A 57671-nucleotide genomic window follows, 5' to 3' on the forward strand; every position below is an offset into this window, starting at 1 on the left:
ACGCGCAGCTGGCGGAGAAGGCGGGGCTGCCCAGGACGGCCGCGCGGGCCGCGGGGTCGGCCTGCGCGCAGAACCTGATCGCGCCGTTCGTGCCGTGCCACCGCGTGCTGCCCTCGGCCGGCGGCTACGGCGGCTACTACTACGGCACGCCCGTCAAGGAATGGCTGCTCGCCCACGAGTCCCGCGCCTGAGTCCGCACCGGACCGCCAGGGCCGTTCCGGGGTTCCGGGGGGCGGGTCCTCCGAACGAGGGACGGGCCATCCGTCACTCGAGGGACCGCGCGGCCCGCCAGGTCACGTCGCCGGGGGACGCCCGCCCGCGAGCTGCCTGGTTACGCTGCCGCCGGTGTCATCGACGACGGGAGCCTCCGTGACCATCAGGCTGGTGATCGCCGACGACCAGGCGATGATCAGGGCCGGGCTGCGGCTCGTCGCGGAGTCCGAGCCGGGGATCGAGGTCGCCGGGGAGGCGGCCGACGGCTTCGAAGCGGTGGAGGTGACCCGGCGGCTGCGGCCCGACGTGCTGCTGCTGGACATCGCGATGCCCCGGCTGGACGGAATCGGCGCGGCCAAGATGCTTCTCGCCGACCCCCGGCCACCGAAGATCATCATGCTGACCACCTTCAACACGGGCGACAATCTGAAGGCCTCGCTGCGGGCCCGGGTGAACGGCTTCCTGCTCAAGACCTCGCCCCCGGAGCACCTGGTGGAGGCGGTGCGGGCCGCGGCGGCGGGCGCCGCGCTGATCGACCCCACGGTGGCCCCCCGGGTGATCGACGAGATCGCGAGCCTGCCCGACCTCGCCGCGCCGGCCGAGCTCGGCTCGCTCAGCGAGCGCGAACTCCAGGTCCTGCGGATGGTCGCGCAGGGCCTGTCCAATCCCGAGATCGCCCGTGACCTGGGCATCGGCGAGGCGACCGTCAAGACGCACGTCGCCCGTGTCCTGCACAAACTCCGCCTGCGCGACCGCATCCAGGCGGTGGTTTTCGCCTACGAGGCCGGGGTCGTACGGCCGGGAGAGCGGCCCGGACCGTGCTGAGGCGACTCGCGGGCGACTGGCGGCCCTCCCGCCTCGACGTCCTGCTCTCCCTCGCCGTGGCGGTCGCCGGGCTGGTGGAGTCGTTCGGCCGGCAGGGCCCGGAGCCGTGGCAGATCGCCGCCCCGTTCCCCTTCGCGGCGGGCGCGGTCGCCGCCGGGCTGGTGGTGCTGCTGCGGTCGATGTTCCCCGCGACCGCGCTCCTCGTGCTGACGGCCATCGGGTGGGCCGTGCAGGCGGTCGCCGGTCCCGGGTACTACGCGGCCTGGCATTTCTACTCGACGCTGATCCTCGTCCACACCGTGGCCGGCGCGGCCGAACCCGGCAGCCGGCGCGGGCTCGCGGGGCTCGGGTGCGTGCTGCTCGCCTACGCGCACCTGCAGACACTGCAGAGCAACGACGCCGCCGAGGTCCTCATCGGCGCGATCTTCGTCGGCGTCGCGTACGTCAGCGGCATCCTGTTGCGGCGGCAGATCGACCAGACCAGACGGCTGGCCGAGCAGGCGGCCCGGCTCGAAGCCGAGCGGGAGGAGCGGGCGCGGTGGGCGGTCGCACAGGAGCGATCCCGCATCGCCCGGGAGCTCCACGACGTCGTCTCCCACAACGTGAGCCTCATGACGTTGCACGCGGGCGGGGTGCGCAGGCTGCTCGGGGACGACCGCGCCCGCGAGCGCGACCTGCTGCTCGCGGTGGAGCAGGCCGGCCGCGAGGCGGTCGAGGAGCTCGGGCTGATGCTCGGCATGCTGCGCGACGACGAGGGCGCGCCGCCCTCCCCGGAGGCCGGGCTCGACCGGCTCGACGAGCTGATCTCCCAGGTGGCGGAGGCCGGCCCGGAGGTGCGCCTGCGTGTCGCGGGCGAACCCCGGCCGCTGCCGGCCGGGCTCGGCCTGTCCGTCTACCGGGTGGTCCAGGAGGCCCTGACGAACGTGCTGAAGCACGCGCACGCCACGAGGGTCGACGTCGTCCTCCGGTACGCGCCCGGCGAGTTGCGCGTGACCGTCGTCAACGACGGGGTGCGCGTTCACTCGGCGGGCACGGGCGGGCACGGGCTCATCGGCATGCGGGAGCGGACCGCGCTGCACGGGGGCGAGCTGTCCGCCGGGCCCACACCGTCAGGGGGCTACCGCGTGCTGGCCGTCTTCCCGCTCCCCGGCTGAGCGCCTCGCGCCTCCACGGGGCCCTCGCCGACGCTCGCCGGCTGGGCACCTCACGCCTCCGCGGCGGCCCTCGCCGGGGCGTCGCCCGCCCACTCGTCGTCGGTCATGCGCAGCATCCTGAGCCCGATCACCCCGGCGCCGGCCAGGTAGAGCAGCCCGCCGACGATCGTGCCCACCGGGTAGATCGGCGCCCCCAGGATGCCGGCGAGCATCGCGAACGGCGCCCACCACGGCGTACGCCGGGAGTAGGCCAGCGCGAGCCCCAGCAGGAACAGGCCGAGCAGCCCGGCGAAGCCGGGCACCTGGAAACCGAACGTCGCCCCGGGATCGGCGAACGCCTCGTCCCCGATCCGGGCTCCCTGCTCGGGCGGCAGGACCCGCTCCAACCGGGCGTAGAAGAAGTCGCCGAGCATCAGCGCGGAGAAGTTGACGACGCCGAGCAGCGCCAGGCCACCCGCGACGTGCCCGAAGAGCACGCCCTTGTGCCGGATCAGGTGGATCATGCCGATGATCCCCGGGACCAGCAGGACCCAGCTCCAGTGCAGGAGCGAGGCGCTGACCGACACCTGCTCGGGATGACGGCCGTAGACGCCGACGACGTCCCCGCCCTGCCGCAGCGCCGGGTCCGCGACCACCCCCGCGACGTAGACGAGCGGGGCGGCGACCAGGCAGAGCCCGGCCGCCGTACGGCGGAAGGCGCGTGCGTCCGAAAGCACCGACATGGCTACTCCTCGTGTCCGGCCCGCCGCCTGTCGGGCGGGACCGGCAGGGAGAGTAGGCAGCGGCGCCCCGGCCGGTCGTCCCCCGCCCGGACGACCGGCGTTCCGCCGATCTCCCTACACGCGCCCGCGGGCCGTCAGCCCGCCATGCCTGACCGGCGGCCTGCCCTCCTGTGGGCCGGGCGGGGAGTCAGTTCTTGACGATGCTCTGGACCTCGCCGACGGGCACGTCCCTGGTGGCCGAGACCTGGATCGGATCGTAGGCGAAGGGGACGGCCTGGCCGCCCTGGTTGCCGTTGCCGACGACGTTCCAGACGCTCGTCACGGTCAGCGTGTAGACCTTGCCCGGCTGGTCGACGGAGGAGTGCAGGTAGACGACGCCGCACTCGGGTTTGCCCTCGCCGTCCTTGTCGGCGCCCTTCACGTACGGCTTGCCGGTGGCGCCGCATCCCTTGTCGTACACCTCGGCACGGTCGGCGCCGGTGCCGGACTTGATCACGAGGTGGTCCGGCGTCGCCGTGACGGTGGCGGACATGACCCCCGGCAGCGTGGCGGTGACGGACCGGGGCGCCGCCTCCGCCCCGTCCAGCCACACCCAGGTCCCGAGGTTGACGTAGCTCTTGACGTCCGGGCTCAGCTTGATCTTCGGCTCCGGCACGGTCAGCGCGGCCCTGGCGATCTGCATGAGCTGTTCGAGCGTGATCCCCCCGGCGGGGGTGGTGCCCTCGGGCACCCAGACGAGCGGCTCGAGCCCGGCGGCGCACGACGGTCCCGCCGGGTTGCCGGCGTCGTAGGCGACGCCCCACCACTGGCCCTTCTCGCCGATCTTGTCGCCGAACTTGTCCAGGTCCACGTCGTAGTCCAGCCCCGCCTCCACCGCCTGCTTCTTCTGCTGCGCCTGGAGGTTGCGCATGTCGTCGGCCGACGAGTTCGGCTCGTACCAGCAGGGGCGGGGCATCCGGTAGCCGTCGCTCTTGCCGCCGAGCCCGTTGCCGGACAGGCCGATTTTGGAATTGGTCAGCTTGACCCCGGCGGTGTTGCCCTGCTGGAACGCCTCGCCGTGCGGCGTCCCGTCCGGGTCGGCGGCGGCCGGCGGCACGCACACCGCGAGCATGCCGCAGGCCAGCAGGGACGTCACCGCGATCGCCGTTCTGCTGCTCATCGCTGGCACTCCTTCGCGAGCTCGTCCGGGTAGTCCGCGTGGCGGTAGAGCCGGATCCGCCAGACGCCGTCGTCGCCGCGCCCCAGGCCGGCGGTCTGCAGGTAGACCGCGCGCGGGTGTTTCAGCCAGGCGGGCTGCCGGGCCAGCGCGGTGCCCTCCTGGTCGGTCAGCCGCACGCCGGTCACGTCGACGCAGCCGTAGACCTCCGCACCGCGTCCCACCATCGCGGGCACCCGCAGGGCGTAGAGCTTGGCGACGCCCCGGGCCGACCGCCGGGCGTCGAGGAATTCGCGCACCCAGGTGGCGGCGTCCTGGTACGCGGACGACTCGGGGTCGATGCCCTTCACGTACGAGCGGTCGCCGCCGGAGGTGCCGACGGCCCGCCACTGGGCCGTGAAGTCACGGGCGAACGCCTTGATCGCGGCCGACCGCACCGGGTCGGGCTCGTCCGGCCACTCGATCTCGACGGTCAGCCCGGGTGCCGCCGTGATCGCCTCTGTCCCCGGCGGGCGGGCCGGCGTCCCGGCCGCCGTCGCCGCGGCCGGCTCGGCGCCGCCCCCGGGGGTGAAGCCGCGGTCCGCGTCCGGCGGGGCGCACGCCGGCAGAAGCAGCACGCAGGCCGAGAGAAGCAGGGCACGGGCCGGGCGTAGCAGCGCACGGGACGAGAGAAGCAGGGTACGGGCCGGGCGTAGCAGGGCACGGGCCGGGGCGGGCGGCGCGGCCGCCGCCGTGGCGAGTCCTGGACGCATCAACGCGGTCCTCCGCAGTACGCGATCCCCCGCCCCTGCCATCCCTGTCACAGCCACCCTTGTCTCGGCCACCCTAGGAAGGGCCGCCGGGGACGAGCCAGCGCTATGCGCCGATCGGCATGATTCGGAGGGTGACGTCCCGGGCATTGGGGCTCCGATCAGGCGAGACGTGAGGTTCTGAGGTCCGGGGAGACGGTGCGGCGCCAGTCGGGCAGCAACTCGTCGATGAGCGCCTCCGTCTCCGGCGCCATCCCGCCGCCGTACGGGTGTGAGGCGGCGCGGCGCAGCAGACCGTCGACGACCGCCCGCAGCCGGACGGGCTCCCCCGTGGCGCGCGCCGCCCGGAGCAGGTCGCGCCACAGCCCCTCGTCGTCGGCCGCGAGCAGCAGCCCGGCCCGGGCCGCCGCCACCGCGCCGTGCGGGTCGTGACGGGCCAGCCGGATCTCGCACAGCGCGTGGGCGGCGTCCGCCACCCAGGCCGTCACGTCGTACTCCAAGGGGTCGGCCGCCAGCCAGGCGTACCGGTCGGGCGGCCTGCCGTTCAGCAGCGGGCCGCGCACCAGCTTCAGCGCACGCTCCAGCAGGCCGGCCTCCACGTCACCGGCGCCGAGCGTGGCCGCGCCTGATCCGGTGGCCCCGGGTCCGGCGGTCTCGGCCCATTCGCCGGCCTGCCGTACGAGGTCTTGGAAGAGCCGCCAGTCCGTACGGATCTCCGGCCCGAGCCGCAACCGCCCGGACCGGTCGATGAACAGGTGAGGGCGTCCCTCGGAGTCGCGCCCGAGCCACTCGGCGACCCGTGCGATCGTGGCGTCGCGCACCGCGAGCTGCACGCCACGCGGCCACAGGACGCCGGCCAGCACGGCCGGGTGGACCCCCTCCGGGTGGGTGGCCAGGTAGACGACGAGTTCGTGGGCGAGGGCCGCCCGGCCCTCTTCGAGCGGGTTCACCGGACTGATCTCGATCGGGCCGAGGACGCGGACCTCGATGGAGGGCGGCTCCTCGCTCAGTCGCTCGGTGAGCGGGGTGAGCGGCTCGCCCTCCTGCTGCCGGGTGGTGTCGAACAGGCCGACCACGGCGTCGTAGTGCCGGCGCGGCAGCAGGTGGGCCTCGATGTCCAGGCCCAGGGCGTCCACGCGGGCCCGGCCGTCGTCGGTGATGTCCCACGTCCAGGTGGCGTGCGGCACCTGGCCCGCGATCACGAAGCCGCAGGCCGTACGCCGGCCCTTGCCGAGCAGCGCCAGGCGGCGTGCCTCGTCCTCGTCGGGGCGGATGGCCGACAGGAGATAGTGCGGCGTGTGGGCGGGGTCGGCGACCCGGCTGTGGACGCGGCCGGTCAGCACGTCGCCGTCGTACCGGGCACGCTCCTCGAACTCCGGCAGCACCTCGGTCAGGCTGCCCGCCGTCCTGATCCGCTCGGGCGCGAGCCGGGTCAGCTCCTCGCCGAAGCCGACGAGCGTGATGCGCATCTGGTCGGACCACCGGTTGGTCGCCACTTCGACCGCCAGCGCCGACAGCGCGGCGACGGTGTGCGCCCCGGTGATCGCGATCACCCCGTGGGCGGCCTCCAGGTCGACCAGGACGCGGCCGCCCTGCCCGGTGCCGAGCGAGACCAGCCCGGGATAGGGCGCGGGAACCCCGGCCAGCGTGTGCTCGTCGATGCGGCGTCCCTCGTGGGCCGGAAGACGCCAGACCTGCCCGTCGTCGCAGGACTCCCACGGCTCGGGCGCGTCCTGTTCCGCCGGGTGGATCCACAGGTCGAGGCTGCGGTTGGACAGGTGGACGGCGTAGATCGTCGGAGGGCGCCGGCCCGCGTCGGCCAGCAGGCGGCCGAGCAGGCGCAGGCCGATGTCGAGCATCCGGCTGCCGGGGGCGTCGGCGCCCAGCCGGATCGCGACCTCGGCCTCGGCGGCGTCCCCGCGCGGCCGGGCGATGCGCCGTCCGAAGGCCCGGCGCCACAGTTGCTCCCGCCGCCTGCGGCCGAGCAGGGCCAGCAGCCCGGCCGCCGCCAGCGACGACGCCGCCAGGTAGTCGGCGAGGACCGGCCCGCCCTGCCGGTCGCCGGCCTCCTCGCCGGCGGTCAGGTGACCGCCCGTGTCCGAGGACGGCACGGACGGCGCCGCGGAGGGCCGCGTGGACGGCTGCCCGGCGGCGTGACCACCCGACGTCGTGGCCTCCGCTGTGGACCCCGCCGTGGACCCCGCCGTGGAGCCCACTGTGGACCCCGCCGTGGGCCGCCCGTGCGCCGTCGGCTGCGCCGTGGGAGGTGCCTTCCGCGCCGTCTCGTCCACCCCGGCGGGCTGGGCGGTGGTCGTGCCGACGGGGCGCGGTGCCGGCGTCGACCGGGCGGTGGCGGGTGTGTCCGCCGCATCGCCGACGCGGCCGGTGCGCTCCGACGGGGTGTCCTGCGGCATCGCGGGCGGCGGCAGCACGATCCCCGGTCTGCTCGGCTCGGGCGTCGCCCTGCCCCGCTCGTGGCCCGCGTCCCCCGGCCGTCCGGCCTCGCCCTGCCGTCCGGCCTCGCCCTGCCGGGCGGTGGGGTCGCCCTGCCCCTGGTCGGGCCGCGTGGTGTCCGCCTCACCGCCCGCCTGGCCGTCCCCCGCCGCGCCACCTGTCGTGCCCCCGGTGTGCGAACCGGCGGTGGCACGCGGGTCCGGCGTCGTGCGCCGGTCTTCCTTCGCGTCTTCCTTGGCGCCCTGGTCGGCGTGGGCGTCGCCGCCGGTCGCCCCTCCCCCGGCGTACCGGGTGTCGCCGTCGAGCTCGGCGGGCGCGTGGCGGTGCTCCTTGAGGATCTCCGGCCGGTCGTCGTCGACCGGCACGATGTGGACGTTCCTGGCGTCGTCCGGCATGTCGAGCACCCAGCCGGGACGGATGAGGTCGGCCATGTGCAGCCGGCTGCCGTCGGGCTGCTCCTTGTGCTGGTTGAGCTGATAGATCTCCGGATAGCGGCGCCCGTCGCCCAGGCACTTCTCCGCGATCTCCCACAGGCTCTCGTGGTGGCGGCCGTGCGGAGGCTGGACCACGTAGACCTTCTTGACCTCCCTCGCGTGCAGGGCCGGGCGCTCCGCCTCGGTGTGCGGCACCGGCGCCGACAACGCCGCGACCTGCGGCCGGATCGGGGCCGGGGCGCCCGCGCGGGCGATGGGCACCGCCACGGCGGCCGCGGTGAACAGCAGCAGCACGGCGGAGACCAGACGGTTCGCGAGCGCCTGGGTGCCGCCCGACAGCGGCACCCGGGCCGGCATACCGACCCGCCGCAGCCCCGCGTAGACCTCGACGACCACGCACAGGAACAGCTGCAGCCAGGCCAGCCACACCAGGAGGATCAGGATCGCGATGATCGTGTCGGGGCCGACCTGGCTGGTGAACAGGTCCGCGTTCAGCAGGTCGCCGCTGACGGGCGGACCGGCCAGCCGGAGCAGCGCGTACGGCACGCCGCCCACCAGGGCCACCAGCGCGACCAGCGCCCCGAGACCGGCGAGGACGTCCCCGGCCGTACGCCGGGTCCGCAGCCGTACGGGCCGGTCGTCGTGCCAGTGCTCGGGCGCCCGCTGCGGCCCCAGCACGGACGGCAGGCCCTCCGGACGCGGGCGGGGGCCCCGCCCGGGCGTGCCACCCGTGGGGGCCTCGGCGCCGGAACCCCGCTGCGCTTCGCGCTCGAACCCCCGCCGCGCTTCGCGGCCGGAAGACCGTTGCGGTTCGCGTTCGAACCCTCGCCGCACTTCGCGCCCCTGACTCCGCTGGACCTCGCGCCCGGACCCCCGCTGGGTCTCGCGGAGGAACTCCTCCCGCCGCCCGCCCGGCGGCCGCGTGCCTGTCATGCCTCTCCCGGGTCAGGAGCGGCCGTAGCCTCCGCCTCCATGTCCGAGCCGGCGAAACCCAGCGCGGCGAGGAAGAAGGCGTTCCAGTGGACCGACACCGCCACGGTGACGTCTGCCTGGCCGCCGCCCACGGTGCACTCGGTCATGCGTACGCCGTCGGCCTGCTGGTTGGCCGTGATCTCCTCGGCCGGGCCGCACACCGCGCTCTCGTCGGCGAGCAGTCGCACCTGACCGGTGGCCCGCAGGGTCTCGACGTCGATCTGGTCGGCGGCGGCGCGGGCGGCCTGCTCGGCGATGTCCGCGGCCTTCAGCCGGGCGTTCATGGCGGCCCCGCCGTCGACCAGCAGCCCGGCCAGCAGGAACACCACTCCCGAGAAGAGGACCACGAACACCGACATGGAGCCGCGCTCCGCCGGGCCGCCGCGTGCGGTGGCGCGCGGCGCGTGCCAGACCACCACAGGTCTCACGCGGGTGCGCGGCGAGGGCATCGCGCCTCGGGCCGGACGCTGCGCGGTCCCGTGGTCACGCGGACGCCGGCCACGCGGACGCCGACCACGCCACGGGACGACGCAAGCCGGAGAGCCGGGACACGGGCGCGGCGGGGTCACTGCACCCTCCGATACCGTTCGAGCGGCACGACCGAGGCGCCCGACATCTGCTTGGTGGCGCCGAAGCCGAGGACGTCGAGGTTGAGCTCGCAGGTCACGGTCGCCCGGACGAAGCCGTCCATCTTCCACTCACTGCCGGACATGCTGACCTGCGGCGAGCAGTCGCCGGACAGCGCGGCTTCGGCCGCCTCCTTCGCGGCCGACTCGGCCTCCGCCTCGGTGCGCTGCACGGAGGCCGCCCGGGCGGCGTCCCGCGCGGCCCCGTTGACCTCTCCCTGGGCCTCCACGATCCGGCCCGCGCCGACGAGGAACAGCAGGAAGAGCAGGAATAGCGGGGCCAGCATGACCGTCTCGGCCGTCATCGACCCGCGTTCCCCGCCGTGCTCGCCGGACGGGGCGGATTGGAGTGCGATCCGGGTCATTCGCAGCCGTCCGAGCCGTCGTCGGGGCGGAAGCACTCGATGGGCCCGCCGAAGCGCGAGGTGATCGTGAAGGTCGTCTCGGGCAGCAGCGGCACCACCTGGACGGCGCTGCCGGTGATCTCCACGCCGCGTTGGTCGCCCTGCTCCCACGCCTTGGCCTGGGCGTTCTTCAGCAACTGCGGTCCGATGGCCTGCACGATCTGCCGCGCCTTGCCCTCGGCCGCCTCCTGCCAGCCGTCGGAGCCGCCCGCCCGGGCGACGCGCGCGCCCTCCCGCGCGGCGGCGTCGGCGACCTGACGGCCGTGGAACCAGAGCGTGACCTGCACGATCAGCAGCACGACGGCGAGCACGACCGGCATGAGCATGGCGAGCTCGATCACCGTGGCGCCCCGCTCGCCCCTCCGGCGTCCCGAGGCCCGCCCGCCTCGCTCGCCGCGCCCGCTCGCCCCGGCCCGCGCGTTTCCCGCGAGCCGTTCACTCGCCCCGGCCCGCGCACCGGCCCCGGCCCGACGCGGGCGGGACCCGTTCGGCACGCGGGCCGCGTCCGCGGTCGCCCCGGCCGGGGCGCCGTGGCCGACGGCCCCGGTGCCCACGACGGCGGTGCCCACGACGGCCACCACGCGCTCCGCGCACCGCACGGGATCCGCGGCACGCGCGTTCGTCACTCCCGGCATGGTCGCCATACCCGGGTCGCCACGCCCCTGCCGGTCACTCCCCGCCACCGCCGCCGGCACCGCCGCCACCGCCACCGCCACCGCCGCCGCCGCCGCCGAAGCTGTTCTGGATGTCGGACTGCTTCTGCTCGACCAACTGCTTGATCAGCGTGGCCAGGCCGAGCGCGACTCCGGCGATGATGGCGGTGATGATCACCCATTCGACCGCCGAGGCTCCCCTGGACGGGGCGTTCCTGGCGCGGTCCAGCCGTACGTGGAGCACGGCGATCAAATAGTGGAACCAGAGCATCAGGCCCCCAACATCTTCATGGCTGCGGGAAAACTGAGGAAGATCACGAAGCCCGCGCACAGCAGGAGCTGGGCGACGAGCATCGACTGGGACCGTTCGCCCGCCTTGCCCTCGACCTCCGCGAGTTCGCGGCGGCGCAGGGTGGCGGCGCGGGCGGTGAGGGAGGCGCGGACCTTGGCGCCGTCGTCGGCGACGAGCCCGAGCGCGGCCGACAGGTCCCGCAGCTCGTCCACGTTGATCTCGTCGCCGAGCTGGCCGAGGGCCTGCCAGGGGGTGATGCCGACGATCCGGGCATTGGCCAGCGCCTCGCGGATGCGCTCCATCGCCCAGTTGGAGCCGGGGGCGGGCCCGGCCCCGTTCACGGCCCCGTTGGCGGACACGGCGCCGTTCAACGCCCCGGGCGTGGTGACGGGACTGCCGACGGCGACCGCCATCATCAGCGCCTCGGGCACGCCCCGGCCGCCCGCGAGGTTCATCGACACGAGGTCGAGGAAGGCCCCCACGGCGTGCCGGAAGTCCCGGCGTCGTACGGCGGCGTCCCGCCGGATCTGCGCGTCGGGCAGCAGGAAGAAGATCACGCAGACGACGAGGGCCGACCAGAGCGGCACCTGCACCGAGACGCCCCACCCCATCAGCGCGAGCCAGCCGACGAGGATCGGGAACGCCAGCAGGCCGGAGACGCCGAGCAGCAGCTTGGTCGCGAGGAAGCCCTCGAAGGACTTGCCGAGAAGTGCCAGGTCGGCCTTGACGGACCGCGCCTCCCACCCCCGCGCCGCGTAGAACCGGGCCAGCCGCAGGCCGAGCGTGCGGCGGAACTCGCTGACGTCCTCCTCGGGCGCGATCAGCGGCGCCCGCGGCACGCCCTCGCCGTCGCGGGCCTGGTCGAGCGCGGCGAGCCGGGCGGTCAGGCCCGGCCGGGGCGGGAACAGCGCCCGCAGCAGCAGGAAGAGCCCGAGGCCCAGCACGGCTCCGCAGAGCACTGTCTCGATCACGGCGCCCTCCGCCCGTCCGCGAGATCACGGCTGCCATCGCGCCCGGTGACGGGCGGAGGCGCGATTTCTCGCATGCGATCGGAAGGCGAAGCCGCCGGCGGAGGGCCGCCGCCGTGCCGAACGGTGCGATCACGCCTGGTCATGGAGCAGCTCACCGCCCCTCCCCGCGACGTTCTGCACGACCACGTCCTTGGCGGACGATGGGGGGCGGTGGTACGGGGCCAGGATCCGGGCCGGCTTGTCGAACCGGGCGAGCCGCCGCATCCAGGCGAACCCCGCGCCGAACAGGCCCGCCACCACGACCAGCACGGCCTGGCCGAGCACCGAGTTGTACTCCTCGACGTACGAGCGGTTGAAGACGACCAGCGCGGCGGCGAAGGCGAGGGCGGTGCCGACCACGATCTGCACGCTCTTGCGGGTGGACCTGCGCTCGGCCTCCACCCGCCGGCGCATGTCCAGCTCCTCGCGCGCGGAGACCGCGAGGGCCGAGAGCACGTCGCGCAGGCCGGGCCCGCGCAGCCGCGAGTTGAGGATCAGCGCCGCCACGACGAGGTCGGCCGAGGGGTCGTCCAGCTCGTCGGCGAACATCCGCAGCGCGTCGGCGAGCGGCATCCGCGTGTGCAGCCGGTCGACCAGGGCCCGCAGGTGTGGTTGCAGCGTGGGGGCCGCGGCCCGGATGGAGGAGGGGATGGCCTGTTCGAGCCCGGCCGCGCCGGCGATCGTGTCGCGCAGCGACTCCGTCCACGCCGCCAGGCCCTCCAGGCGCCGCATGGCGGCCCGCTCCTCCGCCGCGCCGCCGGTGAACCCCCGCCAGGCCAGGACCAGCAGTACGGCTCCCCCCGCGATGACCGGCCAGCCGGTCACCACCAGCACCAGGACACCCGTGACCGCCGCGATCGCCGAGCGCGTGGACAGGGCGCGCAGCAGGCGCATCCGCTCGGCCCTGCCGTCCGGACCGGCCGGCCGGGGGCGCAGGCCGTACAGCGCCAGGGCGAGCAGGAAGAGACCGCCGCCCGCCGCGGCGCCGGCCAGCAGCACCAGGGGATCGAGGACGCCGGGAGGCAGCAGGCCGCTCATCGCCACGCTCCCCGCGCCGGGTCGTACCCGTGGGCGGCCAGTTCGTCCGCGCAGGAGATCGGGGCGTGCGGCACGAGGTAATCGCCCGCCATGGCGAACACCTCCGAGGACAGCACGCGCCCGTCGCAGCCCGTGACCTCCCGGACGCTGGACACGTAACGGCGCAGGGTGCCTCCCCGGTGGTAGTCGTTGCGCTTCTCGATGAACACCACGAAGTCGATGGCCCCGGCGATGAGCATGTGGGTGGCCTCGATCGGCAGCCGCTCCTCGGCCTGCAACGCGTACGTCGCGATGCGGTTGAACACCTCCATGCTGGAGTTGGCGTGGATCGTCGACAGCGACCCGTCGTTGCCCTGGGTCATCGCGTTGAGCATCGTGACGATCTCGTCGCCCAGCACCTCGCCGACGATCACCCGCGAGGGGTTCATGCGCAGCGACCGCCGCACGAGCTCGGCCATCGTGATCTCGCCCTGCCCCTCGGAGTTGGGCAGGCGGTGCTCGAAGGCCACCACGTTGGGGTGCAGCTCGGGGAACTGGTCGAGCCCCAGCTCCAGCGCGCGCTCCACCGTGATCAGCCGCTCGTGCTGCGGGATCTCGTTGGCCAGGGCCCGCAGCAGCGTGGTCTTCCCCGCGTTCGTCGATCCCGCGATCATGATGTTCTTCCGCGCGGCCACCGCGGCCGTGAGGAACCGGCCCAGCTCGGGGGTGAGCGTGCCGTTCCCGACGAGGTCGCTGAGGAACACCTTGCCGAGGCGGGCGCGGCGGATCGACAACGCCGGCCGCACGGTGACGTCCATGACGGCCGACAGGCGGGAGCCGTCCGGCAGGCGCAGGTCGAGCTGCGGGTTGGCGGTGTCGAAGGGCCGCGACGACAGGCCCGAGTACGCCGCGAGGATCTGGATCAGCTCGACGAGCTCCTCGTCGGTCTCCGCGACGGGGTCGTGCATGAGCTCCTGGCCGTCGGCGTACCCGACGAAGACCCGGTCGCAGCCGTTGATGTCGATGTTCTCGACCTCGGGGTCGTCGAGCAGCGGCTGCAGGCGGCCGACGCCGAACAGCGCGGCGTGGATGCCCGCCGCCAGCGCCTCCTCCTCCTCGGCCGTGGGCGGGGTGCGGCCGACGCCGATCTCGCCCCGCGCGTGCTCCTCCAGCACCTGCGCGATCAGGGCCCGGGCGAACTGCCGCTCGTCCTCCCCCGACATCGGCGGCACGCCGCTCGCCTGGTCGAGCCGCCGCTGGTGCGCCAGCCGGTCGCCGACCTCCTGCCGGAACCGCTTCACCAGACCGTGGTCGATCGGCCGCCGCTGGGAGTTCACGACCGCACCTCCGGCTCCCTGTTCGCCCTGTTCGCCGTCCTGATGACGGGCGGCGCCGCCGCCGTGTCGCCGCCCGCGGCCAGCTGCGCGGCCAGGCGCGTGGCCAGCTCCCTGGCCGTGCGGATCAGGAGGCTGCGGTCGAGCCGCCCGCCCCACTGCCCGCGCAGCAGTTCGGCACCCTTCGGGTCGTACGCGAGGCCGCCGACGAAGGCGACGTCCCAGCCGGAGACGATGCGCCTGATCTCCTCCAGCGACGACCGGTACGACCGGGGGTCGGCGATCACCACGACCCCGACCTTGCGCCCGATCAGCGACAGCCGTTCGCGCAGGTGGGCGACGTTGTCGAGGCTGGCCCGGGTGAACAGCACGACCTGGTCGGCCTCGGCCACCAGGTCGCCGATCTGGGGGTGCAGGCCCAGCCGGCCGCAGTCGGCGAGCACGTCGGCCTGGGGCAGGGCGGCGAACGCCCGGCCGAGCGGGCCCCACAGCCAGGTGAGACCGGCCGCCTGCTCGCCGTTGGTCAGGCCGGCCAGCACGTCGAGGCCGCCGACGAGCCGCTGCGTGTGCTCGTAGATCAGCTCCGCGTGGAGCCCGCGCCGCGCGACCGCGCCGAGGCTGAGCAGGCCGCGCCCGGGGTTGAGCACGCTCCCGTCGTCGCCGGGCAGCCGGTAGGCGAGGTCTCCGCCGGAGGGGTCGCACTCGGCCAGCAGCACCGGGCGGGGCCACACGGCGCCGAGGGCGGTCGCCGCGGTGGTCACGCCGGGCGCCCCCTTGTCGGCGGCGAGCACGATCAGCGCCACGTCACTTGACCCCCGGGAGCGTGATGAGGGCGATCTCCCCACTGGAGGCGTACTGGGCGACGGCGGGCGCGATCGACGTGTCGACGACGACCGTGACCAGCCCGCCGCCCGAGCGCCCCGAGCCCACGCCGTGGACGCGGGCGGCGGTCGCCAGCACCTTCTGCTGGGCGGTGGCCGACCCGCGTCCGGGCGCCGGCACGTAGACCACCTGGACGACGTCGCCGCTCCTCAGGTCGGCCGGCATCTGACCGGCCTTGAGCGACAGGCCCACCTTGGCCTTGCCCGGTCCGACCTGGTCGGTCGTCTTGGCGGTCATCGGCTCGGTGAGCAGCGTGCCCGGGAGCAACGTCACCCGGGCGTACGTCGTGGCCACCTGGTCTTTGAACCGCCAGGGGACGTAGTCGACGCCGGTGTCGGCGATCTGCACCTCCTGCATCGCGGACAGCGGGATGAGCTGCCCGGCCCCGACCTGCTGGGTGATCCGCACGGCCGAGACGCGGTCGCCGCTGCGCATGACCAGCAGCGTGGTGGCCAGCGCGCCACCCAGGATGAGGAGGACGGCGAGCGCGGCGAGCGCGGGCTTGCGCTCCCTCGGCGGGACGGGCAGCTTGCGTGCGGCCGGCCCGGACAGGCCGGGCCGTGCGGGTGCCCGGCCGTCCTGCGACGTCTTCTCGCTGATCCTCATGGGTGGGGGACTCCCAGGGATGAGGGCGCCCTTCTGTTTCGGGCCGCTCGAATTTATTTACGGTCTTGCCGTTTGTTGCGAATTCACTCCATTATGGCCAGCTTGCGCCGCCATAAGTGCCCTGATGCGCGACCCATGCTTATCCGTTAGGAATACGCCTGTCAACGGGAGTCGATCTATCGCCATATCGACTCATAGCTTTACTCTCACGATATTTCGTGATAGTACGTATGCACTTCTTTCCCTGTTGTCACACCATTCACACTGTTCGTGCTTTGCGGACGGCACGCAAGCGGATCCGTACGCGGAAGGACTCTCCCGGCGGTGACGTCGAAGTGTGTCATGACAGGCACCTTTACCTATTCCGGAAAACGCGCAGATGAGCGCGGGTGGCGCGGCTACGGTGTCTCCGCAGGGCCGCACCCGGAGATCTTCACGGGAACGCGCCGGGATGAAACGCTCTCCGCGAGGCCGCCGTACAACCGCCTTCTGGGAGTTCGCGCATGCGGATAACGCTCACCGTGGTCGGCGAGGACGGCCGTCGCGACGTGCTGGTCGAGGGCGACGAGAGCACCTCGGCCGCCGCCCTCGCTGCGGCGCTCGCCGACCTGCTCGACGGCGCCGCCGCCCGGCCGGCCAACGTCGTACGGCTTCCGCACGCCCGCGCGCCGTACGACCTGGACCGCGACCGGCAGGCCCGGCCCCCGGCCGAGGTGAAACTGTGGGTCGACGGCCGCCCGGTCGACCCGGACGCGCCCGTGTTCGGCCTGCTCAGGGATGGCGACCTGGTGGCCGTGGACGGCCACGCCGCCGTGGCGACGGTGACCGAGGAGCCGGGCGGGCAGGCCGAGCTGCGCGTGGTGGGCGGGCCCGGCGCGGGAGCCGTCCACCGGATCGGGTTCGGCGCGCACACGATCGGCGCCGACCCCGCCTGCGCGATCTCCGTACCCGACCCGCGGATGCCGCCGGTCGCGCTGGTGGTGCGGCTGGCCCCCGGCACGGCCACCGTGGAGCTCGCGGCACCCGCGACCTCCGGCGGCGACCCGGTGGCCCGGCTGGAGGGCGAGCCCCTAACGAAGGCCGTGCCGTGGCCGGCCTCCGGCATGCTCGCCTGCGGCGGCTCGGTCCTCGCTCTGGGACCGGTCCTGCCGCCCGACGCCCACCTCGACGCGCTGCCGGACGGCGGGCTCGCCTACAACCGCCCGCCGCGCCTGCAGCGGCCGGAGCGGCAGCGGCGGTTCACGGTCCCCGCCGAGCCCAAGCGGGGCGAGGGCATGCGGCTGCAGCTGCTGGCCGCGCTGCTGCCCGCCGTCCTCGGTGTGGTCATGGCCGCCGTCACCGGCACCTGGTACTACCTGCTGATCGCGTTCATGACGCCGCTCATCATGATCGGCCAGTGGGTGAGCGACCGCAGGCACGGCAGGAAGAAGCACCGCCGGGCGCTCAAGGCGTACCGCGAGCGGCTGGCCGCCTTCGAGGAGGAGGTGGCCCGCGCGGTGCGGCAGGACGAGGAGGCCAGGCGCGGCGGCGCGCCCGATCCGGCCGAGGTGCTGCTCACCGCGACCGGCCCGCGCCGCCGGCTCTGGGAGCGCAGGGTGCACGACCACGACGCGCTGCGGCTGCGCGTGGGACTGGCCGACCTGCCCGCGGACCTGGAGTTCGAGCCCGAGAGCGGCACGCCCCAGGACGTCCCGCGCCGGGAGCCGCCCTCCTGCCACGACGTCCCGGTCGCGCTGGTCATGCGGCGTCTCGGCGTGGCCGGGCTCACCGGCCCGAGGGACGTGGCGCTCGGCTGCGCCCGCTGGCTCGTCGGCCAGGCCGCCGCCTTACACAGCCCGCGCGACCTGGCCGTCGTGGTGCTGTCCGCCAACGCCGACGGCGCCGGGCAGTGGGGCTGGGTGCGCTGGCTGCCGCACTGCGCCCCGGACGCCGCCCGCGGGGGCGCACTGTCGTCCGACTGCGCCGCGCTCGTCGGCGCCGACCCCGAGGCCGCCGCCCGCAGGGTCGCCGAGCTCGCCGCCCTGGTCACGGAACGGCTCGACGCCGAGAACGGCTCGGGCCCCTATCCGGGGGTGCCGCGCGGCGCCCGCCTGTCCGGGGGCCCGGCCGGCTGGGACGACCTGGGGCGCGCGAGCGGCAACCGGCCCGCCGAGCCGGCCTTCGCGACCTACGACGAGCGGCCGTTCGACGTGCTCGTCGTGCTCGACGGCGCGCAGGTGCTGCGCGGCCTGCCCGGCATGCCGCAGGTGCTGCGGCAGGGCCCGCGTGCCGGGGTCTACACGATCGCGATCGACGACGACGAGCGGCTGCTGCCCGAGGAGTGCGCGACGGTCGTGTCCTGCGACCGCGACGGCGGCGTGCGCCTCCACGGCGGCGGGCTCGACCCGATCACCGGCATCCGCGCCGACCAGGTCTCGCCGTCCTGGGCCGAGCGCCTGGCCCGCGCGCTCGCCCCGCTGCGCGACGTGAGCCGCGACGACCCCTCGGCCGCCCTGCCCGACGCGGTCCGCCTGCTCGACCTGCTGGAGGCGCCGCTCGAGCCCGCCGCGCTCGCCGAGCGGCAGGGCCGTACGACCCGGGCCCTGATCGGCGTGGGACCGGACGGGCCCTTCGAGGTGGACCTGAGCAGGGACGGGCCGCACGCCCTGGTCGCGGGCACGACCGGCGCGGGCAAGTCGGAGCTGCTGCAGACGCTGATCTGCTCGCTCGCCGTGGCCAACCGGCCGGACGAGATGACGTTCGTGCTCATCGACTACAAGGGCGGCGCGGCCTTCAAGGAGTGCGTACGGCTCCCGCACACGGTCGGCATGGTGAGCGACCTCGACGGCCACCTGACCCAGCGGGCCCTGTCGTCGCTGGCCGCCGAGATCCGGCGCAGGGAACGCCTGCTGCTGGACGCGGGGGCCAAGGACATCGAGGACTACCAGCGGGCCCGCGGCGCCACCTGGGTGCTCGGCGCGGGCGGCGTCCTGCGGGCGCGCGGCGGCGGCATCTTCGCCGCGCCGGTGCCGGACAGCGCCGGGAGCAAGAAGGACCTGCCGCCGCTGCCCCGGCTCGTGCTGATCATCGACGAGTTCGCCGCCCTGGTCACGGAGCTGCCCGACTTCGTCGAGGGGCTGGTCGACATCGCCCGGAGGGGCCGCTCGCTCGGCATCCACCTGATCCTCGCGACCCAGCGGCCCGGCGGCGTGGTGACCGCCGACATCCAGGCCAACACCTCGCTCAGGATCGCGCTGCGGGTCACCGACGCCACCGAGTCCGCCGACGTCATCGACGTGCCGGACGCCGCGCACATCTCGCGGACGACGCCGGGCCGCTGCTACGTGCGGGCGGGTTCCGGAGCGCCCGTGGCGGTGCAGACCGCCAGGATCGGCGGGCGCACCCCTCATCCGCGGAGTGCCGGGGCGGCCGACGCCGGGGACGCCGTGCGGGTTCTCGACCTGCCCTGGCAGGCGCTCGGCCACCCGCTGCCCGCCCCGCCCGCCCAAGCCGCGGACGGCACCGACCTGGCCCTGCTCGTGGACGCGCTGCGGGAGGCCGGGAGCGACATGCCCCGTCAGCCGAGCCCGTGGCTGCCGCCGCTGCCCGGCCAGGTCGTCCTCGACACCGGGACCGCGGACTCCCCCGGCGGTCTGCTCGCGGGCGCCGCGCCGTACCGGCCGGGGTCCGAGGAGGTGCCGCCGCTGCCGTTCGGCGTGACCGACCTGCCGTGGGAGCAGGGCCGCCGCCCGCTCGCGCTGGACATGCGGCACGGCGGCCACCTGCTGATCGCGGGCGGCGCGCGCAGCGGCCGCTCCAGCGCGCTGCGGACGATCGCGGGCTCGATCGCGGCCGGCGCCTCTCCCGAGGACGTGCACGTCCACGCCGTCGACTGCGGGTCGGGCGCGCTGCTGCCGCTCGTCGCGCTGCCGCACTGCGGCGCGGTGGTCACCCGCGACCAGCTCGACCGGGTGGAACGCCTGCTGACCCGCCTGCGCGCGGAGGTCGGGCGCCGCCAGCACCTGCTGGCCGAGGCCGGGTACGCCTCGCTGGCCGAGGCGCGCGCCGCCGCCCGCTCACGGCCCGCCCGCGACCGTACGGGCGTGGGGGCGCTGCCCTGGATGGTGCTGCTCGTGGACCGCTGGGAGGGGTACGTCGCCGCGTTCGAGAACTACGACTACGGGCGGCTGGTCGACGCCCTGCTGCAACTGCTGCGGGAGGGACCTGCCGTGGGCCTGCGGGCCGTGGTCACCGCCGACCGGTCGGGCCTGCTCGGGCAGATCTCCACGGTCTTCGAGGACCGGCTCGTGCTGCGGCTCGCCGACCCCGCCGACTACGGGCTCGCCGGGCTGCCGGTGCGCGACCTGCCGAGCTCCATGCCTCCGGGCAGGGCCCTCGCCGTCGGCGAGCACGGCCTGGTGGAGAGCCAGCTCGCCCTGCTGTGCGACGACCCCTCGGGCCCCGCGCAGGTGGCCGTCCTGCAGGAGCTCGCCCGTACGGCGGCCGCGCGGTTCGGGGGCTCGGGCACCCTCGGCTCGGACACCCTCGGCTCGGGCACCCTCGGCTCGGACCTTCCCGGCACGTGGGCCTGGCCGTCGGAGCCGCCGCTGCGGGTGGACGCGCTGCCGATGCGGATCACGGCGAGGCAGGCGCTCGACCTGGCGCCCGCGCATCGGCCGCCCTCGGCTCTGTGGGCGCTGCTCGGCGCGGGCGGCGACGCACTCGCCCCGATGGGCGTGGACCTGCAGGGCCAGGGACCGGCCGCGGTGATCGCCGGACCGCCGCGATCGGGACGGTCGTCCGCGCTGGTCACGGCGGCGCGCTCGCTGCTCGACCGGGGCACGCCCGTGCTCGTCGTGACCCCGCGCCGCAGCCCGTTGCGCGACCTCGCCGGGGCGCCGGGGGTGCTCGCCGTGCTGGACGGCAACGCCAGAAGCGTGACCGGGGGCGGCGCGGACGACTTCGGCGGCCTGCCCGGCGCGCTCGACCCGCTCGCGCTGGTCGCCGGGCACGAGCGCTACGTGGTGGCCGTGGACGACGCGGAGCTCATCTCGCCCGACTCCGCGCTCGGCCTGGCCCTGGACGAGATCCTGCGCACCGGGCGGGACGGCGAGCACGGCCTGCTCATCGCCGGAGCCACCGGCGATCTGGCGACGGCCTACCGGGGATTCGCGGCCGAGGCGCGCAAGGGCAGGACCGGCCTGCTGCTCAACGTGCAGAGCCCTGCCGACGGGGACCTGTTCGCCGTACGGCTGCCGCGCGGCGCCGTCGGCGGGCCTCCCGGGCGCGGCCTGCTGGTCGTCTCGGGCGCGGCGACCCCGATCCAGGCCGCGGCGCCGGACTGAGGCTCCTGCGCGCGTCACGGCGAAGCTCTGGACACGGAAACCGCCGGACCTCCATGGCACCCATGGTGGTCCGGCGGCCGGCTGTCAGCGAGTCGCGGACTCGATGTTGCCGCGGTAGGTGGTGATGACCCGGGAGGCCTCGTTGAGCTCTTCCGCCATGCGCTGGAACGCCGCTCGGTAGCTCTGCCATGCGTCGTGGAAGCGCTGTGCGCCGGGGCCGGTCCAGGCGGTGCCGACCTTGGCCGCCTCACGGTCGAGGTTGGCCATCGTGGCGCGAACCTGGTCCGCCTGCTGGCTGAACTGCGCGGCCATGCCCTGCATCTCCGCGGGGTCGCCGCCGAGCAAGCTGTTACTCATCCAGTCACTCCTTCATCGACAAAGGGGCCGCCCTCACCGTAAATCGTTTGTCAATCATGTGAACCCCTTATGCCGAGCGGCTATATCCGCGGCCTGGAGAATCAGGCTTTTCCGCCACCCCATTCCCCTTTTTTCCTAACGCCCGGAAAGTTCGGCGAAGGGGAGAGCGAAAGCCTCGCCGGCCCTAGGCCGATGCCGCGGCGCCGTTGATCGTGGCCCTTCACACCGGTCCGCTCAGAGGCGGGCGGGGTCGTCGCCACCGAACCATCGATGCACGGCTGCCCGAAGTGCTTCGATCTCCGTGGGATCCGGTTCGGGTGATGCGGACGCCCAGGCCACATAGCAGTCCGGGCGAAGAAGCAGTGCGGTGGGTGCCGGGACCTGAGGGCGCGCGGTGACGATGTCGACGTGGTCGTGCCGCGGGCCGAGCGCCTGCGCCAGCGACGCTCCTTCGGTCAGGTCGAGCAGTAGGGGGCGCGCGGTTCTGGTCAGCTCGGCCAGCCGGACCGGCCCGGCCGGGGTGCGCAGTTCCATGTCCGGCGCGAACCGGCCGATCAGCGGATGCGCCTCGGGTTCGCCCATGTCGTAGCGGACGTCGGCGCCCGCGACGAGTTCGGCGAGGCGCTGCACGGTGCTCTGGTCGCGGAGCAGCTCGGTGAACAGTTCGCGCAGTCCGGTGACGTCGCCGCCGGGGGCTATCAGGGCCGACTGTGCCTGCGCATTCAGGATCATGCGGTGGGCGGCGAGTCGCCGCTCGGCCTCGTAGCTGTCCAGCAGGCCGGGCGGGGCGGTGCCGCGGATCACGGCGGCGAGTTTCCAGCCGAGGTTGACCGCGTCCTGAAGGCCGAGGTTGAGCCCGGGTCCTCCCCCGGTGGCGGCGTACACGTGAGCGGCATCACCGATCAGGAACACCCGGCCGTCGGCGAACCGGTCGGCGACCCGGGTGTTGCCGCCGGTCAGGCGACGCAGCACGTGCGGGCCCGGGCCATCGGGCGCACCCAGCGGCACATCGACGCCGAGCACCCGGCGGACGCTCGCCCGCAACACTTCAAGGTCCATCGGTGCGTCGGTCGCGGGCAGGTCCCACTCCGTGGTGCTGACCAGCGCCGGGTGGCCGGGCATCGGTGCGTAGGAGAACCCGCCGCGCTCCGTGCGCTGGGGCAGGAACGGCAGAACAGCGCCGTGGCCGGGCACGTTCAGCGCGCCGGTCGCGGGATCGATCCAGTCCTCCGGAAGGTTCACGTGCGCTGAGAGGACGGTCATCCGGTCATAGGTGACGCCGGGGAACCCGATGCCGGAGAGCTTGCGCGTGGCGCTGTGCGCTCCATCCGCGCCGACGAGGTAGCGGGCCCGCAGCCGGTAGGCCCCGCCGGGGTTCGCGACATCGATGGTGACCGCGTCGTCGTCCTGGGACACACCGACGACCTCGTGTTCCCGCCGGATTTCCACGCCCAGTTCGGTGGCGCGCTCCTGCAGGACCTGCACGATGCGGCGCTGCGGCACCGGCAGGGCGTAAACGGGGCTGTCCTCCAGCAGGCTCAGGTCCAGGCCCAGCGCACCGAACATGAAGTACGCGGAGTTCGGCTGCGGGGGTGCCGGGCTGCCGCTGAGAGGTTCGTGCAGCCCTCGGCGGTCGAGCATTCTCACGACCTGGCCGAGCAATCCGTTCGCTTTCGGTTCCTCGCTCATCTCCGGCAGCCGCTCCAGCACGACCGGCCGAACCCCTGCCAGGCTCAGCTCGCAGGCCAGCATCAGCCCGTTGGGGCCGCCGCCGGCGATGACGACATCTGTGATCACGTGTTCTCCCTTGCTCACACGGACGAGAGCAGGGCGGATGGAGCGCTGAAACGCACCTGGGCCGCTGGGACCTCCTCCCTGCCGGGAGGCAGACTAGAGAGAAAACTTGCGCACACGCAAGTTTGCGGGCACGCATCGAATCTGGGACGCTGGGACGGTGGAGACGAGACCGACCGGGTTGCGCGAGCAGAAGAAGCAGGCCACGCGAGAGGCGTTGCGCGCGGCGGCACTGCGGCTGGCTCTCGAGCGCGGACCGGACAACGTGCGCGTGGACGACATCGCCCAGGCCGCCGGGGTCTCCCCCCGGACCTACAACAACTACTTCTCCAGCCGGGAACAGGCGATTGTGGCCGCCATCACCGGCGAACGGGAAGCACGGGTCGCGGCGGCCGTGACCGAGCGGCCCGCCGACGTCGGCCTCGCCGAGGCTGTCGTCGACGCGATCGTGGACCAGTACACCGATCCCGGCCAACCCGGTCGCGACGCGCTCCTGCTGATCACCACCCGCCCCGCACTGCGCGACGAGTTCGTCGACGCCGCCGCCGCGATCGAACATCCCCTCAGCGACGCGATCGCCCGGCGCCTCGGCCACACCGGCGGGCACACCGCCCGCGTGCTCGCGGCGAGCGTGGCCGCCGCAGTCCGCCTTGCTCTCCGACAATGGCTGCAGACGACCGTCGCATCCTCCACGACCAGCGGGCTTGTCCTGCCGTCCGGCTCCCTGCCGGACCTGCTGCGCACCACGCTCGCACCGCTCACGCCCGCACTCGACGCCGCCGAGAGACAAGCAGGCCACCGCCCGCCTCGGTGAACCGGTCCCGGCCGCCCCGGCCCTCACCGGCCCGCGACGGCCGCTCCGTGCGAACGTGGCGGTAACCGTACAAATTTCAACGACCTGCACGAAGCGGAACCACCGAGACACCGCGGAGATCACAGGGACGCCTCCGGATCAATATGCTGACGGTCATGCCCTCTGACAGGGAGAGGTGACGTGCAGACCCGGAAGGACCTCTACCAGGCATACCGGCTGATGCAGCAGCGCCTGGGTCAGGCCCTGCTGCAGGGAGAGCCGGACGTGGCGGAGTCGCCGATGCGGCGGCACAATCTGGCCACGTTCTGCGGAGTCCTGCTGTCGGTGCTCCTGCTCGCCGTCTTCGGCATCTGGGGGGTGATCAAGCCGGGTGGCGCCACCAAGCTCACCGAGCCCGGCCAGCTCCTCGTCGAGCAGGACACCGGCGCGACCTACGTCTACAGCCGGCAGGAGCGCGTGCTGCTTCCCGTGGCGAACTACGTCTCCGCCCGGCTGCTGCTCGACACCCCCGACGTGACGGTGCGCGACGTCTCCGCCGCCTCGCTGGCCGAGCTGCCGCGCGGGCCGCTCGTCGGCATCCCCGGCGCGCCCGACTCGCTGCCGGCCAAGGACAAGCTGGTGCACGGCCCGTGGTCGGTGTGCGTGGTGGACGGCCCCGACGCCACCGGGGCGCCACGGCCGTACGTCACGCTGGTGGGCGGCCTGGACGTCGGCGGCAGGCCCCTCGGCGGCGGCGCCATGGTCGTGGACGACGGCCGGCAGAAGTGGGTGGTCTGGGGCGACCGGCGGATGCGGGCGAGCTCCAGCGCGGTGAGCGCGCTGAACGCGCAGCCCAGGAAGGTGCCCGCCGCCTGGCTCAACGCCGTTCCCGAGGGCCCCGACTTCGGCGGCCCGAAGGTGCGCGACCTGGGCAAGAAGGTGCGGGGGCCCGGCGGGGGCACGGCGGCGATCGGACAGGTCTTCACCGTGCCCGGCATCGCGGACGCCCCCGCCCGCTGGTACGTCCTGCTGTCCGACGGCCTCGCGCCGATCACCCTCACCCAGGCCACGCTCATGCTGGCCGACCCCGGCATCAAGGCGGCGTACGGCAGGCGTCCCCCGCGGGCCGTCCCGATCGACGCGGCGACGGCCAACGCCGCGCCGTCCAAGCAGAGCGTGACGGGAGGCGGGCTGCCCGAGGCGATGCCCGCCGTGGTCTCCCCCTCCGCGACCACGCCGCTGTGCGCGGTCTACGCGGGCGCCCGTGGCGGCTCCACCCGGGCGACCCTGACGGTCGGCGCCTCGATCGCGATCCCCACGCCCCGGACCCCCGGCGGCCAGGAGAGCTTCGACCAGGTGCTGCTCCCGCCGGGATCGGCGGCGGTCGCCGGGCTGCTGCCGGGCGAGGGACAGGTGGCGTCGATCACGAACTACTACCTGGTCACCGACCAGGGCCGCAGGTTCGCCGTCGCCTCGGCCGACCTGCTGCCGAAGCTCGGCTACGACGCCTCCGACGCCACGCCGGTGCCCGCGCACCTGCTGCACCTCATCCCCGAGGGGCCGGCGCTCGACCCCTCCGCCGCCCGCGTGCCCGTGCCGGTCGGCAGATAGGTCAGCCGTTCAGCCCGCGGAAGTCGTCCAGGTTCTGCTGGTAGAACGCGATGTCCTCGGCCAGCCGGTCGCGCAGGAAGCTCTCGGGCTCCGCCTCGCGGGCGGCCAGGCCCGTCTCGGTCCAGAAGGCCTCGGCGGGCACCTCCCGCTCGCCGGGCGGGATGAACTTGAGCACCTCGCCGAGCGCGTCCCTGGCCGACTCCCAGCCGCTCACCACCCGCAGGAAGAGGCTCTCGTCTCCCGGCTCCTCGGCGTACTCGAGGTCGTCGGCGAGCGCCCGGCGCGCGTACCCCGCGCTCGCGAGCCGCCACTGGCCGGGATCGAGCAGCTCGGACAGGCCGACGCCGAACGGCTCCCCCTCGTCCCGGGCCTCCGCCTCTCCGGCGTACGGCACGAGCACCTCGACGCCGCCGGACCGCAGCGTCCACCCCTCGGGACCCTCGACGGGCGGCTCCTCCCGGCCGGCCTCCTCCACCGTCAGCGCGAGATACAGCCGGGCCTCCGCGAGCGTCCGCGCGTACGAGATCGGCACTGCCTGCTCCATTCCGGCCACCTTAGGCCCCGGCCAGCTCGCGGTAGGTGTCGCGGACGACGAGCAGCCGGTCGAGGCGGAACCGCCCCGGCTCCGCGGCGCGTACGGCCCGTCCGCGCTCCGACCAGAACGCCTCCTCGGGCACCTCGTCCTGCCCGGGCGGGACGAATTTGATCACTTCCTCGACCGCCGCCCGCGCGACGGACAGCGCCTGCCGCCGTTCTCCCTCCAGCCGGGGGCCCTCCGGCACGTTGCCCGCCGCCAGGTCGGCCACCCACATCCACTCGCCGGGATCCAGCAACTCGGACGGCTCCGCGCCGCCGAACGTCGGGTAGCCGGTGGGCGTCACCTCGCGCTCGGGCAGGCCGAACAGGTACTCCCGCTCGGCGCCGCACGCCGCGCACCGTCCCTCATAACAGGTGACCAGCTCCCCCTCGGCACTCGCCAGGCCGCTGTCCCAGTCGGTGCCGGCCGAGCCGCAGGCGCAGGGGTTCAGGTCGAGGTAGAGGTGCGCCTCGTCCCTGCTCCGCGCGATCGAGTACGGCATCAGATCACCTGTCCTTGTCCGGTCTCCTCCGGCTCGGGCACGTCGTCCTCGTCGTCGGGCGGCTCCCCGCCGGAGGGGTTGCTGAGCCTGCGCATCCGCTCCCACACGTCGAGGACCGGCGCGGGAGGCGGCGCGGTGACCCACGGCGGCGGGGGCGCCGGCTGACCCCGCGCCCCGAGGTCACGGGCGACCGCCTCGATCTCGTGCCGCAGCCGCGCCCGTTCCTCGTCCGAGGACGCCAACAGCCACTTGCGGGACAGGTAGGCGTGCTCGTTGCGGCGGGCGGCGGCGCACGCGTCGTAGCCGGGATTCAGGGCGTTCAGGAAGGCGCGCACCACGCCCTGCTCCGCCGCGGCGCGCTTCTGCAGGGTGTCGCTGACCTCGTGCAGCAGCACCCGGGCCACCACGTCGGGGGCCAGTCTAGGCGCGAGCCGGGTCACGTGCGGATCCGTGCCCGTGCCCGTGTGGACCTCCGTACGGCCCGGGCGTCCGCCGCCGGGGTCCTCGGGCAGCACGACGAAACGCTGGGTGCCGAACCGGGCGGTCTCGACGGTGACGACCCTGCCGTCCGGCGTCACGGTCACGGCCTGGACGCCCCTGCCGAAGTCCGACGGGCGCAGGTCGGCGACGGCCGGGGGGATCTCGTCGTTCGACAGGTTCGGCAGGTGCGGGGCCCGGCCGTCGGCCACGAACGCGGTCCGCTCGATGGCTTCGGCCGTCACGCTGCCGCCGGGAGGACCGGTGACGAGGGGGTTGCCGCCCCAGGTGCCGTCCGCCGCGGTCTCGGGCACCGGCCAGCCCGGGTCTGCCGGGGTGTCCCTGGGCACGCCGAGGGCGTCGAGCCGTTCGGCGATCCGGTCGGCGAACCCACTCGGCCGCCCGTCGTACAGGTCGCGCAGGTCAAGGTCGTGCCGGGCGGCCAGCGCCACCAGGTCGGGCGAAACCCTGCCGAGCGCCTCGGCGAAGGAGTCGCCGGTCAGCTCCCCCAGGGGCGTGGCGCGGTAGCGCTCGACGGCGCCGTCGGGCCGCCTGAGGTGGAGGTGGACGTCGGCGCCGAGGTCGCGGGCGAGCAGCCTGGCCTCCTCCACGAACGCCATGGGATGCGCGCGCCCGAGGTCGGCCACGATGCCCACCGGCAGCGTTCCGGTCCGTCCTCTGAGAGCCTCGGCCATCGCCCTGGTCGGCGTCGCCGGGTCGTACGACGGGTGCCTCGCGGCCATCCCGCGCACGGCGTCGTGGGAGAAGAACATGCCGGGCGCCGCGGGCCGCCGCCGGAAGTCCCACCGCGGCCGGGCGGGGCCGGCGTCGCGACGGGCCAGCATCTCCTCGAACGCGTGCTGGAACATGATCAGGTGGGCCCTGCCGGTCGCGCCGTGGGGGATCTCCACCGCCCGCAGCAGCGTCTCCGCGCCGTCCGGCGCCACCCGGCGCACCTCGAACCGGAGGTCGAAGTCGACCCGGAACCGCACCAGCGCCCCGGTGCCCTTCTCGAACACGCTGGTCTCGTCGCGGACGCCGCCGCTGCCCGAACTCGACTGCGCGGTCTGGTCGCCGGCGCCGACGTCGGTGCCGGCGCCCGCGGCGAGCCCCCCGCTGTACGTCCGGCCGAGCGGCAGCATCTGCCCCCGGTCGGTGGACGTGCCCGCGACGTTCTGCTCGCGGTCCACCTGCCCCAGTTCGGTGTCCTGCAGGTTCAGGGCCACCGGGTCGGGCTCGGAGAGGTCCGCGTGCACCCGGACGTCCACCACCTCGCCGGGTCTGCCCGGCATCGGCAGCCGGATGATCCGGTGCCCGTCCGGGCCGGTCATCCGCTCCAGCCGGGTCGCCAGCCCGTTGCCGGTGAAGGCCTTGGCCAGCTCGGCGTAGTGCTCCATGGCGGCGGTCCCGCCGAGGAGGTCCGGCCGGGCGAGCCGGCCGAACACCGCGCGCAGCAGCCCGTCGGACCTGATCCCCTCGGTCGCGAAGACCTCCGGCGGCGCGACCCGCCGTACGTCGGGCCGCGTGGGCCCCCGCGCGGGAACCGTGCCCTTCTTCGCCACCATGCCGTCCGGCAGCACCCGGGTCATGGTGCCGCGCAGCGTGACGTGGCTGGTCCGGGGGACGCCGGTGGTCCTCGCGACGGCGCCGCGCAGGCGGCCCGACGACCGCTCGACCTCGATCCTGATCGTCACCGGATGTGCGACGAGCTGCCCGCCGCGGAACGCCGAATGACGCTGGATGCGGGTCCGCTGGGTGCCGATCGAGGCCGTGCCGGTGTGCGAGCGGTCGGTGGCGACCGCTCGGCCGCCGCTGCCCACGTCCTGTCCCGCTCCGGCCTTCGCGTTGCCGCCGAACGTCCTGCCGGACGACTCACCGGCGTCCTGCTGGCCGTAGAGGTAGTCCTGCAGGATCTGGCCGAAGTTGTGGACGCTCCCGCCGTACGTCGCCTGGTCGCCGTGGAGCTCCGCCGTGATCCTGAGCGTCACGTCCTCGGTGAGGTGCGGGCCGATCTTGAGCGAGTACGTTTTGACGAAGCCGGCCGGTCCGGTCATGTCGTCGAGCTTGCCCCACCAGCGTCTGCCGGCGAAGTCGCCGAACAGGCTGCGCAGCAGGACCGGGTCGCGCTTCAGCGCGCCGGGCGCCACCGTGCCGATCTGTCCGAGCACCTGGTCGAGCAGCCGGGTCGGTGTGCCGTCCGGGGCCGTGAGCCGGACGGTCTTCACGGTGCTCTCGCCGAGGGAGTCCTCGTACAGGTCGGGGACGTCCACCCGGGTGGCGAGGTCCGGCAGCCTGTCCTGCATCTGCTTGAGCCCGGGCGCCCGGCCCATGGGGAAGTCCTTGACGAGCCGTTCGAAGAGCACGGCGCGGGGATGCTTCCGCTCCAGGTCGAGCCGGGGATGACCGGCCCTGCGCGCCAGCGCCCGGTCGGCCAGGTATCTGCGGACCATCGGCACCGCCGTACGCGGGTCGAGCTCGAGGGTGCCGTCGAGCAGCCGCGTCACCGCGTCGGCCACCTGGCCGAGCGGGAGCTTGACCTCGCCCTTGCCGTACAGGGCGAGGGCGTCGCGCTCGGGGAGGGAGTAGACGACCGTTCTGCCCGGCAGCTCGGCGTTGGCCCGGCGGTTTCCCGACTCGTCCCCGGAGACCGTGATGTCCGCCTTCATCGCGAACACATAGTGCTTGCCGGTGTCGATGGCCAGCCGTTCCCTGCCCCAGATCGCCGTATCGGTGATCGAGGACGCCCTGCTCCCCGCCCCGGACACGCCGGCCTCCTGCGTGCTGCCGAACGGGTCGGGCAGATCCTCCTTGACGCCGGTCGAGACGTCCGCGGACCGTCCGCGCCGGGTCTCCATTCGCGTGGAGTGCGCGCCCATCGTGAAGTTGATGTCACCGATCACCAGGTCGGCCGCGGTGACGAACGTCGACTCGCCCGGCTCGGCCGTGATCCACGCCGCCGCTCGGTGCGTGCGCAGGCCGCGCGGGCGCACGGCCGTCGCGGTGCCGTACGTGCCGGCCGGCCCGTCGGCGTCGGCGACCAGCCATTCCGGGTGGGAGATGAGGCCGCGTACGTTGAACGTCTCGGCGAGGTGGTGGTACGACATCGAGCCCGGCCGCATCGCCCTCGGCAGCACCGAGCCGAGGGCCTCGAGCACGCCGCTCCCGTCCACGTGCAGCAGGGTGGCGAGGCTCAGCGCCTCCCTGGACGTCGGGTGCGCGGGCGAGGGCTCCGCCCGGCGTTCCGGCAGCAGGTCGGAGGGCAGCAGCACCCGCATCCACACGCCGTCGCTCTCGGCCAGCGTCCTGGTCTTCCCGCCGTCCTCGACGAGTTCCACGGTGAGCGTGTGCGGAACCTCGAAGACCGCCGCCGGAGCGGTGGCCTCGATCAACGTGACGTGGTTGACCGTGTCGTTGAGGGTCGTGCCGGCCGTGCGCCCCCTGTTGGCGTGGAAGCCCGGCCCGCCGCCGGTCGAGCCGTCCTCGCCCGGCTTCGTCTCCAGGCCGACGCCGGCGCCGAGGTCGCCGGACCGGCCTGCCGACCGGCCGACCGACCGGCCGGAGGTCTCCGACGAGATGTCGAGGTCCGCCACGACGTCGGCCTCGCTGGTGCCCTGGAACTCCTCCCTGCCCGACTGCTTCAACCGGATGCGCATGGTGTAGTGCCGGCTGGGCCGGCCGATGCCCTGGCTCACCAGGTCGAGGACGATCCCGTCCTGCCTGGCCTGGTCGTATCCGGTCTGCAGCCGGGCCGGGGAGAACTGTTCGGCGACCTCGATCATGTTGGCGATCTGGCTCGCCCGGGTCAGCGGGTCGCGGGACAGGCCGCCGTTCTCGTCCGGCAGCAGGCCCTGCTCGCGCAGCGCCGCGATGACCTTCGCGCGCACCTCGTCGAAGTTCCGGACGCTGTCCTGCCGCTCGCTCGCCTGGACGAGCGCGGGCCCTGCCCCGGACTCGCGCGACCAGCCGGGCAGCTCGGGCAGGCGGCCCTTCGGCACGCCGGGCTTCGGGTCGTCCCGCAGCCGGCCGTCCTTCCGCACGGCCGCCCGGTCGACGGGAAGGCCATGACGGTAGGCCTGCGACTCTGGCATGCGGAACAGGCCCGAGCTCGTGCCCTTGATAGGGGTGCGAGGGGCGTCGTCGCTGTTCAGATGCACGGTGACCGTGTGTTCGAGCTCCAGCGCGTACGCCTGGGTGTGGCCCGCCCAGCGCTGCACGCTCGGCCGGATGGCGGTCCCGCCCGCGCTCATCGACCGCGACCGCGACCAGAAACGGCCGAGCCCCATGGTGAACCGCGGTGTGGCGGTCTTGTAGCCGTCGAGACCGGCGTCGCCGAGCATGCCCTGGTCTTCGATGGGCAGCTTGACGCCCGCGGTGCCCTTCACCTCCCCGGACCGGCCGGCCGAGCGCGAGCCGGACGCGCCCGAGAATCCGACGCGCAGCCGTTCCAGGCGGTGCTTGACGCTCGGCGTGCCGACCGGCCGTGCCGTCTTCATCGACACCTCGGTCTTGATCCGCATATAACCGATCACCCGCCCGTTCGCGGTGATCGGGCGGCGCAGGCCCTCGGGATCGTTGATCGCCTCGCCGAGCCGGGCCGGCAGCTCCTTCGTCAGGATCGTGAAGATCTGGTCGCGCGTCATGCCGCCGATCTCGGGCCGGCCGGCCCCCGCGGCGGTGCGCTCGGCGAGGTCCGCGAGCCCGGTCAGCCCGGTGACCGAATGCTCGGGGAACGGCGTGCGCCGCCACTGCTTTTCCGGCAGCCGGGTGACCTCGGCCGGTCCCCGCTCCGCGTGCGTGTGCGGCAGATAGATCTGCAGGCTCCGCGCGTCGCCGGTCGTGCCGCTGTCCACGCGCGCCCGCTCGGTGCCGTTCGCGGTGCGCAGCTCCACCTCCGCCGCGGCGACCCCGTCGAGCACCAGCGCCTCGCCCGCGTTGTCCTGCACCGCACCGGCCAGCGCGAACTCCGCCGCGTTGCCGTTGAACGACTCGCTCCGGCCGACGCTGAACCCGCCTTTGAACAGGCCGAACCGCATCAGCGTCGCGAGCCAGTGGGTGTCCTGCCACGGCTTGCTCAGGGCGTTCAGGTCGAGGTTCGGCGCCAGGCTGAGGGCGCGATTGGCGGTGGCGGAGGCCGAGCGGCCGCCCTGCGGCAAGTGGCCGAGCATCGACTGCGCGTGGCGCACCGGATGGCCGAAGACCTCGACCAGGTCCGTGACCTTCAGCCGCAGCCGCAGCTCACCGCGCGTGCCGCGGCCCACCCGCAGCAGCGCGCCGTCCGGCGACACCAGCCATCTGAAGTTCGAGCGCAACACGTGCGACAGCTCGTCCGGCGAGTAGCGCTGGTCGACGCCCGCGCGTTCGAGCATGTCGTTGACGACCTGCGTGAGCCGTTCGAGATGGGGCAGCCGGCCCGCCGGTGTGGCCTCGGACAGAACCTCGGACAGGGCCCTGGATGCCGGCAGGGCGTCCGCGAACGCCTCCGTGTACGCGGTGTGGGCGGCCTCCGCCTCCCGGGCCGACTGGGCGATATTCGCCGGCAGCGGCCCCGTCCGGCCCGCGGGCAGGGCGTTCAGTGCCTTCTCGAGCTTCTCGTACGCCCTGCGCGCCTCGGCCGCCTGCGACGCCGCTCGCTCGTAGGCCTCCTTGCTCCGCTGTGCGCGCTCGGCCGTCCTGCGGTGGACGTCGCGGTCGGCCAGCGCCTTACGGCGGCGTTCCCCGGCGGCGTAGTCCTTCTGGCGTGCCGCCTTGCGTGCGTCCTTGTCGGCCTTGTGCGCGTCGAGCAGGGCCGCTCTGAGGCTCTTGTCCTTCTCCTGGACGGCCTTGCTCAGCTCGTCGGCCGCGTCCGCCAACGTCTCCCGCTGGGTGCGGACCCGCGCGAACAGATCCGCCACCGGATCGGGCGCGCTCTGGGTCGTCGTGCTGTTCTGGGCTGTCGTGTTCTGCGCTGTCGTGTTCTGCGCTGTCGTGTTCTGGGCTGTCGTGGTCTGCGCTGCCTGGGTCGCCGCCGGGTCGGGCGCGGCCGGGGCGGCGACGGCCGGCGGCCGGGGCGCCGACCACGGGGGCGCCGGGGCGATGTGCCCGAGTCGCTCGATCTCGCGCGCCAGCTGCTCGATCTCGTGCGCGATGGCGGGCCGTTCCTCCGCCGGGGCCGCCCGCCACGTCCGCTCCAGCAGGGCGTGCTCCCGGTAGCGGGCCGTCACGCAGGCCGCGGCGTCCGGCTCCGCCGTACGGCTCAGGAAGGAGCGGATCACCCCCTGCGGGGGGCCGGAAAGCCGCTGGAAGACGTCGCTGATCTCGTGCAGCCACACCCGGGGCAGGATGTCGTTCGCCAGGCGCGGCGACAGCCGTACGACGTGGGGGTCGCTGGCCGTGCCCGCCCGGACTCTGGTCCTGGCGAGACGACCGCCGCGCACCCGGCCGATCTCGTACCGGAAGTGCTGGGCGCCCGACCGGCCCGAGTCCACGACGACCGTCCGCTCACCGGCCCGGTCCAACCCCGTCACGTCAGGGCCCAGGTCGGACGCCTGCAGCGCCAGGAAGCCCTGCTCCGCCTCCCCCGGCGACAGGTCGGCCAGGTGCGGCGGCCTGCCGTCGGCGACGAAGCGGCTTCTCTCGATGCCCGGGGCCGTCACCGTGCCACGGCCACGGGTCGTACGAGGTCCGGGCCGGGTGGCGGCTCCCGCAGTGGACGATGGCGTGGACGGTGGCGTGGACGACGCTGAGGACGGTGCCGTGGACGGCCCCGGCCCTCGTGTCGCCGGATTGGCGGTCCCGGACGGATCCGGCGCGGCCGGACCGCCGGCGAGGCTCTCGGCGCGGCGGACGATCTCCGCGGCCGCGCCGGCGGACCGGCCGACACGAAGAGCATGGTCGGGTCCGTACGGCCGGACCGCCGCCGCCTCCTCCACCAGCCCGGCCCCCGCGTCGCTCAGCCGGTCGGGCCGCCAGCCGCGTGGGTTGTCCTCCAGCACCTCGCCCGCCACCTCCACGGCGGCGGCGCGGCCGTCCGGCGTCGTGCCGGACAGGCGGGCGAGCGCGTCGAGAGCTCCCTCCACCGGGAGACCCCGGCTCTCCTCCGCGATCCTGGCCCCCAGCAGGGCGGCCGCCTCCGCGCGCAGCCGGTGCGCGTCCACACCCTCGGCGGCACGCGCCGCGAGCCGGTCGGCGAGGGCCTCCATGTCCTCGGCCGAGAGCTCGATCGGCCTTCCGTCAGGACCGGTCAGCCTGGCGCCCCGGCCGTCGCGCAGGAGAAGCACATCGGGCGCGATCGTGAGCAGCGTGTCGGAGACCGCCGTACGAGCCGACGCGAGCGCCGCCGAGGCGGCGGGGGATGCGGAGGGTGCTGTGGACGCCGCCGTCGCACTCGACGCGGCGGGAGCGGCGGCCGGGGCGCCCGGCGTCGCGGTGTTCGCCGTGGAGGCCGCTACGGCACCCGCGGCACCGGTGCCGGCATCACCCGCGTTGCCCGGGCTCGCCGGGCCGGTCGCGGTAGACGCGCCCGCCGCTGTGCTTCCCGCGCCAGTCCCACCGGCCACATTGGCGTTGGCCACGTTCGCGGCGTTGGCCACGCTGGCGGCGTTGCCGGCGTTCGCGGCGCTGGCCGCACTGGCGGCGTTGGCCGCATTCGCGGCGTTGCCGGCGTTGGCCGCGTTGCCGGCGTTGCCGGCGTTGGCCGCGTTCGCGGCGTTGCCTGGACCGGCCGCTCCCAGGTCGGCACCGCTCGTACCGACCGCATTGACCGCATTGACCGCGTTGGCGCCATTGCCGGTGTTGCTTGGACCGGCCGCGCCGGATTGCGCGGCGGACGCGGCGGTGGCGGACGACTGGCTGGACGCACTCTGCGCCGCGGCCGGCGCCTGACCGCTGCTCGCGGCGGACGCGGCCGCCGCGTTCCCGGTGCCCGCGCTGGATGCGCCGCCCGTGTTGCCCACGTTGGATGTGCTCGCGGAACCGGCCGCGCCGGATTGCGCGGCGGACGCGGCGGTGGCGGACGACTGGCCTGGCGCGTTGGACGCCGTGCTCGCGGAACCGGCCGCGCCGGGTGCAGTGGCCGACGGCTGCGTGGAGCCGTTCGACGTGGCATTCGACACCGGCCCAGCCCCACCGGGCGCGGTGGCCGGCGCAGCGGGGGGTTGCGTTGCGACGGACGCGGTGCTCGTGCCGCCCGCGCCGTTCTGCCCGCCGTTGCTCGCGGTCTGGCCACCGCCGGACGTACCCGTCTCGCCGGAGCCCGCAACACCGCCGGACGGCTGTCCGGCGGCGGGATCGGAGAAGGCGCGGATCAGGTCGGTGCGCACACTCGTGTCGTACGCCGAGGCCAGGGCCGTACGCGGGCTGACGACCGCCTGGACGACGTCGGGGTTGAACGGGCTGATCGTGTTCGTACGGCCGGCCCCGCCGAGAGCGGCCCCCAGCAGCGACTCCCCGTCGGGCATCTCCCACTGGCCGTACACGAGCCCGTTGCCCAGCATGCTTCCGGCCGGGGAGGCGATGACGTTGGTCAGGCCGGTCGTCAGCGCCCTGCCGGGGAAGCGCCTGAACGCGTTGCCGACACCCGGCAGGTCGGTGTTCAGCCTCCTGAGCAGGGGCGTCCTGTTGACCAGGTTGCTCACGGGGCGCGCTGCCCGCAGGCCGATGGCCCCGCCGCCGGCCGCGCCCACCGCGATGGCGCCCGTCCTCCTCCAGTCCCGGCCGTCGCGGGTGCCCATCTCCTGCTGCTTACGCTGGGCGATGTCGTCGCCGGCGACCTCCTCGCCGACCTCCTCGACGATCTCCCTGCCCAGGGGGTTGGCGAGGATGCGGCCGAGCAGGCCGGCCCGGACCGAGGCGAGCGCGGTCCCCCGCGCGAGCGCCTGGGCGGCGGCGGGGCGTCCGGCGGCGACGGCGAGCCGTTCGAGGATCTTCAGGGTCTCGGCCCGGGCGCGGGCGGCGATCGGCCCGATGAATCTGGTGGAGGCGCCCGCCGAGTAGAAGGCGGCGACGAGTGCGATGAACGTGGCGATCAGCGCGATCCAGAACACCACGTTGACCGACAGCTTCGAATACTGCGTCTCACGGGCGAAGTCGTCGGCCTGCGCGGCATAGGCGAAGTGGTTGTTCGCCACGCCGAGCAGCCCGGACTGCTCCGAGTAGTGCTCGCCGAGCCGGTTGATGAACGCCTGCATCGACGGGCCCTGCATTCCGCTGAGCACGGAGACTGCGGCGGTTCCCACCGGATCGACGGACCGCACCAGGCTCACGGTCGCGGCCCGGTGCGCCCTGGCCAGCTCCCACAGCAGGCTCTCGCTCGCCTCCGGCCACGTCTGGCCCGCCGTGAGCAGGGCGATGAGGTCGTCGGCCCAGTCGGGCAGCGACTCGCCCCAGGCGGGCGTGACGTCGACGACCGAGCCGCCGCCATCGGCGAACGCGGGCAGCCCGTCGCCCATGGTCGGATCGACCTTGCTGTTCGCCGCGTCCGGGCTCGTCCCCGATGTGGCGGAGTGAGTCATCCGTCAGACCCTTCTCAGGATCTCGTGCACCTCCCTGGCCCGTGCGGCGTCCATGCCGCGGGCGTTCTCCGCGCTCCGCCGTACGGTCGGGCCGAGCTCGACCACCTTGCCGACGAGCTCCGCACCCCGGTCCATCAGCTTCTCCGGCCCGTCGCCTCGGGTGTACGCGGAGTGGAAGGCCGAGCCAGCCGTGTCGTGTCCCCACGGCGCGGCGGCGTTGAGCCGCCGGATCTCCCGCAGACTGGCGAGGTAGCCGCTCTCGGTGTCGGACGACGCGGCGTGCCACTGGGACAGGCCCTTCGCGAGCTGCTGCGGGCGGATGTCGACATAGTTCACTTCGAAAAGCTCGCTCATCTCTCCCCCGGCGGCTTCGGCAACCGCGTCGACATCTGCTCCAGCACGGCGTCGAGATCCCCCTCGATGTGCGCCCTCATCTGGTCGGCGGGGATGATCGGCGCGAAGATCTCGACGACCCGGTCCTGGGCCCTGGCCACGGCGGCGTGGATGGTCCGGGTGATGGCGTCGGCCAGGCCGCGCGCGTCCTGCCGGCGGTAGATGCGCGGGTCGAGATCCAGCCTGATCAGCTCGCCGTTCGCGCCGACCGTGGCCGCCACCAGCCCGTCACGCGACTTCTCCGTCACCTGCACGGCGCGCGCCCTCTCGTGCAGCGCGGGCGCCTCCTCCTGCAGGCGCAGGAACGTGGCCCGCAGCTCCTCGGCGTACGCCCGCATCCCGGCGGCGTCCGGCGCCTGTCCCCCGGTCGTGTTCACCACCCCGTTCGACCGCGTTCACACCGATGACGATCTCTGTCCAATATCCGGGATTATCACACCGTGATCGGACATCCGGCTAGTGAAGTGCGTCAGACGGCGGCGAGGTTACGCGCCCAAGAACCGCATCGCGAGGTCCCTGGCCCACTGCGCGGCCTTGGCGGCCTGGTCGCCGGTGACGGGCGCGCCGGGCATCCGGCTCAGGCGCTCCACCTGCTCGGCGTAGCGCAGGTGCTCGCGGTGGGCGTGTTCGCGGCACGCGAGGCAGGTGACGCTCTCGGGACGGATCGAGGTCATCGCGTAGGGCACCCGAAGTCCGCAACCGGTGGTGACGACATCGGGCGCGTCTGGTGCGCGGCCCAGCGACGACGCGACCACATTGCGGTAGCCGGCGCCGGCCTGCAGCACCTTCGATTCGACGTGGATGTGCGGATCGGTCTCGCTCACCTGCGTCCGTCCCTCCGGTCCTGGTCGTCCCGAATTCAGGCTAGCGAGTGAGTCCCAGGTCGAGGAGTTCGGCGTGCTCGCGCGGTTCGCCGGCCTCGGCGCGGGCCACCCACCGCCGGTGGACGCCCCGCTCGATCCGCTCCATGCCCAGCGCCCGCGCGACCGGCAGCCGCCCGCCGGTGTATTCGAGCAGCAGTTCGCCCGCGCGCTCGTCCCGTATGAGGCAGGGGGCGCCGCGCCACTCGCACCTCCGGGTGACGTGGAAGACGGCCTCGCACTCCCCGGCGGGCACGGGCCGTACGAACCGGCCCGGGGCACGCTCTTCGAACCCGTCGGCCGGCTCGTCGCTCAGCAGCCGGATCAGCAGCCCGTCGTGCCCGGGATCGGGGATGGCCGGGTGATCGGCCCCCCGCCAGCGCGCCCGGTAGGAGCTCAGGGATGCGGCGGCCGGCTCTCCGGGCCCCCAGCGGCCGAGGTCGCCGTCGTAGACCGCGCGCACGATCTCGGTCCCCGCCGTGGTCAGCTCGACGATCTCCGAGCCGTGCGGCAGCCGTACGGCGTCCACCTTGTACTCGCGGACCGGATAGTCGGCGTTCGGCGCGAGACCCATGCCGGCGAACGGCGGCTCCTCGACGACCCAGCCGGCCACCGCCGCCATGCCCGCCTCGTCGGTCCCGCCGTACGGCGTGCGGTAGAGGTTGAGCCCGACCGTACGCCAGCGCAGCAGGACCACCGAGCCGTCGCCGGTGAGCAGCCCCTCGTCGGCCCGGCGGCCCAGCATGTCGACGAGCACGGCGGGCGTCGCCACGTGGGCCACGTCGAGCGCGTGGTGGCAGTAGCCGGAGACGCGCGACTCCCCCTCGCCGAGATAGCCGCGCAGATCCCCCGGCGTCAGCGGCTTCTGCACCACCGGCAGCGCCGGCTCGGGCTCCGCCATGCGGTCCTGCGCGAGTGTGGGGACCGCCAGCCTGGCGACGGTCCCCGGTTCGAGCAGGAAGCGCACCGGCAGGCCGGGGTTGACGGCCAGGCCCCAGTGCGGGTCGGGCCAGCCGGCGGCGAGTTCGACCAGCGAGGTGATCCGGGCGCGTGACAGGCCCGTGGCCGCCGTCATGGCCTCGACGGAGGTGTAGGCGGGCAGCCACACCCGATCGGGCGCGCTGATCCTCACCCAGGCGGGGTCGCCGTCCGGCGGCAGGGGCAGCGCCAGCTCGGTGTCCCTGAGCATGCTCAGGCAGGCCGCGAGGTCGCCCGCGTCGTGCGCCGCCCCGAGCCGCCGCTCGAACGCGCCGGCCGCCCACTCCATCAGATGCCGATCGGCGGCAGGAAGGACGGCGTCTTCGGTATGTCGCCGGGGTCCGGCAGGGGTTCGGTGAGGCCTCCGCCGGCCGGGTCGAAGGCCACCTTGGCCTTGGTGAAGTCGGGCGCCTGCATCGTGACGGCCTGCATGCCGGGGAACTTCTGCTGGACGCCGCCGGCGAGGTAGGCGACCCCGGTGAAGATGGCGGCGACCTTCCAGTTCAGCTTCGCCAGGACCGTGAACACCTTCTGCGCGGTCCTCGACATGGTGGCCATGATGCCGGTGACGGTGGGCTGGATCGCGGCCATGGAGACGGGGTTGGCCTTGGCCGCGACGCTGATGTTCGCCAGCGTCAACGCCGTCGTGCCCATCGCCAGCGAGATGTAGCTCGCCGCCGTGTAGAGCATGCACGCGGAGTCGAGGCTGTCGCCGACGCCCTTCATGCCCTGGTCCAGCCCGGCGAGCTGGTGGTCCAGCTCGAGGAACTTCTCCTTGACCGTGGTCAGCATCCGCCCCTTGAGATGCCCGTCCGACTCGAGCGCGGTGACCTGCGCCCTGAGATCCTCCCTGAGCCGCCCGATGTCGGCGGGCGCCGGGCCGTCCTCCCCTCCCTTGTTGTGCCACTCGCGCGCGCCCCGCGACATGGCGTCGGGGTCGGCGATCATCGTGGCCAGCAGTCCCGCCAGCGGCAGCGCGCTCGGCTCCAGGAGCGAGGCCATCCCGGCCAGGCCGGCGCCGGTGACGAAGTTGTTGCGCGCGTCCCAGATCTCGACGTTCCCGATGCTCACCATGGCCTAGTCCTCCTGCATCCCGAGGACGGGAGGCGCCACGTCCTCGTCGCCGAACCAGGTGCTCTCGTCCTCCGGCACCGCGACGCCCCGCTCACGTTCCTTGTCCTGGTCGCCGCTCCCCGCGCCCCCCATCGGCGCGTACGGCATGGCGGGTATCCCGCCGGCCATGGCACCGGGACGCCCGGCGCCCCCGGCGCCCAGGCCCCCGCCCGGGCCGTACACCGCCGGGCCGTAGCCCGCGCCGTAGCCGCCGGTGCCGGTCCGCGCCCCCGCGGGGTAGTCGCCCGGGCCGTAGCCCGTCGGGCCGAGGCCGGGGGTCGCCGGCGTCGTCGGCAGCGTCGGCACGGACGGCGGGTTCGGGTTGTGCCCCGAGAGGGAGGTGTCGCCCGGGGCGTTCAGCTTGGGCGTCTCCAGCGGGTTCGCCCCGTTCTGGCCGAGCCCGTCGAGGCTCGTACGGCCGAGGCCGTCCTTCCCGAGGCCACTGCCGTCGGGGTCGAGGCCGCTGCCGTTCGGGTCGCCGGCGCCGGGCAGGCCGCCGTTCCCGCCGGAACCGGGCAGGTCGCCCGTGCCGGGCAGGTCCGGATGCTTCAGGCCGGTGTCGAGGTCGGCGCCCGGCATGTCCTTGGGCGGCTTCCAGCCGTCGCCGAGGCCGGATGCGCCCTTCGGGAGGCCGCCGCCGCCGAGCCCGAGGCTCTTGGGGTCGAACCCGGCCCCCTTCGGACCGCCCTTCAGGCCGTCCAGGCCGTCCTTCCCGGTGCCGCCCGAGCTCTGCTTCTCGGCTTCCTTGGCGTTCTTGACCGCCTGGTCGAGGGCCGCCTTCCAGGACTCCAGGACGTCCTTGCCCTTCGCCACGGCGTCGGCCGCCTGGTTCCGCACCTGGCTGTGCACGCCGTTCAGGGCGCCGCCGATCACACCGAAGGTCAGCGGCGGAAGGTGGATCTTCTTGATCCGGCCGCTCGTGTCCGCCAGGACCTGCCCCCGGCCGGCCACGTCGTTGCCGAACTTCGCGACCTCGCCGTAGTCCATCTTGAACTCGGGGTCCGTCAGACGCGGGTCCACCGCGCCGCCCGATCCCATGGGGGTCGCGAGGCCGGCGAAAGGATTCGTCGCGCCCCCGCTCGTATCCGTCACAACATCCTCCGGCCGATTGATTTCGGTTTCACCTAAATACGGCGCGAGTCACCTCAAAGCTCGCAAAACGTACAAATCCCCTAACCGGCTGTCTGACAAAACCACAAGAGACGTGACAGAATCTTAATCTCGGACAGTCCCGGCAAGGCGTCCACTGATCCATTACTGTGACTTTTGGGTCGACCACCCGACCCTCCTGGTCGGGGGTAATTGACAGGATCAGTGGAGGTGGCCATGTCGCACTCTGGCGCAAGCCAGGCTCAAGTCAGCCGGCACGACCTGGACGAGGCGATCACCTGGATCGGCGACGCGGCCGAGAACATCCGCGGCATCCAGCGTTACCTGGACAGCGCCGGCGAGAACCTCAGGACCCACTGGCAGGGCGAGTCGCACCACGCGTTCAACAAGGTGCACCTGCTGTGGCACGAGCGCATGGACGTCATCCTGGGCAGCCTGCAGACCCTCGCGGAGAGCATCCGGGCGAACAACAAGAACTACGCCGAGTTCAACGCGCAGGCGACCGCCGAGATCAACAAGATCGAGGCGCTCATCAACCAGGCCCCGCCCGCCTCGTACAGCCGCTGAGCCCGAGACGACCACCAGGAACGGACGGAGAGCGCGATGGTGGACTTCGACATCACCAAGGTCAACTTCAGTGGTCTCGACTCAGGCGAGACCGAGTTCCAGAACGCCTTCAACCGGCTGGTCACCGAGCTGGAGAACCTGGAGAACAAGCTCAACACCAAGACCGCGATCTGGCAGGGCAGCGCCAAGGACGCCTACGACCAGACCCGGCGGATCTGGCAGCAGGAGGCCAAGGGCCTGGCGGACATCGTCTCGCTGCTGGCGAAGAACATCAACATCACCAACATGAACATGCAGGACGTGGAGCGGATCAACGCGGCCATGTTCGACGGCAAGTGAGCGGACGTCCGACGGTACGGCCGCAGGCGCCGGCGCTCCTTCGCCGGTGCCCGTCACGGCGTTGACGGAGGGTGACGCATGGGTCGCGACGGTGGCGTGCAGGTCAGCCGGACCGCGCTCAGGAACGCGCGCAAGGACTTCGAGGAGGTCCTCGAGGTGCTGGCGCCGGGCGCGTCCAAGGGCACGATGACACCGGTCGCCTTTCACGAGGGCGGCGCGGTGAAGCGCCTGATCATGCGGCGTGAGGCGATCGGCGGCTTCTGGGAGGCCGCCACGGGGTTCCACTCGAGCCTGACCAGCGCGGAGGTCGCGGTCACCGCCATCTACGCGGAGATCGCCTCGACCCTCGGCATCGCCGCCGAACGCCTGGAACTGGCGGTCAGGAACCTCGACGCCGGAGAGCAGGCGGGCGCGCGGCACGTCGGTGTGGCGGACGTCTAGTCGCATGCGGAGTGGTTGAGGAGGCGCCGTGGCGGAGCGGAAGATGCCCATCAGGGCGGCGATCGACGCGTCCGATCCGGGCGTCGTCATGCTGGACACGCTGCGCACCTCGCTCGAGAAGACCGACCCCGAGCTCATCAGGGCGGCCTCGGGCGAGTTCAAGGGCGTGCACGACAAGCTCAAGTCCGTGGTCGAGACGCTCGACCGGCACCTGGACTCGCTCGACAAGCACTGGACGACGGGTGAGGACGCCAAGCAGGTCAAGGAGCAACTCCGCCGGCTCAGGGCCTCCACGGTCGCGGTGATGACCGCGATCGTGGACACCTCCGCCGCGGCGGGGCAGTCGGGGTCGCCCTCGGCGCGCGGCGTGGTGCCCGCGCTGGACGTCTACGCCAGTTCCCTCAACCAGTTCCGGGGCGAGAACGTCCCCGAGCCCACGAAGAGCGACATCGACTGGTACGACGCGGCCGTGGAGGCGGGAGCGGTCGGCGCGGCCGGCGGCGCCATCGCCGGCTCTCCCTTCGCTGGCGTCGGAGCCATCCCCGGCGCGGTCATCGGCGGCGTGGGCGGCTTCATCGTCGGCGGCCTGGCCGGCGCGATCGGCTCGGCCTTCGGTGACGGTCCCTTCCTCAACCTCTTCGGGGAGTCGAAGGAGGAGAAGGACATGAAGGCGGCCGAGGAGCACCTCAAGAAGCTCTCGCAGGCGACGCAGGCCGCCAACGCCCTCTTCCCCGAGTCGCTCGACACCGACGTGCCGAAGTTCGACATGACGCCCCCGTCGTACGACCCGACGTCCGGTCCGGGAACGACCCTCCCGAGCGGATCGGTCCCCACGGACGTGCGGGGCTGGCAGAACCCCGCCTCGCTCGGCGACCTCGGCACGGGCTCCGGCCCGGACGGCCTCGGCGACGGCGGCTTCCCCGGCTGGAACGGCACGGGCGATCCGTACGGGCCGGGCGGCCCGGGCGGCGGGATCGGCACGGGACTGGACGGCACAGGCCCGGGCAACGGGCTCGGCGGCCTGAACGCTGGGCTGAACGCTGGGCTGAACGGCGGCGTCGGCGCTCCCGGATCGACCGGCGCGGGTGCGAGCGGCACGCGGCTGGACGACTCCGGGCTCGGCGGCACCAGCCTTTCCGGCCACACCCCGCAGAACGCCGTCCCCAACGGCCTGACCGGCGCCGCCGGATCGGGCCCCGGCACCGGGTACGGCGGTGGAGGCTACGGCGCGGGCGGCGGTTCCGGCGCGGGCCCGGGCATCGGCGCCGGGGGTGTGGGCGTCAACGGGGCGGCGTCACGCGCCGCCGCCGGCAACGGAATGGTCCCGATGGCCCCGCACGGCGCGAGTGGGGGCGGCGAGCGCCAGGAGCGCGAGCGCACCACCTGGCTGCTCGAAGACGAGGACTTCTTCGTCAGCGACCAGCAGACCACGTCCGCGCGCATCGACAAGGCATAAGGCGAGGGAGGCGAAATGAGCTACGCGCCCGACGGCGGATCTCCGCCGCCGAAGCTGAGGATGCCGGAGAGCTGGCCGGGTCTCGACGGTGGTCCGGCCGATGTGTACATCGACCACACACGGGTCCGGCAGATCCTCAAGGGGCTGCGGGACGAGCTCGGCACGCTGCGCGGACGCGCCCCCGCCAGCATGAGCGCCACCTGGAGCGGCCCGGGGACCGCGGGCGAGGTCCAGGGACTGACCAACGTCGGCCCCGCGGAGACCGGACCGTGGGAGGCGGCGAAGTATTTCGGGTTGAACGCCGAGCAGGCCCACGAGGTGCTCAGCGGCAAGTATCAGCTGCTGATCGACCGCATCGAGGCGATGGTGAGCGCGGTGGAGCAAGCCGTCGTGAACTACGAGAAGGGCCACAAGAGCAGCAGCGCGTGAGCCGCCGAGGGCAAGGGGAAAGATCACGATGGGGGCCGAAGCCGGCTGGGAGCCGATCAAGGTGTACGCGAGCCTCGACGGGCTCGACCCGGAGAACCTCTCCCGGGAGCAGATCAAGCAGAAGCTGGACGCCGCGAGTCCCGACGCGGTCCGCCGGGCCGGTCAAGCGTTCATCGACGCCGCCGACCTGGTGGGCGGGAAGGTCGGCGGCAACGGGCCGTCCGAGATGGGCATCCAGGCGGCCCTGAGCAGGACCGCCAAGGAACTGGCCTCCGTCTGGCGCGGCCCCGCCGCCGAGCAGGTGCAGTCCGCCCTCCGCGCGCTCTACGCCACGGCGGGCGCGCTCGGCGACGCCATGACCGCGAGCGGGGCGGCGATGTCCTGGTACGCGGACGTGGTCGGCGACGCGAAGACGAACTTCCCGGCCGCCCCGGGCGGTTCGGACCAGGGCGCGGGCGGCGGCACGAGCGGGACCCCCTCCCCCACCCCTTCCCCTACGTCCTCCCCCTCCGCCTCGCCCCGAACCTTCCCCACGCCCTCCCCCTCTCCCGGCCCCACGCCCTACCTCACCGGGGACGAGGCGGCGAGGGCCCACTTCCGCAAGCTCAACCAGCAGATCCAGGAGGCGAACAACGCCTTCGCCGAGGGGCTGGCCTTCGAGCTGCCCGCCATCGAGCCGCTGCACATCGACCTCGAGGACTCCCCGCGCATCCGCGTGGGCGGGACGGGCGCGCCCACCACGACCTCCGGCGGCGTGTGGCGCGGCGGCTCGTACGGTGACGGCACGACCGGCTCGGGCTCGACCGGGTCCGGCTCCGGCGGCTCGGGATCCGGTGGAGGCGGCCACTCGGGCGGCGGTTCCGGGGGCACGGACGGTTCGGGCTCCGGCGGCGGCACGGGCAGCGGTGGCACCGGCTCCGGGGGCGGCGGCGCGGACGGGTCCGGCGGCACGGGCGACCCCGGCGCGGGCGGCCTCCCCGGCACCGGCGGCGCACCGGGTGCGGGACAGCCCGGCACGGGACAGCCGGGCGGCTCCGGCGACGGATCGGGCACGGCTCCGGCCGTGATCGGCGGTGGCTCGACGGATCTGGCGACCACCCATCCCCTGCCCGGCGCCACACCCCCCGCGGGCACCACCACCCCAAACGCCCTCACCGGCTACCCGGACCCGCGGCTCCCCCTGCCCACGGCGGGGCCGACCGGCACGCTGCCGCCGGGCGGCGTGATCGGCGTGTACGGCGGGGCGCGCACCGGCTACGGGGCGGGAGTCGCCGCAGAGGGCGGCGGCCTCCTGGGCGGCTACCGGGCCGGGCAGAGCGGCGCGGGCTCGTCCTTCCTCCCCTACGCGCCGGCGGGCGGCGCCGGGACGGGCGGGCAGGACGAGCGCGAGCGGGAGATCTACGACCCCGAGCCCGACGTCTGGCGGGTGACGAGCACGACCAGCCCCGACCGCATCGGCTAGCGCCGGCCCGGGCCCAGGGAAGACGGACGCGCCGCCGTCAGAGGTTCAGCCTGCGGCTGATCCGGTCGAGCTCGCCCAGCACGTCCTCCGCGGTGCGGTCGAAGGCGGACTCCGCCTCTCTGACCTGGTCGAGCACGGCCTCGGGGTCGTCCAGGAATCTCGTCTGGTCGCCATCCTCTCCGAGGACCTCGGCCATGGCCCGGTTCATCTGCCGGTACAGGTCGTCGGACGCGGCGCGCACCGTCTCCTTGATCCGCTCGGCCAGTTCGCCGGAGCTCAGCCGCATCGCCTTGGGGTGAAGCTCCAGCTCGCTCAGCCCCCGGCCGGTGAACTCCACCTCGACCAGCCCGTCCTCGTCCCGGGCCCGGCCGACGAGCGAGGACAGGGTGTGCTGGAGCCGTTCGACGGCCGCGATCCTGGCGTCGGCACGCTGGCCGAACCGCTCCACGTCGAAGTCGTCGAATGCGCTGCCGGCCATACGAGCCCCCCTTATGCCGCGATTTCCGGGACATCGGCACGCTAACGCATCAAAGGCGGGCGTACGGGGTTTGCGGGCTCGCCGTTACACGCCAGTGAACAAGCCCCGAATTTCCGCTTTCCACCTGCGGAAACGTCACTCCCGCGCATGGCGGGGGCGCGGAGCCCGGTGATAGGGAAGATCACGTGTCGTACGGCGCATCCTCTTCCAGCGGGCCATCCGGGACGTCCGGGACGTCCGCCCTCCCGGCCTCGACCGTCTCCGCGATGGTGAGCCCCTGCCCGCACACGCCTGCGTGCCCGGCCGGTCCGTGCCTGCCGGACTCGATCCGCGGGCAGTTGCCGGGAGGGGCTTCCGTGGTCCCGGTGCGGGTGCCGGCGCCGGACGGTGGCTCGTCCGGTGGCTCGTCCGGTGGCTCGTCCGGCCTGCCCGGCTACGAGGTGGCCGCGGGCTTCATCAGGAAGTTCGCCGGCACGGTGGGCGGCTCCGCCGAGGGCGTCCGGCGGATGAAGGACGCCACCCCCCGGTTCGAGGGCTGGAACCTCGCTCCGCTCGCCGGGGTCCCCATCGTCGGGCTGGCCTTCGTCCACCGGTTCAACACCGTCTCCGACACCTGGTCGGGCGCGGCCGGCATCCTCGGCGACGCCCTGCGCAGGGACGGCGAGACGCTGGTCAGGGCCGCCGACAACTACGTGGCCGCGGAGAAGGCCGGCGCGGCGGCCGTCCGCACCACGCGTCCCTGAGAGGATCCGCATGTCGACCCCACCCGGCGAGCCCGGCACGTTGTTCGTCCCCGGGCGGTCCGCCCCGGGCCCCCAGAAGCTCTACATCACGGACTCGAGCGGCAACGTCCGGCGAGCCGTACACGTGGCGCCGGCCGACGGAGCCGCCGCCGTCCGCACCGATCCGGGGTTCTTCCGCAACCTGGTCAAAGGGCTGAACCCGCTGCGGCAGCAGACGCGTACGGCGATGGCCATGTCCGGGCTGGGAGTCGCGGCCCTCGCCCTGGACGTGGCGGCCACGCTCAACCTCGGCAATCCCTTCCTCTTCTACGACCGGCGGGAGCTGTGGAAGGAGATGGGGAGCCGGCTGGAGAGCGGCAGATCCGACATCTGGTTCTCCTACTTCCAGGACGTCAGCCCGAACTGGAAGGGCCACGCGGCCGACCTGCTCGGCCGGCGGGTCCGCTTCAACACCACGGTCCTGTACGAGAAGCTCCACGGGGTCACCGGCGAGATGAGCGGCGCGATGCACAACCAGTTCAAGGAGGTGCTGGAGTACGACCTGTCGGTGTTCGGCCTCTACGCGGCCTCGGCGCCGATCCTCCGCACGCTGGCGGCGATGAGCGCGCACCCGGCCGGGCGGGTCGCGCTGATATCGCAGGTGGGCGTGTTCGCCAGTGCGCTGGGCAACCTCGTCAAGCAGTTCGCCGACATCTACATGGCCTGCGAGGGCGACCTCAACAAGGTGGAGCAGAAGCTCAACGACGTACGGGCCGCCTTCTTCGAGGAGGGCGACCCGGCGCTTGGCCGCCGCGACCTCACGCTCACCCCCGCCGTGGCGGACCGCGCGCACATCCACGACTACTGGCAGCCCGCGAGTGAGGAGCCCCGGTGAGGAACACGGCCGCGTTCAACGAGGGCAGGGAAGGCGACGTCGCCGGGCTGGTGCGGGAGGTCCAGGGCCGCGTCGGCGCGCTCGCCGACCTGCTCCACGGGCTGAGCGAGCAGGTGGCCGAGGGGACCGACGCCACGGGCGCCGTGGTGGCCCGGGTCTCCGGAGCCGGCCACCTGCTCGGGCTGACCGTCGACCCGCGTGCGATGCGCGATTTCGACCACCTCGCGATGTCCGCCGCGATCCTCGGCGCGATCGCCGCCGCGCGGAGCGAGGTGGGCGAGCGGCTGGGGAAGGCCATGGCGGACTTCACGGCGGGCTCCGGCGAAGAGCCTCCGCCCGGCGACCCGCTCGCCCCGTACGTCCAGGCTCTGCTCCGGGAGGGGTGACCGTGGACGAGATGCGTGAGCTCCGCGCCCGCATGGAACGGCTGTCGGCGGCGGCCGCGTGGATGGACGAGCTCGCGGCCGAATGGAGCACGCGCGAGTATGCCGGGAGTGCCGACGGGTGCCGGATCACCGCGACCGTCGACGCCGTCGGCACGCTGCGTGCCCTCCACATCCACCCGCTCAGCCTGCGCGGGCTCGACAGCCGCGCGCTGGCCGAGGCCGTCCTGAAGGCCGTACGGCGGGCCGAGGCGGCCGCGGAGGCCGCGAAGGAGGAGATGCTGCGCGGCGGGCTCGACGCCGCGGGCCTGCCCCACGTGGCCGGTCTCCTCGGCGAGGCCCGCCGCGCCTTCGACGAGCGGGCGTCGCCCGAAAGCGTTCACCGGCCCTGACCGAGGCCACCCCTCCCTGATGCTCAATTCCTTGAATAGTCATATTCTTGACTATGGGAGAGCGAAGGGAGCGGTTCCATGGCCCTGCGGCACGCCGTCCTCGCGGCGCTGCTCGACGGTGAGCTCAGCGGCTACCAGCTGGCCAAGGCGTTCGACGTCGGTGTGGCGAACTTCTGGCACGCCCTGCCCCAGCAGCTGTACGCCGAGCTGGCCAAGCTGGAGCGGGAAGGGCTGGTCGCGGGGCGGCGAGTGGTCCAGGAGACCCGGCCCGCCAAGCGCCTCTTCCATGTCACCGACGCCGGGCTCACCGAGCTGGAGCGATTCGCGGCCGCCGTGTCGAAGCCGTCGTTCATCCGCGACGACCTGCTCGTCAAGGTGCAGGCGGCCAACCACGTCGACGCCGGGCCGCTGATCCGGCAGGTCGAGGAGAGGGCCGCCGCGGCCGAGGCCAAGATCGATCTGTTCCGGCGGATCCTGCGGAAGATGCGCGGCGACCTGGGCGAAGAGGAGTTCCTCCGCGCGGGCCGGCGCGTGGGGCCGTACCTGACCTGCCTGCGCGGTCTGGCCTTCGAGGAGGGCAACCGCGACTGGTGCCTGCGGACCGCGGCGATCCTGCGGGAAAGGAGCACGGCCGCGCCAGACCAAGGAACCCCGGCCGCGCCAGACCTAGGAACCCCGGCCGCGCCAGGCGGAGCGGCGGCGGCAATGCCTGGCACAGGGACCGCGTCCAGGCCACGAGAGGGGACCGCACCGGCCCCCGGCAATCCGGAGGTGACCCATGCCGAACGGTGAGCGCCTGCGTTACGTCGCCATCGGCGACAGCCAGACCGAAGGGCTCGGCGACGGCGACCCCGCCCACCCGCGCGGCTGGGCCGACCGGCTCGCCGAGCGGCTCACGACGGTGGACCCGGACGTCACGTACGCCAACCTCGCGGTGCGCGGGCGGCTCGCCGGGGAGGTGCGGGCCGGGCAGCTCGCGCCGGCCCTGGCCCTGCGCCCCCATCTGGTCACCGTCGTCGCGGGCGTCAACGACCTGATCAGGCCCCGCTTCGACGCCGCCGAGGTGGCCGGGCACCTGGAGGCGATGTTCGCCGGTCTCACGGCCGCCGGCGCCCGCGTCGCGACCCTCACGTTCCCGGACGTCGGGAAGATCGCGCCGATCGCCCGGCCGCTCCGGTCGCGGGTGTTCGACCTCAACGACCGCATCCGGGCGGCGGCGGCCCGCCACGGCGTGGTGGTCGCCGAGACGGCGCCGCACGCCGTCTGCACCGATCCCCGGCTGTGGAGCGCCGACCGGCTCCACGCGAGTCCGCTCGGCCACGAGCGCATCGCCGCGGCCGTGGCCCACGCCCTCGGCCTGCCCGGCAGCGACGACGGCTGGACGCTGCCCCTGCATCCCCCGGTCGATCCGGCCGGATGGCGGGCCGTGGGCGCCGAGTTGCGCTGGGCGGGCACGTTCCTCGGCCCGTGGCTCGTGCGGCGCCTCCTCGGCAGGTCGTCCGGCGACGGCCGTGCCGCCAAACGCCCCGCGCTGCTGCCCGTACTGCCCACGGCGTGACCGCAGGACGCCCGTGCTGAGGGTCAGCCCGACAGGCCGCGCACCCAGGCGTACAGGTCGAGCACGCCCAGCGTGAGCGGGACCAGCGCGACGACCAGCAGCGCGTCGAGGATGTCGGCCGCCCGTCCCCAGAACGGCGACGGCCTGCCCGTGGGCAGCCAGAGGCCGAGGCCGAGCACGAGCAGGGCCGTCCACAGCACCCCGATCGTCACGGCCACCTCGGCGACCGCGTCGGCGCCCGTGCCCAGCGCGAACGCCAGCGCGACCGCCCCGGCCACGGCCGCGAGGACCATCCACAGCCGCTGGGCGACCCCCGCGAAGACCCGCGCCCGCATCGCGAGCGCCAGCGCCAGCGTCGCCGCCGTCGCGCGGGCGACCCAGCCGCCCTGCTGGACGAGCAGCAGCTCGGCCGCGCCGCCGGCGAGCGCGATCGCGATGACCATGCCGGTGGCGTACCGGTGGGCCTGCGCGGTCCGCTGAAGCACCAGGGGGCCGTCGATCCGCTGGTTGTCGCTGCGCAGTTCCTCGGCGCTTGTGGGCAGCGGCGGCAGCGGCACCCGGGCCATCCGGAACGACAGCGTGGGGATCAGCGGGCTCAACGCCAGCAGGACCGTCGCGACCACGGCCGCCGCCCCGGCGCCCGGTCCCCCGAACACCATCACGCACGCGGCGCCCGCGGCCCCGGCGACGGACGCGACCGCGACGCCGAGGAAACCCGCCACGCCGTCGGCGATCAGCACGCCCCCGACGGTCGCCACCAGCGCGGTGTACGCCAGCGCGGCCAGCAGGTTCGGCGCGCCGAGCACCAGTACGGCCCCCGAGGCGCCGGGCGTGAACAGCCCGGCGAGGAAGCCGTGCGGCAGGGCCGCGTAGCCGATGAGGGCGCCGGCGGTGGGCTGGCCGACGGCCCTGGACACCACGGTCCCGGCGGCGAGCAGCAGCACCGCGACGGCGCCGGCCACTCCGGCGGTCAGCCTCGGCGGGGCCGCCGCGAGCGCGAGGACGACGGCGCCGAGCGCGAGCAGCCCGGCCGCCACGCCCATGCCGAGCAGCCGCGTGTGCCGCGGCTCCCACCTGCCGCCGCCCTCCTTGGTGCCGGTGGCGACCACGTCGGCCACGTCGTCGTACACAGCGGGCGGCAGCACCGCGTCGCGCGGGCGCAGGTACAGGATCTCCCCGTCCAGGACGCCCAGCGCGCCCAGGCTCTGGGAGAGGTCGAGCGGCGGGCCGCCGAGACGCTGCAGCACCCAACCGGGGGCCGCGGCGGCGTCACCGCCCACCTCGCCGACCGCCCGCAGCAGCCCGGGCAGGACGTGGGGCAGCGGGATGTCGGCCGGCAGCGCGAGGTCCGCCTTCCTGCGTGGAGCGACCACGGTGACGTGGCACAGGGGCGGCAGCGGCGCGGCCGCCTGCGGCAGCGCGCCCTGCTGAGCATGCCCCTGCTGGACATGACCCTGTTGGATCTGGCCGTGCTGAACCTGAATGGGGGCCGGCGATGACACGGCGGGAATCCTCTCCCGAAGATCTCTCTGACAGCCCGAAAATATCGGCAAACCTGGTAGAAAAGTCAGTCAGATGAGCATTGTCGTCGTCTCGCGCCCCGAGCGCCGCCCGGGCCCCAAACCGCCCCGCGGTGAGATTCTCCTGGAATCCCCACCGGAGATTCCCGAGGTCCAGCCGCAGGGCCTGATGTCCGTGCTCACGTACGTGCCGATGCTGGCCGGCGGCGCCGCGATGGCGCTGATGTTCACGGCGGGCGGCACCGGCAACCCGCTGATGTACGTGGCCAGCGGGCTGTTCGCCGTCTCCATGGTCGGCATGAGCATGGGCCAGCTCGGGCGCAACGCCGGTGAGCGCAGGAACCGCCTCAACGGGCTGCGCCGCGACTACTTCCGCTACCTGTCGCAGATCCGCAGGAAGGTCCGCAGGGCGGCCGTGCAGCAGCGGGAGGCGCTGGAGTGGAGCGGGCCGCCGCCGGAGTCGCTGTGGTGGATCGCGATGGGGCCGCGCCTGTGGGAGCGCAGGCCGCGCGACGACGACTTCGCGACCGTACGGCTCGGCACCGGCGTGCAGAAGCTGGCCATCCAGCTCGTCCCGCCGGACACCAAGCCGGTGGAGGACCTGGACGCGCTGTCCGCGGGCGCGCTGCGCCGGTTCGTCCGGGCGCACGCCACGGTGTCGGGGCTGCCCGTGGCGGTCGCCCTGCACTCCTTCGCCCGCATCCACCTCACCGGCGACTCCGCGGCGATGCGCGAGCTGATGCGGGCGGTGATCGCGCAGCTCGTCGTCTTCCACTCCCCCGACGACATGCGGATCATGATCTGCGCGAGCAAGGAGTGGATGCCCCACTGGGAGTGGGTCAAGTGGCTGCCGCACGCCCTGCACCCCGAGCAGACCGACGCGGCGGGCCAGGTCAGGCTCATGGCGGAGAACCTCGCCCACCTCGACACGCTGGTCGGGGAGGAGCTCAGGGAACGGGCCCGGTTCCGTCCCGGCGCCTCCGCCGACGCCCTGCCGTACCACGTGGTGATCGTGGACGGCGGGCACGTGCCGCACGACAGCCAGCTCGGCTCGGACGCCATCCAGGGCGTGACGGTGATCGACCTGTCCGGTTCGACCGGGCCGGTGCCCGAGGCGGTCACGCTCCGGCTGGACGTGCAGCCCGACGGCTTCCACATGATCAAGATCGACCACGCGGGGAGGCGGTCGGGCAACCGGCTCGGCGACCCCGACCGCCTCGGCTATCCCCAGGCGGAGGGGCTGGCCCGGCAGCTCGCGCCGCTGCGCGCCTCCGCCGGGGCCCAGGGCGAGGCGCAGGACGTGCTCGGCGTCAACACCTCGCTCACCGACCTGCTCGGCGTGGGCGACCCCGTCCACCTCGACCCCGCGGTGATCTGGCAGCCCCGCGCGGGCCGCAACCGGCTGCGGGTGCCGATCGGCCTGGGCGCGGACGGGCGAATCGTCGAGCTCGACATCAAGGAGTCCGCGCAGGGCGGCATGGGGCCGCACGGCCTGGTCATCGGCGCGACCGGCTCCGGCAAGAGCGAGCTGCTGCGCACCCTGGTGCTCGGCCTGGCCATCACGCACTCCTCCGAGATCCTCAACTTCGTGCTGGTGGACTTCAAGGGCGGCGCCACGTTCCTCGGCCTGGACTCCCTGTCCCACGTGTCGGCGGTCATCACGAACCTGGAGGACGAGCTGCCGCTCGTCGACCGCATGCACGACGCGCTGCACGGCGAGATGGTGCGCCGCCAGGAGCTGCTGCGCGCCGCGGGCAACTACGCCTCGCTGCGCGACTACGAGCGGGCCAGGGAGCAGGGCGCGGACCTCAAGCCGATGCCGACCCTGTTCGTCGTGATCGACGAGTTCAGCGAGCTGCTCACCGCCAAGCCGGAGTTCATCGACCTGTTCGTGATGATCGGGCGGCTCGGCCGCTCCCTCGGCGTGCACCTCCTGCTGGCCTCCCAGCGCCTGGAGGAGGGCCGGCTGCGCGGCCTCGACACCCACCTGTCGTACCGGATCGGCCTGCGCACGTTCTCGGCCATGGAGAGCCGGGTCGTCCTCGGCGTCGCCGACGCCTACGAGCTGCCGCCCGCGCCGGGCAACGGCTACCTGAAGTACGACACCACGGGGATGACCCGGTTCAAGGCCGCCTACGTGTCCGGTCCCCACCACGCCGACCCCGGACGGTCGGCCGCCGGCGAGGCCGGGCGGCCGATGCGCGACGTGGTGGAGTACGGCACCGCCTTCGCGCCCGTGGTGGAGGTGGCCGAGCCGTCCAAGGAGCTGGCGCCCGCCGAGGAGCCCGGCGGCCCGCGGCACAGCCTGCTCGACGTCGTGGTCGGCCGGCTCACCGGTCACGGCCCGCCGGCCCACCGGATCTGGCTGCCCCCGCTGGCCGAGCCGCCGACGCTGGCCCACCTGCTGCCGCCGCTGTCCGTCACCCCTGAGCACGGCCTGACCACCGCGGGCTGGGGCGGACGGGGGATGCTCCACGCGGTCGTCGGCATCGTCGACCGGCCGTTCGAGCAGCGCCGTGACCCCTACTGGCTCGACCTGTCGGGAGGCGCGGGCCACGTCGGCGTCGCGGGCGGCACGCAGAGCGGCAAGAGCACGGTGCTGCGGACCCTGATCACGAGCATGGCCCTGATGCACACCCCTCGCGAGGTGCAGTTCTACTGTCTCGACTTCGGCGGCGGTTCCCTGGCCTCGCTGGAGGCGCTGCCGCACGTGGGCGGCGTCGCGAGCCGTCTCGACGCCGACCGCGTCCGTCGTACGGTCGCCGAGATCTCCACGATCCTGGAGCGGCGTGAGGCGGACTTCGCCGAGCACGGCATCGAGTCGGTCGCGGCCTACCGCCGGATGCGGGCCGAGTCCGGTCGCGACGGCGACGGCTGGGGCGACGTGTTCCTGGTCGTGGACGGCTGGCTGACGCTCAGGCAGGAGTTCGAGTCGCTCGAACCGGTCGTCACCGACATCGCCGCCCGCGGCCTCGGGTACGGCATCCACGTGGTCGCGGCCACAAACAAGTGGTCGGAGTTCCGGGCGAGCATCCGCGACCTGTTCGGCACCAGGGTCGAGCTCAAGCTCGGCGACGCCTACGAGTCCGAGGTCAACAGGAAGGCGTCGCTGGCGGTCCCCGAGGGGGTGCCGGGACGCGGCCTCACCAAGGAGGGGCTGCACTTCCTGTCCGCGCTGCCGCGGATCGACGGCGTGCAGAGCTCCGAGGACCTCGCCGCGGGCGTCCGCGGGCTGGTGCACGCCGTCAGGGACGCCTGGCAGGGGCCGCCCGCGCCGGCGATCCGGCTGCTGCCGCCGGTGCTGCCCGCCGCCTCGTTGCCGGGCCCCGAGGAGAGCGGACCGAAGATCCCCATCGGCATCGACGAGGCGACGCTCTCGCCCGTGCTGCTCGACTTCGACGCCGACCCGCACTTCGTCGTCCTGGGCGACACCGAGAGCGGCAAGTCGAACCTGCTGCGGCTCGTCGCGGAGGGACTGGTGGCCAGGCGGCAGCCGCACGAGGCGATGATGATCGTCGTCGACTACCGCAGGTCGCTGCTCGACTCGGCCGCGACCGCCCACCGCATCGGCTACGCGGCGTCGAGCACCGCCGCGCAGGAACTGGTCAACGACGTGCGCGGGGCCCTGCTCAAGCGGCTTCCGCCGGCCGACCTCACCCCCGAGCAGCTGCGGACGAGGAGCTGGTGGCAGGGTTCGGACGTCTACATCGTCGTGGACGACTACGACCTGGTCGCCACCTCGTCCAACCCGCTGCTGCCCCTGGTGGACCTGTTGCCGCAGGCGCGGGACATCGGGCTGCACCTGGTGTTGTCGCGTCAGATGGGCGGCGCCGGCCGGGCTATGTACGACCCGGTCATCCAGAAGCTGAAGGACATGGCCAGCCCCGCCGTCATCCTGTCCGGCAACAAGGACGAGGGCTACCTGTTCGGCAACGTCCGGGCGCACCCGCTGCCGCCCGGCCGGGGCTACCACGTCGACAGGAGGTTCGGCGCGCGGCTCGCCCAGACCGCGTTCCTGCCTCCGGTGGACAGCGAGTGACGGGCGGAAAGGAGCGGTTCGTGGCCGGTTTCGACATCCACTTCCAGGCGCTCGAGAGCTGCCGTACGGCGGTGAGCAAGGCCTGGGGGCAGTACGAGAGCCTGCACGGCGGTCTACCCGAGACGCCCGGCACCCGGGCGGCCGCCTTCGGGCACGTGGACGGCGCCGCCGCGCTGGCGCAGGCGGTCGACACCGCCTACGCCGCGCTGACCGCGGAGGCCGCCGACGCGAGAACCAAGCTGAAGGGCGTGGAGCGGGCGCTGGAAACGGTTCAGGACAACGTCCGGACCGCCCACAAGGGCACATCCGGGTCGATGCGGGTATGAGCGAGCGAATCAATAAGCACAGTGCGTCTCGCTGCCGGGTCACCTGCGTGCCTCCGGCACGACGACACCCCGAGCCGCCAGGCGAGGGGATGACATGAGTGGCGTGGGGGATCTGCCCGGCGGCGCCGAGCTGGCCGCCATGGCGGAGAAGGTGAACGGCGATCCCGGCGGGATCCGCGACATCGCCAAGAAGTGGCGCGGCGCGGCCGGCGACGCGCAGGACTACGCGGGCGGCGTGGGCCGGGCCGTACGCACGGTCGACGCCGCCTGGCAGGGCCTGTCCGCCGATGCCTTCGTGGGATACATGGGCAGGTACGGCAAGGCGGCGGACGGCCTCCATGACGCCCTGGTCGCGTGCGCGGGCGCGCTGGAGAAGGTCGCCACCGCGCTGGAGAGCGCCAAGTCGAAGATCGACGGCATCTGCTCCGGCGTGGTCGCCGACGCGGCGGCCTACCGCGCCCGGAACAAGGACGTCACGGACGAGGAGCTGAACAAGGGACTGCGGGCCATCGTCGCCCGCGGCGTCGAGGACGCCCGGCCGCACCTGGAGCAGGTGACCACGGCCGTCGGCGACGCCGCGAAGACGCTGGGCGCCCGCCTGGGCGCCGACTACCGCGACGGCGCGCTCACCTTCGCCAAAATCCCGGATCCGGGCAAACAGGACTTCGTGCCCCGCCAGGGACACACCGTCGACTGGCGCCGCGACCCGGGCTACACGGGCCATACAGGGGCTCCCGGCGACAAGGCGCATCCGACGTACGCGTCGTACGGCCAGACGAGCCTGAGCGGCGGTGCGGGGGGCGCGGGTGGCGGCGGCTACGGCCCCAGCGGCCCGCCTCCGCCCGGCGGCGGACCCGCGCCCACGGGCCAGGTCAAGGAGTGGATCGACCAGGCCGTCGCGATCCTCAGGGCCCAGGGCTACCCGGTCGAGAAGATGAACCGGGACGACATCTGGATGATCATCAGGCACGAGTCGGGCGGCAATCCGCACGCGATCAACAACTGGGACTCGAACGCCGCCGCGGGAACGCCGTCGAAAGGGCTGATGCAGACCATCGACCCGACGTTCAACCGCTGGTCCCTGCCGGGACACAAGGACATCTGGAATCCCGTCGACAACATCGTGGCGGGCGTCCGGTACGCCATCGAGCGCTACGGCTCGGTCTCGGCCGTGCCCGGCGTGGTCGGCATGAAGACCGGCACCGGCTACCGGGGATACTGAGCCACCCTCCCGGCGCGGGCTCGCGTCGGGCTGCGGGAACCGCCCGCCGTCGCCCGCCACGCGGGCGGTGCCCGGCACGAGGCCTGACACGGCACGCGGCACGGCACGCGGAAGGGCGGGACGAGGGGTCACCCGAGGGCCAGTCGTAGCCGGTCGCGCCCCAGTCGTGGCCAACGGAAGGCCGGGCGCGGCACGCGGAAGGCCGGGCGGTTGCCCGCCCGGCCTTCCTCATCAGCGGCTATCCGGACGCGGATTTCCCGGTCCGCCTCCCGGCTTCGTCAGCCGCAGTTGCCCCAGTCGGCGCTCGCGCCGGCCCCGCCGACGCGGCCGAGGTACCTGACGCACTTGCCCTTGGCCTGCAGCTTCACCGGGCCGGCGTAGTACTCGTAGCTGCCGCGGTCGGTCTTGCTCACGCCGCCCTGGACCTCCAGGGTCGCGGAGACGGGCGTCGCCTTGCCGACGTCGGCCGTCTTGATCGTGACGACGCAGTTCTCTCCCGTGCTCGCGTTGTAGAGCTGGTAGATGGCGCCACCCGCCAGAGTGCTGCTGCGCTGCACGGAGA

General features: G+C 73.7%; 48 protein-coding genes (2 of these 48 only partly in view). 21 read left to right on the plus strand and 27 right to left on the minus strand.

Annotated elements, in window-relative coordinates; all coding sequences use genetic code 11:
- The 3 genes from ACWEQG_RS09535 to ACWEQG_RS09545 all read left to right on the plus strand — a co-directional run.
- A protein-coding gene (locus ACWEQG_RS09535) for a methylated-DNA--[protein]-cysteine S-methyltransferase (RefSeq protein WP_363468736.1) crosses the window boundary here: on the plus strand, window positions 1-191 show its 3' end. The gene continues 304 nt to the left of window position 1, outside the view; 191 of the gene's 495 nt are visible here — the last part of the coding sequence; the start codon falls outside the window, past its left edge; its stop codon occupies window positions 189-191.
- A gap of 178 nt (window positions 192-369) precedes the next feature.
- Complete coding sequence (locus ACWEQG_RS09540) at window positions 370-1038, plus strand: response regulator (RefSeq protein WP_452283309.1); 669 nt, start codon at window positions 370-372, stop codon at window positions 1036-1038.
- Complete coding sequence (locus ACWEQG_RS09545; RefSeq protein WP_452283311.1) at window positions 1032-2192, plus strand: sensor histidine kinase; 1161 nt, start codon at window positions 1032-1034, stop codon at window positions 2190-2192. Before ACWEQG_RS09540 ends, ACWEQG_RS09545 begins: the two co-directional genes overlap by 7 nt.
- Window positions 2193-2242: 50 nt before the next feature.
- Here ACWEQG_RS09545 and ACWEQG_RS09550 read toward each other — a convergent pair whose 3' ends face one another.
- The 13 genes from ACWEQG_RS09550 to ACWEQG_RS09610 form a co-directional block, all read right to left on the minus strand.
- Window positions 2243-2914: a hypothetical protein gene (locus ACWEQG_RS09550; RefSeq protein ID WP_452283313.1), complete on the minus strand. Its 672-nt coding sequence runs from the start codon at window positions 2912-2914 to the stop codon at window positions 2243-2245.
- Between the two features lie 187 nt (window positions 2915-3101).
- Window positions 3102-4073 (minus strand): hypothetical protein, encoded by a 972-nt coding sequence (locus tag ACWEQG_RS09555; RefSeq protein WP_452283315.1) that lies wholly within the window; start codon window positions 4071-4073, stop codon window positions 3102-3104.
- Window positions 4070-4822, minus strand: a complete 753-nt coding sequence (locus ACWEQG_RS09560) for a hypothetical protein (RefSeq protein WP_452283317.1) — start codon at window positions 4820-4822, stop codon at window positions 4070-4072. The genes ACWEQG_RS09555 and ACWEQG_RS09560 overlap by 4 nt, the downstream gene beginning before the upstream one ends.
- A gap of 158 nt (window positions 4823-4980) precedes the next feature.
- Window positions 4981-8640: a hypothetical protein gene (locus tag ACWEQG_RS09565; protein WP_452283319.1), complete on the minus strand. Its 3660-nt coding sequence runs from the start codon at window positions 8638-8640 to the stop codon at window positions 4981-4983.
- Window positions 8637-9107 carry a pilus assembly protein TadG-related protein gene (locus tag ACWEQG_RS09570; protein ID WP_452283321.1) on the minus strand — a complete coding sequence of 157 codons (471 nt, stop codon included), beginning with the start codon at window positions 9105-9107 and terminating at the stop codon, window positions 8637-8639. The genes ACWEQG_RS09565 and ACWEQG_RS09570 overlap by 4 nt, the downstream gene beginning before the upstream one ends.
- A gap of 137 nt (window positions 9108-9244) precedes the next feature.
- On the minus strand, window positions 9245-9670 hold the full coding sequence (locus ACWEQG_RS09575; RefSeq protein WP_452283323.1) for a TadE/TadG family type IV pilus assembly protein: 426 nt from the start codon (window positions 9668-9670) through the stop codon (window positions 9245-9247).
- Window positions 9667-10335 (minus strand): TadE/TadG family type IV pilus assembly protein, encoded by a 669-nt coding sequence (locus ACWEQG_RS09580; protein ID WP_452283325.1) that lies wholly within the window; start codon window positions 10333-10335, stop codon window positions 9667-9669. The genes ACWEQG_RS09575 and ACWEQG_RS09580 overlap by 4 nt, the downstream gene beginning before the upstream one ends.
- A 43-nt stretch (window positions 10336-10378) precedes the next feature.
- Window positions 10379-10633, minus strand: a complete 255-nt coding sequence (locus tag ACWEQG_RS09585) for a hypothetical protein (RefSeq protein WP_452283327.1) — start codon at window positions 10631-10633, stop codon at window positions 10379-10381.
- Window positions 10633-11625, minus strand: a complete 993-nt coding sequence (locus ACWEQG_RS09590) for a type II secretion system protein (protein ID WP_452283329.1) — start codon at window positions 11623-11625, stop codon at window positions 10633-10635. The genes ACWEQG_RS09585 and ACWEQG_RS09590 overlap by 1 nt, the downstream gene beginning before the upstream one ends.
- 129 nt (window positions 11626-11754) lie before the next feature.
- Window positions 11755-12702 (minus strand): type II secretion system F family protein, encoded by a 948-nt coding sequence (locus ACWEQG_RS09595; protein ID WP_452283331.1) that lies wholly within the window; start codon window positions 12700-12702, stop codon window positions 11755-11757.
- Window positions 12699-14018, minus strand: coding sequence for a CpaF family protein (locus ACWEQG_RS09600; protein WP_452283333.1), 1320 nt, complete (start codon window positions 14016-14018; stop codon window positions 12699-12701). The genes ACWEQG_RS09595 and ACWEQG_RS09600 overlap by 4 nt, the downstream gene beginning before the upstream one ends.
- Complete coding sequence (locus ACWEQG_RS09605; RefSeq protein WP_363473084.1) at window positions 14015-14818, minus strand: MinD/ParA family ATP-binding protein; 804 nt, start codon at window positions 14816-14818, stop codon at window positions 14015-14017. The genes ACWEQG_RS09600 and ACWEQG_RS09605 overlap by 4 nt, the downstream gene beginning before the upstream one ends.
- Before the next feature lies 1 nt (window position 14819).
- Entirely contained in the window at window positions 14820-15503 is a 684-nt protein-coding gene (locus ACWEQG_RS09610) for a hypothetical protein (RefSeq protein ID WP_452283335.1), read from the minus strand.
- A gap of 503 nt (window positions 15504-16006) precedes the next feature.
- Here ACWEQG_RS09610 and ACWEQG_RS09615 point away from each other — a divergent pair.
- Window positions 16007-20827 carry an FtsK/SpoIIIE domain-containing protein gene (locus tag ACWEQG_RS09615; protein WP_452283337.1) on the plus strand — a complete coding sequence of 1607 codons (4821 nt, stop codon included), beginning with the start codon at window positions 16007-16009 and terminating at the stop codon, window positions 20825-20827.
- Window positions 20828-20911: 84 nt separating this feature from the next.
- On the opposite strand, the gene ACWEQG_RS09620 is transcribed toward ACWEQG_RS09615, so the two are convergent.
- Both ACWEQG_RS09620 and ACWEQG_RS09625 read right to left on the minus strand, forming a co-directional pair.
- Window positions 20912-21184, minus strand: coding sequence for a WXG100 family type VII secretion target (locus ACWEQG_RS09620; protein WP_169986113.1), 273 nt, complete (start codon window positions 21182-21184; stop codon window positions 20912-20914).
- A 234-nt stretch (window positions 21185-21418) separates the two neighbouring features.
- Window positions 21419-22999: an FAD-dependent oxidoreductase gene (locus ACWEQG_RS09625; protein ID WP_452283339.1), complete on the minus strand. Its 1581-nt coding sequence runs from the start codon at window positions 22997-22999 to the stop codon at window positions 21419-21421.
- Window positions 23000-23138: 139 nt separating this feature from the next.
- Here ACWEQG_RS09625 and ACWEQG_RS09630 point away from each other — a divergent pair, with 139 nt between their 5' ends.
- A complete protein-coding gene (locus tag ACWEQG_RS09630) occupies window positions 23139-23792 on the plus strand; it encodes a TetR/AcrR family transcriptional regulator (protein WP_452283341.1) in 654 nt (217 codons plus the stop codon).
- A 180-nt stretch (window positions 23793-23972) separates the two neighbouring features.
- Window positions 23973-25382, plus strand: a complete 1410-nt coding sequence (gene eccB / locus ACWEQG_RS09635; protein WP_452283343.1) for a type VII secretion protein EccB — start codon at window positions 23973-23975, stop codon at window positions 25380-25382.
- A gap of 1 nt (window position 25383) precedes the next feature.
- On the opposite strand, the gene ACWEQG_RS09640 is transcribed toward eccB, so the two are convergent.
- The 9 genes from ACWEQG_RS09640 to ACWEQG_RS09680 all read right to left on the minus strand — a co-directional run bounded on the left by ACWEQG_RS09640 (window position 25384) and on the right by ACWEQG_RS09680 (window position 40862).
- Window positions 25384-25926 (minus strand): hypothetical protein, encoded by a 543-nt coding sequence (locus ACWEQG_RS09640; RefSeq protein WP_452283345.1) that lies wholly within the window; start codon window positions 25924-25926, stop codon window positions 25384-25386.
- 10 nt (window positions 25927-25936) lie between these two features.
- Window positions 25937-26461 carry a hypothetical protein gene (locus ACWEQG_RS09645; protein ID WP_363469301.1) on the minus strand — a complete coding sequence of 175 codons (525 nt, stop codon included), beginning with the start codon at window positions 26459-26461 and terminating at the stop codon, window positions 25937-25939.
- Window positions 26461-36426: a WXG100-like domain-containing protein gene (locus tag ACWEQG_RS09650; RefSeq protein WP_452283347.1), complete on the minus strand. Its 9966-nt coding sequence runs from the start codon at window positions 36424-36426 to the stop codon at window positions 26461-26463. The genes ACWEQG_RS09645 and ACWEQG_RS09650 overlap by 1 nt, the downstream gene beginning before the upstream one ends.
- Window positions 36427-36429: 3 nt before the next feature.
- Entirely contained in the window at window positions 36430-36780 is a 351-nt protein-coding gene (locus ACWEQG_RS09655; protein WP_452283349.1) for a hypothetical protein, read from the minus strand.
- Window positions 36777-37196, minus strand: coding sequence for a YbaB/EbfC family nucleoid-associated protein (locus ACWEQG_RS09660; protein WP_346225453.1), 420 nt, complete (start codon window positions 37194-37196; stop codon window positions 36777-36779). The genes ACWEQG_RS09655 and ACWEQG_RS09660 overlap by 4 nt, the downstream gene beginning before the upstream one ends.
- Before the next feature lie 108 nt (window positions 37197-37304).
- Window positions 37305-37643 (minus strand): hypothetical protein, encoded by a 339-nt coding sequence (locus tag ACWEQG_RS09665; protein ID WP_452283350.1) that lies wholly within the window; start codon window positions 37641-37643, stop codon window positions 37305-37307.
- Window positions 37644-37683: 40 nt separating this feature from the next.
- Window positions 37684-38946, minus strand: coding sequence for an SseB family protein (locus ACWEQG_RS09670; protein WP_452283352.1), 1263 nt, complete (start codon window positions 38944-38946; stop codon window positions 37684-37686).
- Window positions 38946-39731, minus strand: coding sequence for a hypothetical protein (locus ACWEQG_RS09675; protein WP_452283354.1), 786 nt, complete (start codon window positions 39729-39731; stop codon window positions 38946-38948). Before ACWEQG_RS09675 ends, ACWEQG_RS09670 begins: the two co-directional genes overlap by 1 nt.
- A 3-nt stretch (window positions 39732-39734) precedes the next feature.
- On the minus strand, window positions 39735-40862 hold the full coding sequence (locus ACWEQG_RS09680) for a hypothetical protein (protein ID WP_452283355.1): 1128 nt from the start codon (window positions 40860-40862) through the stop codon (window positions 39735-39737).
- 234 nt (window positions 40863-41096) lie between these two features.
- Here ACWEQG_RS09680 and ACWEQG_RS09685 point away from each other — a divergent pair, with 234 nt between their 5' ends.
- The 6 genes from ACWEQG_RS09685 (at window position 41097) to ACWEQG_RS09710 (ending at window position 45574) form a co-directional block, all read left to right on the plus strand.
- Window positions 41097-41447: a WXG100 family type VII secretion target gene (locus tag ACWEQG_RS09685; protein WP_169986094.1), complete on the plus strand. Its 351-nt coding sequence runs from the start codon at window positions 41097-41099 to the stop codon at window positions 41445-41447.
- A 36-nt stretch (window positions 41448-41483) separates the two neighbouring features.
- Window positions 41484-41786, plus strand: coding sequence for a WXG100 family type VII secretion target (locus ACWEQG_RS09690; RefSeq protein ID WP_363474190.1), 303 nt, complete (start codon window positions 41484-41486; stop codon window positions 41784-41786).
- A gap of 78 nt (window positions 41787-41864) precedes the next feature.
- Window positions 41865-42227 carry a hypothetical protein gene (locus ACWEQG_RS09695; protein ID WP_452283357.1) on the plus strand — a complete coding sequence of 121 codons (363 nt, stop codon included), beginning with the start codon at window positions 41865-41867 and terminating at the stop codon, window positions 42225-42227.
- Window positions 42228-42255: 28 nt separating this feature from the next.
- The gene (locus ACWEQG_RS09700) at window positions 42256-43683 is read left to right on the plus strand and encodes a WXG100 family type VII secretion target (protein WP_452283359.1); all 1428 of its coding nucleotides are present in this window, start codon (window positions 42256-42258) and stop codon (window positions 43681-43683) included.
- Between the two features lie 15 nt (window positions 43684-43698).
- On the plus strand, window positions 43699-44112 hold the full coding sequence (locus ACWEQG_RS09705; RefSeq protein WP_363474251.1) for a hypothetical protein: 414 nt from the start codon (window positions 43699-43701) through the stop codon (window positions 44110-44112).
- 28 nt (window positions 44113-44140) lie between these two features.
- Window positions 44141-45574 carry a WXG100 family type VII secretion target gene (locus tag ACWEQG_RS09710; protein WP_452283361.1) on the plus strand — a complete coding sequence of 478 codons (1434 nt, stop codon included), beginning with the start codon at window positions 44141-44143 and terminating at the stop codon, window positions 45572-45574.
- Window positions 45575-45611: 37 nt separating this feature from the next.
- Here ACWEQG_RS09710 and ACWEQG_RS09715 read toward each other — a convergent pair whose 3' ends face one another.
- Window positions 45612-46052: a YbaB/EbfC family nucleoid-associated protein gene (locus tag ACWEQG_RS09715; protein WP_452283363.1), complete on the minus strand. Its 441-nt coding sequence runs from the start codon at window positions 46050-46052 to the stop codon at window positions 45612-45614.
- Between the two features lie 356 nt (window positions 46053-46408).
- Here ACWEQG_RS09715 and ACWEQG_RS09720 point away from each other — a divergent pair, with 356 nt between their 5' ends.
- The 6 genes from ACWEQG_RS09720 to ACWEQG_RS09745 all read left to right on the plus strand — a co-directional run bounded on the left by ACWEQG_RS09720 (window position 46409) and on the right by ACWEQG_RS09745 (window position 50002).
- Window positions 46409-46795: a hypothetical protein gene (locus tag ACWEQG_RS09720; RefSeq protein ID WP_452283365.1), complete on the plus strand. Its 387-nt coding sequence runs from the start codon at window positions 46409-46411 to the stop codon at window positions 46793-46795.
- Window positions 46796-46805: 10 nt separating this feature from the next.
- Window positions 46806-47669: a hypothetical protein gene (locus tag ACWEQG_RS09725; protein WP_452283367.1), complete on the plus strand. Its 864-nt coding sequence runs from the start codon at window positions 46806-46808 to the stop codon at window positions 47667-47669.
- Entirely contained in the window at window positions 47666-48055 is a 390-nt protein-coding gene (locus ACWEQG_RS09730; RefSeq protein ID WP_452283369.1) for a YbaB/EbfC family nucleoid-associated protein, read from the plus strand. Before ACWEQG_RS09725 ends, ACWEQG_RS09730 begins: the two co-directional genes overlap by 4 nt.
- Before the next feature lie 11 nt (window positions 48056-48066).
- Window positions 48067-48444 carry a YbaB/EbfC family nucleoid-associated protein gene (locus ACWEQG_RS09735; RefSeq protein ID WP_452283921.1) on the plus strand — a complete coding sequence of 126 codons (378 nt, stop codon included), beginning with the start codon at window positions 48067-48069 and terminating at the stop codon, window positions 48442-48444.
- Between the two features lie 78 nt (window positions 48445-48522).
- A complete protein-coding gene (locus tag ACWEQG_RS09740; protein ID WP_452283371.1) occupies window positions 48523-49236 on the plus strand; it encodes a PadR family transcriptional regulator in 714 nt (237 codons plus the stop codon).
- A complete protein-coding gene (locus ACWEQG_RS09745; RefSeq protein ID WP_363471523.1) occupies window positions 49223-50002 on the plus strand; it encodes an SGNH/GDSL hydrolase family protein in 780 nt (259 codons plus the stop codon). Before ACWEQG_RS09740 ends, ACWEQG_RS09745 begins: the two co-directional genes overlap by 14 nt.
- Window positions 50003-50025: 23 nt before the next feature.
- On the opposite strand, the gene eccD is transcribed toward ACWEQG_RS09745, so the two are convergent.
- Entirely contained in the window at window positions 50026-51504 is a 1479-nt protein-coding gene (eccD, locus tag ACWEQG_RS09750) for a type VII secretion integral membrane protein EccD (RefSeq protein WP_452283373.1), read from the minus strand.
- Window positions 51505-51577: 73 nt separating this feature from the next.
- Between eccD and eccCa the strand changes: the two genes are divergently transcribed.
- The 3 genes from eccCa (at window position 51578) to ACWEQG_RS09765 (ending at window position 57109) form a co-directional block, all read left to right on the plus strand.
- Window positions 51578-55561, plus strand: a complete 3984-nt coding sequence (eccCa, locus tag ACWEQG_RS09755) for a type VII secretion protein EccCa (RefSeq protein WP_452283375.1) — start codon at window positions 51578-51580, stop codon at window positions 55559-55561.
- Window positions 55562-55581: 20 nt separating this feature from the next.
- Complete coding sequence (locus ACWEQG_RS09760) at window positions 55582-55887, plus strand: hypothetical protein (RefSeq protein WP_363471517.1); 306 nt, start codon at window positions 55582-55584, stop codon at window positions 55885-55887.
- A gap of 94 nt (window positions 55888-55981) precedes the next feature.
- Complete coding sequence (locus tag ACWEQG_RS09765) at window positions 55982-57109, plus strand: WXG100 family type VII secretion target (RefSeq protein WP_452283377.1); 1128 nt, start codon at window positions 55982-55984, stop codon at window positions 57107-57109.
- 278 nt (window positions 57110-57387) lie between these two features.
- Here ACWEQG_RS09765 and ACWEQG_RS09770 read toward each other — a convergent pair whose 3' ends face one another.
- Window positions 57388-57671, minus strand: partial view of a serine/threonine protein kinase gene (locus ACWEQG_RS09770; RefSeq protein WP_452283378.1) — the 3' portion only. It continues 1930 nt past the right edge of the window; 284 of the gene's 2214 nt are visible here — the last part of the coding sequence; the start codon falls outside the window, past its right edge — the gene reads right to left on this strand; the stop codon is at window positions 57388-57390.

The sequence above is a fragment of the Microbispora sp. NPDC004025 genome (assembly GCF_053604425.1).

Coding starts and splice junctions, on each gene's coding strand:
- ACWEQG_RS09670 (WP_452283352.1), bottom strand. CDS start 38,946: ATGGAGTGGGCGGCCGGCGCGTTCGAGCGGCGGCTCGGGGCGGCGCAC.
- ACWEQG_RS09725 (WP_452283367.1), top strand. CDS start 46,806: ATGTCGACCCCACCCGGCGAGCCCGGCACGTTGTTCGTCCCCGGGCGG.
- ACWEQG_RS09710 (WP_452283361.1), top strand. CDS start 44,141: ATGGGGGCCGAAGCCGGCTGGGAGCCGATCAAGGTGTACGCGAGCCTC.
- ACWEQG_RS09685 (WP_169986094.1), top strand. CDS start 41,097: ATGTCGCACTCTGGCGCAAGCCAGGCTCAAGTCAGCCGGCACGACCTG.
- ACWEQG_RS09555 (WP_452283315.1), bottom strand. CDS start 4,073: ATGAGCAGCAGAACGGCGATCGCGGTGACGTCCCTGCTGGCCTGCGGC.
- ACWEQG_RS09735 (WP_452283921.1), top strand. CDS start 48,067: ATGCGTGAGCTCCGCGCCCGCATGGAACGGCTGTCGGCGGCGGCCGCG.
- ACWEQG_RS09585 (WP_452283327.1), bottom strand. CDS start 10,633: ATGCTCTGGTTCCACTATTTGATCGCCGTGCTCCACGTACGGCTGGAC.
- ACWEQG_RS09560 (WP_452283317.1), bottom strand. CDS start 4,822: ATGCGTCCAGGACTCGCCACGGCGGCGGCCGCGCCGCCCGCCCCGGCC.
- ACWEQG_RS09645 (WP_363469301.1), bottom strand. CDS start 26,461: ATGCCGTACTCGATCGCGCGGAGCAGGGACGAGGCGCACCTCTACCTC.
- eccCa (WP_452283375.1), top strand. CDS start 51,578: ATGAGCATTGTCGTCGTCTCGCGCCCCGAGCGCCGCCCGGGCCCCAAA.
- ACWEQG_RS09595 (WP_452283331.1), bottom strand. CDS start 12,702: ATGAGCGGCCTGCTGCCTCCCGGCGTCCTCGATCCCCTGGTGCTGCTG.
- ACWEQG_RS09715 (WP_452283363.1), bottom strand. CDS start 46,052: ATGGCCGGCAGCGCATTCGACGACTTCGACGTGGAGCGGTTCGGCCAG.
- ACWEQG_RS09575 (WP_452283323.1), bottom strand. CDS start 9,670: ATGACCCGGATCGCACTCCAATCCGCCCCGTCCGGCGAGCACGGCGGG.
- ACWEQG_RS09655 (WP_452283349.1), bottom strand. CDS start 36,780: ATGAGCGAGCTTTTCGAAGTGAACTATGTCGACATCCGCCCGCAGCAG.
- ACWEQG_RS09650 (WP_452283347.1), bottom strand. CDS start 36,426: ATGACTCACTCCGCCACATCGGGGACGAGCCCGGACGCGGCGAACAGC.
- ACWEQG_RS09740 (WP_452283371.1), top strand. CDS start 48,523: ATGGCCCTGCGGCACGCCGTCCTCGCGGCGCTGCTCGACGGTGAGCTC.
- ACWEQG_RS09745 (WP_363471523.1), top strand. CDS start 49,223: ATGCCGAACGGTGAGCGCCTGCGTTACGTCGCCATCGGCGACAGCCAG.
- ACWEQG_RS09695 (WP_452283357.1), top strand. CDS start 41,865: ATGGGTCGCGACGGTGGCGTGCAGGTCAGCCGGACCGCGCTCAGGAAC.
- ACWEQG_RS09640 (WP_452283345.1), bottom strand. CDS start 25,926: ATGGAGCAGGCAGTGCCGATCTCGTACGCGCGGACGCTCGCGGAGGCC.
- ACWEQG_RS09705 (WP_363474251.1), top strand. CDS start 43,699: ATGAGCTACGCGCCCGACGGCGGATCTCCGCCGCCGAAGCTGAGGATG.
- ACWEQG_RS09675 (WP_452283354.1), bottom strand. CDS start 39,731: ATGGTGAGCATCGGGAACGTCGAGATCTGGGACGCGCGCAACAACTTC.
- ACWEQG_RS09765 (WP_452283377.1), top strand. CDS start 55,982: ATGAGTGGCGTGGGGGATCTGCCCGGCGGCGCCGAGCTGGCCGCCATG.
- ACWEQG_RS09615 (WP_452283337.1), top strand. CDS start 16,007: ATGCGGATAACGCTCACCGTGGTCGGCGAGGACGGCCGTCGCGACGTG.
- ACWEQG_RS09620 (WP_169986113.1), bottom strand. CDS start 21,184: ATGAGTAACAGCTTGCTCGGCGGCGACCCCGCGGAGATGCAGGGCATG.
- ACWEQG_RS09690 (WP_363474190.1), top strand. CDS start 41,484: ATGGTGGACTTCGACATCACCAAGGTCAACTTCAGTGGTCTCGACTCA.
- ACWEQG_RS09565 (WP_452283319.1), bottom strand. CDS start 8,640: ATGACAGGCACGCGGCCGCCGGGCGGGCGGCGGGAGGAGTTCCTCCGC.
- ACWEQG_RS09610 (WP_452283335.1), bottom strand. CDS start 15,503: ATGAGGATCAGCGAGAAGACGTCGCAGGACGGCCGGGCACCCGCACGG.
- ACWEQG_RS09550 (WP_452283313.1), bottom strand. CDS start 2,914: ATGTCGGTGCTTTCGGACGCACGCGCCTTCCGCCGTACGGCGGCCGGG.